We start from the raw sequence: 57,671 nt of genomic DNA on the forward strand, positions 1-57,671 counted from the left end.
ATGCGCACGTCCGATTGCAGCACCTTCAGCCCGGCGACGCTGTCGGCGGCCTCGATCGCCGTGTAGCCGAGATCCTCCAGCACCTCGGTGACCAGCATCCGCACGGACGGCTCGTCGTCCACGATCAGGACCGTCTCGCCCGGGGTCGCCCGCGGCGGCGCGAACCGGGCGGCGTGCGGATCCTCCGCCACGACCGCCCCGCGGTGGCGCGGCAGGTAGAGGCAGACGGTCGTGCCCTGGCCGACCTCCGAGTGGATCCGCACCTGCCCGCCGGATTGCTGGACGAAGCCGTAGATCATCGAGAGGCCGAGGCCGGTGCCCTGGCCCAGCGGCTTGGTGGTGAAGAAGGGCTCGAACACCTTCTCAATGACCTCGGGGGGCATGCCGGTGCCGGTGTCGGTCACGCTGAGCGAGAGGTACTGGCCCGGTGGCATGTCGTGGCGCCGCGCGGCGCGCGCGTCGAGCCAGGCGTTGGCGGTCTGAATCGCGATCCGGCCGCCCTCCGGCATGGCGTCCCGGGCGTTGATGCAGAGGTTGAGCAGCGCGTTCTCGAGCTGCGGCGGATCGACCAGCGCCGGCCAGAGACCGGCGGCGCCCGCGACCTCGACCTGCACCGCGGGCCCGACGGTGCGCCGGATCAGGTCTTCCATGCCGGCGACCAGCCGGTTCACGTCCGTGGGCTTCGGGTCGAGGGTCTGACGCCGCGAGAAGGCGAGCAGCCGGTGGGTCAGGGCCGCAGCCCGCTTCGAGGCGCCCTGCGCGGCCGCGATGTAACGGTCGACATCGGCCACGCGGCCCTGGCTCAGCCGGGTCTGGATCAGCTCCAGCGAGCCGGAGATGCCGGCGAGCAGGTTGTTGAAGTCGTGCGCGAGGCCGCCGGTGAGCTGGCCGACCGCCTCCATCTTCTGCGACTGCCGCAAGGCCTCCTCGGCGGCCGCCAGGGCATCGGCACGCTCACGCTCGACGGTGAAGTCGCGGCCGACCGCGTTGATGATCCCGTCGCCGGGCCGCGCCGCCCAGCTGATCCAGCGGTAGCTGCCGTCCCGGTGGCGATAGCGGTTGTCGAAGCGGGCGAGGCTCGCGCCCGCGGTCAGCTGCTGCGCGCCCTCGAACGTGCGGGTCAGGTCGTCCGGGTGGACCACGTCGATCAGCTTCGTCCCGACGAGTTCGTCCGGGCGCCAGCCCAGCACCTCGGTCCAGGCGGGATTCACCGCGGTGATCGTCCCGTCGAACAGGCAGCGCAGCATCAGGTCGGAGGACAGCGTCCAGACGGCGTTGCGGTCGGCGGTGCGCTCCCCGACCTGCTGCGCCAGGGTGGCGTTGAGGTTGCGCAGGTCCCCCAGGGCCGCCTCCAGGGCGACCTGGCTTTCCGTGAGGGCGGCGTCGGCGAGCACCCGGCCGGTGGTCTCGTTGGTGAGGATGAACAGCCCCGCGACCTGCCCGGCCGCATCGAGGACCCGCGAGTACGAGAAGGTCCACCACGTCTCCTGCGCGCCCCGGTCGGTGTCGAGCTGCCAGGGCAGATCGACGAAGCGCTCCGGGCGACCTTGCAAGGCGGCGTCGATGATCGGCTTGGCCTGCGACCAGGCATCGGCCCAGACGACGTCGAACCGCTCGCCCATGGCCCAGGACAGGCGCGGCCCCAGCAGAGGGAAGTAGGTGTCGTTGAAGAAGAAATGGAGATCGGGCCCCCAGGCCAGGATCATCGATTCCGGCGAGTTCAGCACGAGGGACAGGGCCGCGCGGAACTCCGCCGGCCAGCTTTCCGGAGCGCCGAGGGGATGGCCGGACCAGTCGCGCGCCCGGATCATCCGCGCGGCCTCGCCGCCGCCAGCGAGGAAGGAGAGGGGATCGGTCACGGGCTAGGCGCGGTGCGGGTCATCAGCCGCACGCGTATGACCGCCTTCGGCGTCAACTCCAAGCCTGCCGGGAGCCCGGCGGTGTCGAAGCGCCGCAGGGCTTCCGGTCACGGGCGGGCGAGCGCCGCCGGCGCTGCGAGCGGGCCCAGCACCCCGGGGCGACGGCAGACCGGCGAATCCGGCGAACGAAGCGCCTCCCGGATCGCTCCGCTCGCCGAGGCTGACCGGGTCGGACGAACTGCGGCCCGCGCCTGTCAGTGCGCTTCCTGCCAGTTTCCCGCCGCCTTGGCCTCCACGACCAGCGGCACCTTGAGCGTCAGGGCCGGCGCCGGGGCCTCCTCCATCACGCTGCGGATGACCGGAATCGCGGCGTCGACCTCGTCCTCGGCGGCCTCGAACACCAATTCGTCGTGGACCTGCAGCAGCATGCGGGCCTTGATGCGTTTCGCGGCCAAAACTGTCTCCATCCGCGTCATCGCCCGGCGGATGATGTCGGCGGCCGAGCCCTGGATCGGCGCGTTGATCGCCTGCCGCTCGACGCTGGCGCGCTCGGACGGGTTGTTGGAGCGGATCTGCGGGTAGTGGCAGACCCGGCCGAACAGGGTGGTCACGTAGCCCTTGTCCCGGCAGCTCCGCTTGGTGGTGTCGATGTAGTCGCGGATCCCCGGGAACTGCTCGAAATACTGCTTGATGAACGCCGAGGCCTCCTCGCGGCCGATGCCGAGCCGGTCGGCCAGCCCGAAGGCCGAGATGCCGTAGATGATGCCGAAATTGATGGTCTTGGCCCGGCGCCGCAGGTCGGGCGTCATCTCTTTCAGCGGCACGCCGAACATCGCCGATGCGGTCGCTGCGTGGATGTCGATGCCGTCCTCGAACGCCTTCCGGAGCTCCGGGATATCGGCCATGTGGGCGAGGAGCCGCAGCTCGATCTGCGAGTAGTCCGCCGAGATCAGCCGGTTGCCGGGCGCGGCCACGAAGGCCCGGCGGATGCGCCGGCCCTCCTCGGTGCGGATCGGGATGTTCTGGAGGTTCGGCTCGGAGGAGGAGAGCCGCCCCGTCGTGGTCGCCGCCAGCGAGAACGAGGTGTGGACCCGCGCGGTCTCCCGGTCGGCATGGGTCTGGAGCGAATCCGTGTAGGTGGATTTCAGCTTCGAGAGCTGCCGCCACTCCAGGATCTTTTTCGGGAGGTCGTGCCCGGCCTGGGCGAGTTCCTCGAGAAGCGTAGCCGGTGTCGCCCACTGGCCGGACGGCGTCTTCTTCGCGCCCGGCAGGCCCATCTTGCCGAACAGGATGTCGCCGATCTGCTTGGGCGAGCCCACCGAGAACTTCTCGCCGGCATCCTCCTGGATCTCCTCCTCCAGGCGGACGAGGATCTGGGAAAAGTCACCGGAGAGGCGGCTCAGCATCTCGCGGTCGACCCGGATGCCGCGCTGCTCCATCCGGGCGATCACCGGCAGCAGCGGCCGCTCCAGGGTCTCGTAGACGGCGACCCGGTGCTCGGCCACGAGGCGCGGCTTCATCATCCGCCACAGGCGCAGCGTCACGTCCGCGTCCTCAGCCGCGTAGGCGGTGGCCTTGTCGATGGCGACGCGGTCGAAGGTCACCTTGTTGCGGCCGGTGCCGGCCACGTCCGAGAAGGTGATCGGCTGGTGGCCGAGGTGGCGGCGCGCCAGCTCGTCCATGCCGTGGCCACCCTTGCCGGCGTCGAGCACGTAGGAGATCAGCATCGTGTCGTCGAAGGGCGCGATCTCGATGCCGTAGCGGGCGAGCACCACCCAATCGTATTTCAGGTTCTGGCCGACCTTCAGGACGCCGGGATTCTCCAGCAGCGGCTTCAGCCGGGCGATGGCGTCCTTCAGCGGGATCTGTCCCGGCACCGGCTCGGCCACGTCGGAGGCCGCGGCGCCCTCGCCGAACAGGTCGGTGGCGTCGGCCTGGACCTTGGCGGCCTGCACGTGGGCCAGCGGGATGTAGCAGGCCCGGCCGGTCGCCACCGCCAGCGAGACGCCGACGAGGCCGGCCTTGTGGGCGTCCAGGGCGTCGGTCTCGGTATCGACCGCGATCACCCCGGCCTCCTCAGCCTCGGCGATCCACGCATCGAGCTGCTCCAGCGACGCGACGGTCTCGTAGGCGGCGGTGTCGAACGGCGCGACCGACTCCGCGGCCCGGGCGGCCACCACGTTGCCGGGCGTCGCTTCGACGGGTGCCCGGGGCTTGGCCGGCGCGTCGGGCAGGTCGAGATCGGCGAAGGGGTCGATCTCGCCGCCCTCGGGCGGGGCGGCGCCCGGCGGGCGCTCAGGCCCGGCCGCCGCGGTCTCGGGATCGGGCGGCACGGAATCGCCGAAGAACGGCACCGCGTCGCTGCCGCCCGCGCCGTTGCCGTAGCCGTGCGGCCTGGCCCCCGGCAGGAGCCGCGGATCGGGCTTCACCGCCTCGGGATCGACGTGCAGCATCTGGGCGATGCGGCGCGTGAGCGTGTTGAACTCCATCGCCTTCAGGAAGCCGACGAGCTTCTCCGGATCGGGCTTGGGCACGCCGAGATCGTCGAGGTCCACCGGGACCGGCACATCCTCCATCAGCGCGACCAGTTTTCGCGAGAGCTTGGCCTGATCGACGTTGGCCAACAGGGTCTCGCGGCGCTTGGGCTGCTTGATCTCGCCCGCCCGATCCAGCAGCGCCTCCAGGCTGCCGAACTCCTTGATCAGGGCCGCCGCGGTCTTCAGGCCGATGCCGGGCACCCCCGGCACGTTGTCGGAGGTGTCGCCGATCAGCGCCAGGGCGTCGCCGATCTGGTTCGGTTGGAGGCCCTCCCATTTGGCGATGATCGCCTCGACGTCGAGGTTGCGCTCGGGCCGGTAGCCGGCCTTGCCCTTGGCGCCGGATTCGAAATCGTAGAACCGCACCTGCGGCCCGACGAGCTGCATCAGGTCCTTGTCGGAGGAGACGATGATGACGCCCGCGCCCCGCGCCTCGGCCTGGCGGGTGTAGGTGGCGATCAGGTCGTCGGCCTCGTAGCGCTCCAGCTCCACCGCGTGCAGGCCGAAGGCGCGCACCGCGTCGCGCATCAGCGGCATCTGCCGCTTCAGGTCGTCGGGCGCGTCGGGGCGATGACCCTTGTAATCCGGGAACATCTCCTTGCGGAACGAGCCCTCGGACTTGTCGAAGACGATGCCGAGATGGGTCGGCATCGTACCGGCCGCGCCCTCCTGCAGGAACTGCGCGATCTTGGTGCAGAACAGCCGCACCGCGCCGGTAGGCAGCCCGTCGGAGGGCCGCGAATTATACTTCTGATCCTGGTTGATCGACTGGAAATAGGCCCGGAAGATGAAGGAGGAGCCGTCGACCAGGATCACCTGATCGCCGGGGCCGACGGGCTTGGTCTCGGGGCTCGACGCGGTCTCAGGCTTCATGGGCGCAGGCGTCTCGGGCGGTCAAGGAGCGGGCTCGCGGTCCAGCTCGGCGCGGCAGGCCGCGACGAGGTCGGCCAAGCGCTCGTGAACGGTCCGCCAGACGTTGTCCAGCATGACCGCGCGATAGCCGTAGCGATAGATGTTCCCGGCGGCGGCGATGTCGCGCCGCGCGATGCCCCGCCATGCCGCGCGAGTGCCGGATGCCAGCCCAACCTGTCGTCCGTCAGATTCCGGCCCGCCGCCGCGAAGATCGCCCGTCAGCGGATCACCGCGCCACCGGTTCGGAGGTCTTCGGCGAACACGTCGACGGTCAGCCCCGCAACGCGGCGCCCTGCGGCCCCGGTCGGCCACGTCGGCCGGCCTCGGGAACAGATCGCCGATGCAACGGCACGGGCCGGCGCATGTGAGGAGATCGCGCACACGCGCCCGATCATTCGCGATCCTCGGGTCGGGCCCACGTTCCGTCCCGCCGTCGCCCCGCGCGACCGAGCCGGAGGGGGTCGCATGGTGGACGCCCCGGCGGCGGAGTTCCGCCCCGACTGTACGGCGGATGTCGATGGCGACGTGCCCATCCGGGGATCCGGCCGCGCGGGGAATCGGCAGCCGCAGCGTACCGGGGACGGGCCGCGGCCGCGCGGGATCATGCGGCGAGTTCGCGCCTCAGGTCTTCCACCCGACGCAGGTCCTCCACGAAGGCCGCGTAGGCGTCCGCCTTCGCCTCGTCCGGGAGGCGCAGGAGGTAGGACGGGTGCACGGTGATGAAGCCTTGAAAGCGGTTGTCGTGCCGATCGAAGCGGAACGGCCCGCGCGCCCGGGTGATCGGGATCGCCTTGCCGGTCAACGCCAGGACGGCGGTCGCGCCGAGGGCGACGACGAGCTTGGGCCCCACGAACTCCAACTCCCGATCGAGCCACCAGCGATAGTGGCTGACCTCGCCGGCCGTCGGCTTCTGGTGGATGCGGCGCTTGCCGCGCTCCTCGAACTTGAAGTGCTTGACCGCATTGGTCAGGTAGCTCGCGCCACGGTCGATCCCCGCTTCCGCCATGGCGCGGGACAGGAGTTGCCCCGCCGGCCCCACGAAGGGGCGGCCCTGCCGGTCCTCCTGGTCGCCGGGCTGCTCGCCCACGAAGGCGACCGTGGCGCCGACCGGCCCTTCTCCGAGCACGGCCTGGGTCGCGCCCGGCACCAGCGGCTCGGTGCGCCGGATGATGGCGTTCAACTCGTCGAGGGTCTTGGGATCCTGGTCGGCCATCGCGGCGACGGCCCGGGCGGGTTCGCGGCGTGTGGGCATGGTCGGCTCCCTCTCGATCATCGCTTCGGTGCGCCCCGCGGCGGCCCGCACCAGGGCGGGGATGGCGGCGGTCTCGGGCATGTTGCGCCAGTACTTCTTGGGCATCTCGGCCCGCATGGCCTTCAGGTTGGTCCGGGCCGGGTTGAACGTGCTCTCGTAATAGGTCTGCCAGCCGGCCTCGAAGCCGTCGCCCTCCGGAAGCTGGGCGCGGTCGCCGGGCGGGCCGAAGGCGAGGGTCTCGGTGTCCCAGTGGGCCGACCCCTCCGGGGTCAGGATCGACCAGCGCATCCCGCGGAAGCGGGCGACGAAGAACGGCGCCGCGGCCTCCAGGATGTGGTGATCGGGCTCGAACCACGCGACGTAGCGCTCGCCTCCGCGGTCCTCCGCGCGGCGGAAGCGCAGGAAGGCGTGCATCTTGTGAAGGTCGCGCCCGATCGCCTTTGCCATCCGGTGCAGGCGGTGCACCAGCGGATCGCTGCCGACCTCCATCAGGTGCCGCTCGCCCTGGCAGACCCGCCAGACCAGGGCGTAGAGCAGGCCGTAGCGCTCCGGATCACGATGCGGGATGACCTGCGGGATGAGCGCGGCGACGGGCTTCGGCAGGACGAGCGGCGTGCCGGGAGCCTGCTCCGCGTCGGCGCCGAAGAGGCCGGGCGAATCCGTCACCGACCAAGTCACCGACTCCGGCGGCACGTCCTGGGCGACGAGGCTCCGGACGGCGGTGCGGAACCCGTCGAGGTCGGCTCCCGGGCGCAGGAGGATGGCGCGCGGCCGATGCGGATCCCCTCCCCCGCTGCCGCGCAGGGTACCGTGCCCCCCGGAGGGACGAGGGAGGGGCGAGGTCCCGATCCCCATCAGAACAAGCTCAGCTGCTTGGCCGGCTCGGCCAGCCGCGTGCGCAGGTCGAGCCGATCGGTGAGCCCGACCGGTCGGTGATCGGCGGCGACGAGGAACGGCCGCGCCCGCTTCAGCCCCGAGGTGAGCCGCGCGACGTCGTCGAGGCGCAGGGTCGCGTGGCGGCGTGCCTGGACGATCTTGTCCACCGCCCGGGCGCCGAGCCCCGGCACCCGCAGCAGCCATTCCCGATCAGCCTTGTTCACGTCCACCGGGAACTTGTCCCGGTGCTTCAGGGCCCAGGCGAGCTTCGGGTCGATGTCGAGGGCGAGCATGCCGTCCTCGGAGGCGTCGGCGACCTCGTCGGGGGTGAACTCGTAGTACCGCAGCAGCCAGTCGGCCTGGTACAGCCGGTGCTCGCGCTGGAGCGGCGGCGGCTTCGGCGGCAGGATCGCCGAGCCGTCCGGGATCGGGCTGAAGGCCGAGTAGTAGACGCGCTTCAGGCCGACGCTGCCGTAGAGCAGCGCGCTCTTGCGGATCAGCGCCTCATCGGTGGTGGCATCCGCCCCGACGATCACCTGCGTCGAGTGGCCAGCGGGCGAGAAGCGGCGCTTCTCGGCCTTCGCCTGCACGATGCGCTCGCCGATCTGCGCCATCGCGCCCTGGATCGCGGCACCATCCTTCTCGGGGGCGAGGCGTTCCAGGCTCGCCTCGGTGGGCAGCTCGACGTTGATCGACAGCCGGTCGGCGTAGAGGCCGGCCTCCTCGATCAGCCAGGGGCTCGCCTCGGGGATCGACTTGAGGTGGATGTAGCCGGCGAAGCCGTGGTCGCGCCGGAGCGACTTCGCCACCCGGGTGAGCAGCTCCATCGTGTGGTCCGGCGACTTGATGATGCCCGAGGAGAGGAACAGGCCCTCGATGTAGTTCCGCCGATAGAAGTTCAGGGTGAGGTTCACGACCTCCTCGACGGTGAACTTCGCCCGCCGCACGTTCGACGAGCGCCGGTTGACGCAGTAGGCGCAGTCGAACAGGCACCAGTTGGTCAGCAGGATCTTGAGCAGCGACACGCAGCGCCCGTCCGGCGTGTAGGCATGGCAGATCCCGGCCCCGGTGGTCGAACCGAGCCCGTCCTTGCCGGCCGCCCGCTTGGGCGCCGCCGAGGAGGCGCAGGATGCATCGTACTTGGCGGCATCCGCGAGGATGCGCAGCTTCTTGGCCAGGGTCTCGTCCATCGAACAGACAATGAACGACAGACGCGAAGGTGCAAGGCCACCCCGTCATTCACCCCGGGCCGCGATGCCGCACCCGTCATGCCGGCGGGTCGGGCTCCCCGTCCGGCTCCGCGTCGACGATCCGCCGCGCGAGGGCGTAGGAGAATCCCGCCCGCGCCAGCGCCGCGAGGTCCCGGTCGCGATAGGCGTCCCGCTGTTCCGGCCGGCGATGCGGCCCGAGGCGTCGCCGCTTGGCGTAGGCCCGTGCGGCCTGCACCTCGATCGCCTCCGCCTCCCCGTCCGGGAGGGCCTCGCGTTCCGCCAGCATCGCGGCCTCGACCACGTCGCGGGGGACGCCCTTGGCGGCGAGCTTGGCCGAGACGCCGCGGCTCGACGTGCCGCGGCGGCGCAGGGTGGCGAGGCGGGTATCGGCGAAGCGCGCGTCGTCGACGAGGCCGGCCGACACCGCGCGCGCCACGGTCGCGGTGACGAGATCCGCGAACGCTTCGGGCTCCTCCCCCCGCGCGCGGGCCCGCTTCTGCACGCGCCGCGCGAGGGTCCGGCGCAGCATCTCCGTGGAGGCGCTGTACCGCTCCAGATAGTGAAGCGCGGCCCGTTCGAGCCAAGCCGGGCTCACCGGGCCGGATGGTTTGACCTCCCGGTCGCGGCGCTCTGGCGCAGATCCTGCAACGTTTGGAGGTTTCACCGGTTCTTCACGATCTCGACAGGTTTGCGTTTCATGACTTGGGTATGGAACGCGCGCAACGCGACAGGCTCGGCCATGGCCCGAACCACCGTTCTTCGTCCGATCGCCCGCAGGACCGGGGGCGGAGGCGCCTGCATGCCGCGGCGGCATCCCTGATGCGCCGCGAGTGGCTCCTGGTCCTGGTGGCCCTGGGGCTGGCCGCCGCCGCGGCCGGGATCGTCTACCTGTCGCGTCCGAACACCCTCACGGTGGCGGTGGGTCCCCAGGACGGGCCCGAGGCCGCGCTGATCGAAGCCTACGCCAACGCCCTGGACCGGGCACGGGAGGACGTGCGCCTCAAGGTCGTCCGCTACGGCGACGTGCGCGACAGCGCCCTGGCGCTGCAGCGGAACAAAGCCGACCTCGCCGTCGTCCGGCCGGACGTGCTCCTGCCCGAGAACGGCCTGACCCTGGCGATCCTCCACGACGAGGCCCTGATCATCGCGGCGCCCGAAGCGGCCGATATCGACGACATCCCCGCGCTGGCGCGCAAGCGCCTCGGCATCGTCGTACGCCACGGCGCCGACCTGCCGTTCCTCACGAACCTGCTGTCCTTCTACGACCTCGTGCCGGACCATTCGGATGCGGAGGCACCGGGAGACCGTCAAAACGCCGAAGGCGAGGCCGCGGCCGGCCATGTCGCCGTGGTGCCTCTGAAGATCGGCGACGTGACGGCGGCGCTCACCGAGAAGCGCGTCGACGCGGTCGCGGTGATCGGCAGCCCCGCCTCGAAGACCGCGGCCGCGATGGTGCATGCCGTCGAACTGGGTTCTCCGGAGCGGAAGATCGGCTTCGTGTCGGTTCCGGACGGCGACGCGATCCTGCAGCGCTTCCCCGAACTGCAGGCGGTGACCATCCCGGCCGGCACCTTCGGCGGGCGCCCGAAGCGCCCCGACGAGGAGGTCAAGACGGTGGGAGCGTCCTACCGCCTGATGGCGCGGGGCACGGTGAGCCGGGTCGCGGTGGCCTCGGCGACGCAGCACCTGTTCGAGTGGCGCTCGCGGCTCGCCTCGGCGGCACCGGTCGCGAAGCTGATGAAGGCCCCCGATTTCGACACGACGGTAGCGGCGACCTCCGCGCGCCTGCCGAACCACCCCGGAGCGGTGGACTACTTCGAGCGCGAGCAGCAGACCTTCCTCGATCGCTACGAGGATTACATTTACCTGTTCGCCTTCTTCGGCGGCACGATCGGCTCCGGCTTCGCCTGGATCGGGCAGAGGCTCGCCCGCAAGCGGCGGGAGCGCGTCGACTTCGTCCTCGACCGCCTGCTCGACATCCTGCGCGAGGTGCGCACCGCGACGAGCAGCGCCGAGCTCGATGCCCTCGCGCTCGAGACGGATGGGCTCGTGGCCGACGTGGTCTGCTACGCCCGCGAGCGCAGCATCGACGCCCGCACGGTGAGCGCCCTGATCCTGGCGGTGGACGGGGTCCACGCGGCGATCGCCGATGCGCGGCGGCAGACCAGCGAGGCCGAGCCCCGGTCCGCCAAGCGCAACCGGACGGCGCGGTTACTGGCCCTCGACCTACCGGCAGCGGAATAGTGATCGGTTCCGACGCCCGCGACTCGGAGCGGGGGACCGCATGGCTGGCGGCGTAGGCATATCATGCTAACGGGAGCCATGTACGATCCCGTCGCCGCCCTCGCCACGGTCCTGGAGAATCTCGACCGCGAGGCCCGCGAGCCCACCAAGCTCCGGGCCGCGCTGGTGCCGCAGCTGCGCCGGGTCATCGAGGAGGGCCACCGCGCCGCCGAGGCCCAGCTCCTGGAAGACCGCAACGGTCTGCGCTGCGCCCAGGCCCTCTCGGCCCTCACGGATGCCGTCGTGCGGGCCATCCACGACGCCGTGGTCTGGCGGCTCTATCCCAACGACAACCCCACCACCGGCGAGCAGCTCGCCGTGGTCGCCACCGGCGGCTACGGCCGGGGCACCATGGCGCCGGGCTCGGACATCGATCTGCTGTTCCTGCTCCCCTACAAGCAGACCGCGTGGTCGGAGAGCGTCGTGGAGGGCATGCTCTACGTCCTCTGGGACCTCAAGCTGAAGGTCGGCCATGCCACGCGCTCCGTCGAGGAGTGCATGCGCGAGGCGCGCGCCGACATGACGATCCGCACGTCCCTGCTGGAGGCGCGGTACCTGTTCGGCACGCGGGTCCTCTACGAGGAACTGGTGACGCGCTTCGACGCCGAACTGGTGGTCGGTTCGGCCTCCGAGTTCGTGGACGCGAAGCTGCGCGAGCGCGACCTGCGCGTCTCCAAGGCCGGAACCTCGCGCTACCTCGTCGAGCCCAACGTCAAGGACGGCAAGGGCGGCCTGCGGGATCTGAACACGCTGTTCTGGATCGCCAAGTACACCTATCGGGTGCGCGACCAGATCGAACTCGTCAGCGCCGGGCTGTTCACGCCGGAGGAGTACGCGCTGTTCGAGCGCTGCGAGGAATTCCTGTGGCGGGTCCGCTGCCACATGCACTTCGCGACGAAGCGCGCGGAGGAACGCCTGTCCTTCGGCCTGCAGCCGCGGATCGCCGAGCGCTTCGGCTACGAATCCCGGGGCGGGCTCTCGGGCGTCGAGCGGTTCATGAAGGCTTATTTCCGCATCGCCAAGGATGTCGGCGACCTGACCGCCATCGTGTGCGCGGAGCTGGAGGCGCGGCACGCCAAACGCACCCCGGTGCTCGATCGCTGGATCGGGCGGTTCCGCGACCGCTTCCGCGCCACCGCCATGGAGGCGGAGGATTTCTGGATCGATCACGGCCGGGTGAACCTGCGGGCGGAGGACGCCTTCGAGCGCGATCCGGTCAACCTGATCCGCCTGTTCTGGCTCGCGGACCGGCACAACCTCGCGATCCATCCCGACGCCAAGCGGCTGGCGAGCCGGTCCCTGCGCCTCGTCAACCCGTCGCTGCGCGGGGATTCGGAGGCCAACCGCCTGTTCCTCGACATCCTCACCTCCCGGAACGCCCCCGAGGAGGCGTTGCGCGAGATGAACGAGGCGGGGGTGCTCGGCCGCTTTATTCCGGATTTCGGCCGCATCGTCGCGATGATGCAGTTCAACATGTACCACCACTTCACGGTGGACGAGCACCTGCTGCGCACGATCGGCGTCCTGGCCGACATCGAATCCGGCCGCAGCCAGGAGACTTATCCGCTGGTCTCGCGCCTCGTGCACACGATCCACAACCGCACGGCGCTCTACGTCGCGATCCTCCTGCACGACATCGCCAAGGGCCGGCCGGAAGACCACTCGATCGCCGGCGCCGCCATCGCCGAGAAGCTGTGCCCTCGCTTCGGCCTGAACCAGGCCGAGACCGAGACCGTGTGCTGGCTCGTCGAGCATCACCTGCTGATGTCGATGACCGCGCAGAGCCGCGATCTCTCCGACGCGAAGACGATCGAGCGCTTCGCCGCGAGCGTGCAGAGCCTGGAACGGTTGAAGCTCCTGACCATCCTCACGGTCGCCGACATCACGGCGGTGGGTCCCGGGGTCTGGACGGCCTGGAAGGGCACTCTGGTCCGCACCCTCTACGACGAGACCGAGGTCTATCTGTCCGGCGGTCATTCCGAGATCGCCCGCACCGACCGGGTTCGCCTCGTCCAGATGAGCCTGCGCGAGCAGCTGCCCGGCTGGGCGTCGGAGGAGTTCGACGCCTACGCGGCGCGCCATGGCCAGGCCTACTGGCTGAAGGTCGACACGACGCGGCAGCTCAAGAACGCGCAGTTCCTGCGCAATGCGGTCCGCGACGGCCGCACCAGCGCCACCGACGTGGCGCTGGACCCGGTGCGCGGCGTCACCGAGATCACGATCTACTCGCCGGACCACCCGCGCCTGCTCGCCATCATCACCGGAGCCTGCGCGGCGGCGGGCAGCAACATCGTCGACGCGCAGATCTTCACGACCACGGACGGGTTTGCCCTCGACACGATCTTCATCTCCCGCGCCTTCGAGCGCGACGAGGACGAGCAGCGCCGGACCAAGCGCGTGACGGCGGCGATCGAGCGCGCCCTGAAGGGCGAGATCCGCATCGCCGATCTCGTCGCCGACAAGCACCCTTCCACCAGCGCGCGGGCGAAGACCTTCCCGGTGCCCCCGGACGTGATCATCGACAACGCCCTGTCGAGCCGGGAAACCGTCGTGGAGGTCACGGGCCTCGACCGGCCCGGCCTGCTCTACGAGCTGACCTCCGCCTTCGGCCGGCTGTCGCTGAACATCACCTCGGCGCATGTGGCGACCTTCGGCGAGCGGGCGGTCGACGTCTTCTACGTCACCGACCTCACCGGCACGCGGGTGACGCAGCCCGACCGGCAGGCGGCGATCCGCGGGGCCGTGATGGAGGTCTTCGCCGGTGACGTCGCCGCCCTCAAGGCCGAAGGGCTCGAAGCCCTCGTCGCGGCGCCGCCGCCGCGCGAAGCGTGACGGGCGGGTTGATTTCGCAAGCCCGGGGCCAGATATCAGCGCCGGTCCCGAAGGCCCCCGAACCACCCCGTTCCGACGACTGAATCGCGATGACGAGCAACGACATGCCCCAGGATGACCAGCGCCAGACGACGGTCGAAGCCGGCGCCGGCGCTTCGCAGGACACGGCGCCGAACGGCCAGGGCGCTGAAGCGTCTTCCGTCGATCCGATCGCCGAGACCCTCGCCCTGCTCACGGCCGAGCGCGACGAGTTGAAGGACCGCACGCTGCGCACCCTCGCCGAGATGGAGAACCTGCGCCGCCGGACGGAGCGCGAGGTGGCGGATGCCCGCGCCTACGCGGTGACGAACTTCGCCCGCGACGTCCTCAACGTCGCCGACAACATCCGCCGCGCCCTCGACAGCGTTCCGGCCGACGCGAAGGCGACGGCCGACGGTGCGCTGAAGGGCCTGATCGACGGGATCGAACTCACCGAGCGCGACCTCGGCAAGACCCTCGAGCGCCACGGCGTGAAGATCGTCGAGCCGGAAGGTCAGAAGTTCGATCCGAACCGCCATCAGGCGATGTTCGAGGTCCCGAACCCGGAAGTGCCGGCCGGCACCGTCGTGCAGGTCGTGCAGGCGGGCTACGTCATCGGCGAGCGTGTCCTGCGCCCGGCCCTGGTCGGCGTGGCCAAGGGTGGCCCGAAGGCCGCTGCCAACCCGGCCGACGCCGCCTGACGACCGCGTCGGCGCGCCCTACTGGCAGGGCATCGTCGAGGCGAAGTCGGAGATGAACTGCGCCGTCTGCCGCGTTCGGGCAGGCGTGCGCGGGTCGCGCGCCACGATCCCCGCCTCGACCTGAAGACGCCGGTGGCAGGCGCAGGCGGTCAGGATCCCCGAATTCGGATCGGTCGAGCAGGCGTCATGGTGCGCGCAGGCCAAATCCAGCGCGTCGATCGGTCCGTAGTCGGGACCCCGGTTTCCCGGCCCGCAGAAGTTTCCGTGGATCAGGAAGGCGCCCCGGCCGGACGGCCCGGGCGGGACGATCTCCTGTGCCCGTGCGGGTGCGTGGCACGCCAGGAACGCGAGGACGAGAATCGCCGTCGTGGCGCGGGTCGGTCTGGGAGCGTTCACGACCGGTCCTGTCGGAGAGACCTCCTGAGCCGCACGGGCGAACCCCCGCGGCATCCGGAACCGGCGATCCCCCCGCCGGTCGCGGAGGGGCGCGAGCGGTCGGCCGAATCTGGGTGCCGAACACCCGGGATAGCAACGCAGCCTGATTGAGCCGTCAAGCTCCGACATACCCGATAGTGTCTAAAATCGGTAATCCGCACCGGAGCGCACCACAGCGAAACGCAAATTCTGTTTGCCGGCACTGCAATACAGCGGTGCGGCGGCGTTGTAGTATATCGTTCCTGTGAAGCCGCGGCCGGGGTGGACATACAACGCTTGGACTTTGCCGAAGAGCCTTCCGGCGGCGGCGCACTCGACGCCGCCGCCCGGCGCGTGACTGGTCCCGTCCGTTCCGGGCAGAGCGAAGGGGGAGGCCGGTGCGCGGGACCCGTGGGAGCCGCCATGGACGCCGCCGGACCGGCCGGCCCCGTCACGGCGCCGTCGGTCGGGTCCCTGTAGCCCTGGTCCAGGCCGGCCTTGGGCCCGTCCGGCCGAGGACCGGCGGCGAAGGCCGGCGCGGCGCCATCACCTTCGTTGCCGCGAGGCGCACGAAACCATCCCGCCGGACGAGCCCAGCGATGACGCGCTGCCGGGCCACCCCCGCCGCGCGCCGGGACGCCCTATCTGCGGCCTCGGGGAGCCGCTCTCGGGCACATGTCAGGACGCGTTCCTGAACGGTGTCGGGAAGAAGCGGGCTGGGTGCGAGGCGTCAACGCTCCGCTTCCCGGGCCAGCAGGTCACGCTTGCGGGCGACGCCCCAGCGGTAGCCCGACAGGGCGCCATCCGAGCGCACCACCCGGTGGCAGGGGATCGCGACCGCGATCGGGTTGGCCCCGCAGGCCTGGGCGACGGCCCGCGTCGCGGCGGGCAGGCCGATGGCGCGCGCGATCTCCGCGTAACTCGCCGTCGACCCGACCGGGATCCTGCGCAGCGCCTCCCAGACCCGCTGCTGGAAAGCGGTTCCGCGGATGTCGAGAGGCAGGTCGAGCCCGCCGCCGGGGGCCTCCACGAGGCCGATGACCTGGGCCATCCAGGTCTCGAAGGTCGGGTCGCCGCCCTCGATCGCCGCGGCGGGGAACCGATCCTGCATGTCGCGCACCAGCGCATCTGGAGTGTCGCCGAGCAGGATCGCGCAGACACCCTGATCGGTCGCCGCCACCAGGATCGCACCCAGGGAGCAGTCGCCGATTCCGAAGCGGATGCGCAGACCGGCTCCCCCCGTCCGGTAGGCGGCGGGTGCCATCCCGAGGCGCGGGGCGCCCTCTTCGTAGAAACGGCTCGCCGCGCCGTAGCCGACCTCGTACAACGCCTCCGTCACCGAGGCGGCGCCCGGCAGCCGCGCGGCCAGAACGGCGGCGCGGTGGGCGGCGGCGTAGGCCTTCGGCGTGACGCCGGTGGCGGCCTTGAACACCCGGTGGAAATGGTAGGCGCTCAGGCCGGCGGCGCGGGCCAGTTCCGCGAGCGACGGCATGGTCTCGGCCGCCTCGATCAGGCGGCAGGCGCGGGCGACCGAATCAGCCCGTCGTCCGGCCAGGCCCGGCTCGTCCGGACGGCATCGGCGGCACGGCCGGAAACCGGCCGCCTCGGCCTCGGCGCAGGTGCCGTGGAAGGTGACGTTCTCCGGCCGCGCCGCCCGCGACGCGCAGCTCGGGCGGCAATACACCCCGGTGGTGCGCACCGCGTACACGAAGCGGCCGTCCGCCCGCGCGTCCCGGGCGGCGAGGGCCGCCCAGCGCTCAACGTCTTCGGGGTCGGGCCCGGGAACCTGGCTCATGGCGTCGGCACTATGCGGCTTGGCGCGGGCGATGGGGAGGGGCATGACGAGGCTCGACGAAGGGTGCTGTTCGTCCCTCACCCTGCCGCCCCGCCGGATGCCCCGCATCCCGCTCCTTGCTGCCGAATCCGGCGGCCGGCCTCCGGGCGGGCCGTCGATCTCGCGAGTGCGCCATGGCTTCGAGCATCCCCGACCACATCCATGTCGGACAGGACGGCTGGCTGTTCCTTAAGACCGGGACCAACGACGTGCTCGGCCAATACGAGCGGCCGGAGGCGACGACGGAGTTGATCTGGCAGTGGCGGAGCCTGATCGCCACCCGCGAACGGCGCCTGCGCGCCCTGGGCATCCTGTACCGGCACGTGGTCGCCCCCGAGAAGCTGATGATCTACGACCATCGACTCGACGGGATCGCGATCCGGCCGGCCGCGTCGCCGGCCTATCGGCTGCTCCACAGCGAGCCGCCGCTGGGCCGCAGCCCATTTGCCCTCTACGCCGCCTGGCGTCGCCGGAAGCGCTGGCGGGAGACCTGCATCGACCTCGTGACGCCGATGCGTGCCCAGCGCGATGCGGCCGACCTGTACTGCCGGACCGACACGCACTGGTCCTTCGAGGGCTGCTATCTCGCCTACGCGGAAATCTGCCGGGCGCTGGGGACCGAGCCCCGGGTCGATCTCCGGGACCGCCCGTCCTACGAGGCCGACCATGACGGCGACCTGGGCAGCGCCTTCGATCCGCCCCGCCGGGCCCGGTCCCGCACCGTGCTGATGCAGCAGGACGCGGTTCGGACCTACGGCAGCCCGATCGTCGAGGCGCGGGAGCGGGCCGGATTGCTGCACACGCTGCATGTCGGCGCCCATGTCGTCTACGGCAACGCCAAAGCCACCGATCCGCGCCGGCTGGCACTGTTCGGCGACTCGTTCTCGCACGTCATGCCGTACATGCTGACGATCATGCTGGCGGAGACGTTCCGCGAGGTGCACTTCGTCTGGAGCACCGCGCTCGATTGGTCGTATGTCGAGCGCGTTCGGCCCGATATCGTGCTGACCGAGGTGGCCGAGCGCTTCATGGTCCAGCTGCCCGACGACACCTTCTCGGTGGAGGGCTACGCGCAGGAGCGCTTCGGCGCCGAACTCGCGGCCGCAGGCGCGTGAGCGCCCGGTCCTCCGGGTCCACCGGAACGGGCGACGCCCCGGTCTGCTGCCCGTCAGTCCGGGTTTGCGCGGCAGGACCCGGGAACCAGAGCCTCGAAGCCTGCTCGGCGGCGCTCCGTCCGCGCTTCCCGGCCCCCTGCGCTGCCCCGCGATCATGATGGGATGTGGCCAACACATTCCGGAACCGCGGCGGCCCCGGAATCCGAGCGCTTGGCCCGAGCGGCGGCCTGTCAGGCCTGCAGCTTGGCCATCAGCGCGTCCGACAGCGCGAAGTTCACGTAGACGTTCTGGACGTCGTCCTGATCCTCGATGACCTCCACGAGGCGGATCAGCTTCTCACCGGTCTCGTCGTCCACGTCGATCGTGTTCTGCGCCTTCCAGATCAGGCCGGTGCGGGTCGGCTCGCCGAACCGGGTCTCCAGCGCCTTGGCGACCTCGCCGTAGGAATCCTGGGCGCAGATGACCTCGTGGCCGTCCTCGCTGGAACTCACATCGTCGGCGCCCGCCTCGATCGCCGCCTCCAACATCGTGTCGGCATCCGCGACCTTGGCCGGGAAGGCGATCACCCCCACGCGGTCGAACATGAACGCCACGGCCCCGGTCTCGGCGAGGCTGCCGCCGGATTTCGTGAAGGCCGAGCGCACGTCCGAGGCCGTGCGGTTGCGGTTGTCGGTCTGCGCCTCGACGATCAGCGCGGCGCCGCCGGGGCCGTAGCCCTCGTAGCGGATGTCCTCGTAGTTCTCGCCGTCGGCCCCAGCGGCCTTCTTGATGGCGCGCTCGATGTTGTCCTTGGGCATGTTCTCGGCCCGGGCCGCGATGATCGCCGCGCGCAGGCGCGGGTTCATCGCCGGATCGGGCGTGCCGAGCTTGGCCGCCACGGTGATCTCGCGGGCGAGCTTTCCGAACACCTTCGAGCGGACTGCGTCCACCCGGCCCTTCCGGTGCATGATGTTCTTGAACTGCGAATGGCCTGCCATGGCGGGGAGACTTTTGTTCGTTGGCGCGGGCGGGCGTCCGAGACCCCGTCCGCGCGGCTGCGAGGTCGAGGCGTTATAGGACGCCCCCTTCCGGCGAGGCAACGCGGCCCACGGAGCGGCGGATCGGACCGCGCGGGAAAGATCGCACCGCCCGGGCGTTCCCGATCGAACCGTTGGTATCCGACCGGGAGCGAGGGATGACGCGCGTGAAGACCTGGACGGCCAGCCGCGGCGATATCCGCGATCCGTCCGCCGCCGATCCCGGCGCGCCCGCGGGCGCGGCCGGCCCGCGCTGGCTGAGGCTCGGGCTCGCGGCCGCCCTGGGGCTCGTCGCCGGATCGATGCTGTTCGCCACCGAGGCCCAGGGGTGCGGCGGCAAACGGGGACAGGTTCCCCGCCGATAGGCGCCCCATTGCGTCAGGCGGCCCGGACGGTCGCCAGGAAGCGTTCCACCTCGTCCGTGAGGTGCTCGGACTGGAGCGACAGTTGGGTCGCCGAGGTCAACACCGCTCCGGCCGCCGCCCCGGTGTTCTCCGCCGCCCCGGCCACCCCCGCGATCGTGCCCGTGACCGCGCTCGTGCCGATCGACGCCTGCTCGACGTTGCGGACGATCTCCTGCGTGGCCGCATCCTGCTCCTCGACGGCGGCCGCGATCATGGCCGCCACGGTGCTGATCTCTCGGATGCGGGCGGCGATCACCCCGATCGCCGAGACCGCCTCGCCGGTCGCGCCCTGCACCTGACCGATCTGCCGGCCGATGTCGTCGGTGGCCTTCGCGGTCTGGTCGGCCAGCGCCTTGACCTCGGCGGCCACCACCGCGAAGCCGCGACCGGCCTCGCCGGCGCGGGCCGCCTCGATGGTGGCGTTGAGCGCCAGCAGGTTGGTCTGCGCCGCGATGCCGGAGATCAGCCCCACGACGTCGCTGATCCTGGTGACGCTCCCGCTGAGAGCCTGCACGAGGGCAGCCGTCTGATCCGCCTCGCCCACCGCGGCGCGGGCCAGGTCGGCCGACCCGGAGACCTGCCGGCCGATCTCCTTCACGGAGGCACCGAGTTCCTCGGCGGCGGCCGCAACGGTTCCGACGTTGGAAGCGGCCTCGGCGGCGGCGGCCGCGACCTGGGTCGACCGGTCCGCGGTATCGGCCGCCGTGGTGGCCAGGTTTTGCGCCGTGGATTGCAAGGCGCCCGCCGAGGACGAGACCATCCCGACGATCTCGCCCGCCGCCCGCTCGAACGTATCGGCCATCCGGTGCATGGCCGCCCGGCGCTGCGCCTCGGCGCGACCTCGGTTCTCGACCGCATCCCGTTCAAGGTCTCGGGTCCGGAGCAGATTGTCCTTGAACACCTGCACGGCGACCGCCATGTCGCCGATCTCGTCGTTCCGCCGCGTGCCGGGCACGGGCGTATCGAGGTGCCCCGCGGTGAGCCGGCGCATCGTGTCGGCTAAGCCGAAGAGCCGCCGCACCACATGGAACTGCACGATCAGGATGGCCGCCACCACCAGGCCCGCCGCGATCAGGATGGCCGCGACGGCGAGCTGCAAGCCCCAGCGGGCCCGGGCCGCAACCGCCCGCGCCCGGCCCAGGGCCGAATCGATGACCGCGAGCGCCGCGTCGGCGATCGTCTGCTGGGCGAGGATCGTCTCGTCCCACTCCGCGCTCGCAATCGAGATCTCACGCCCGGCGGCGACGTCGGCGAGGGCGACCCGCCGGATCTCGGCCAGCCTCCCGGTGAAGTTGACGGCGTCCGCCCGGTCGTAAGCCGCCTTCACGGCGGGATCGAAGTCCGCGGTCGCGACGACGCGGCGGGCGAGCGTCCAGGCCGACCGAGCTTCGGAAGCGGCCGCATTCAGCTGCGTCCAGTCGGCCGGCGTGGCGGGCCGGCCGATGGTCAGCAGTTCGCTCACCTGGGACGCGACGCGGCTGCTGGTCGTCCGGGTGAGCCAGGTCGCGGCCCGCGCATCCAGGAAACTGCCGAAATCGGATTCCGTCGCCTGGATCTCGGCTTCCGCCGCATCGGACGCCGCCTCGAACGCGACCAGCGCGCTGAGTCCGGCGTCGCTCAGCGTCTGCCGCAATACCGGATCGCGTGCCGCCGCGGGCTGGTCGAACGCTGCGTCGAGGGCTGGGCGGAGGCGCCGCAAGTCGTCCACGTGGATCCGGAGTTCGGCGCTCTTCGCCGCCAGGGGGGCATCGCCCAGGCGGTCCAATTCAGCCAGCGCATCGTCGACGGCGGCATCGAAGATATCGCGGGCTTCGAGCGCGATCTGGCGCTGGACACGGCCGGCATCGGGTTCGAGCAGGAGCGCGTTCAGGGACCAGCCCCGCTCGGCGCGGAGCTGATTCAAACTGGCGAACAGGTTGCGATCGATTTCCACGTATTCGGCCGCCCGGACCGCAGTATCGAGCCGTGTCTTGCTGCGCGCGACGTCCAAGGCAGCGATCGCGATGGCCATGACGCTCGCGAGCATCAGAATAGACATCAGGACGAACCGAATCGAGAGGCGCATCGCGATCATCCGACAAACTTAGGATCAACAACGATCCCATGTTTTTAACTTGAATGATCTTTATCATCAAGAGAAAATTCATGATATCTAATAAGGTATCGCGGATCTAAATTATTCTGATGCTATAAGTCACCATACTCAATCTGCGAATGTTCAGAAGTTTTCGGTCCATTCGAGCAATATTTGATCGCCGTCTGCACGTCGATGATCGGCACAGCTGCGGCGTCGGAACGATCGTCGGGCGTCCCGGGAGGATCGGTCGGGACCGCGCCGGCCGCGTTTACCGACGGCCCGCGTGCCAGTCCTGCAGGGCCGCCAGCGTCACCACATGACCCGGCCATGCCAGCCCGGCGAGATGCCGATGAGGGCGACCCGGCTCGCCGAGATCGGACACCGCCGAGAAGGCACCGTCGAGCCGGTGGCTCTCGGTGTAGCGGCTGCGGGTCGCGAGGACCGGCAGGCCGGCGCCGCGGGCCGAGGCGATGCCGGCAGTCGAATCCTCGAACGCCACCGCCTCCGTGGCGGCGACATCCAGGCCGGCGAGCGCCAGCAGAAAGATATCGGGGGCCGGCTTCTTGCGCTTCGCCTCGTCGCCGGACGCGATCACGTCGAAGGGTTGGGCACCCGGCGGGAAGTTGACGGCCAGGAGTTGGTCGACGTTCGGCCGACTGGTGGTGGTGGCGATCGCGAGCCGGATCCCGGCCCCCCGGGCCTCGGCGACGAGTCGGGCAATCCCGGGGCGCAGGGGCAACCGGCATTCCGACAGGAGTTCGCCATACCCGGCGGTCTTGCGGGCGTGAATCTCGGGAGCCAGCGCGTGGAGCGCGCCCGCCTCGGCCGCGTGCTGCGTGTCGATGTAGTGGGCAAGGCGCTCCTTGCCGCCCATCACGGTGAGCAGGTCGGCGTAGAGCGCCGCATCCCAGTGCCAGGGCAGGCCGACGGCCGCGAAGGCGCGGTTGAAGGCCTGCCGGTGCAGGTCCTCGGTCTCGGCGAGGGTCCCATCGACGTCGAAGATCAGCGCCCTCAGCACGTGAGGTCGCGACCGGAGGCGCCCTCCGCGCTCTCACGGATCGCCGCGATGCGCTCCGCGTAGGCCTGCGGGCCGCCGCTGAAGACCGCGTTGCCGGCCACGAAGGTGTCGGCGCCGGCACGGCTTGCCGCCTTCACGGTCTCGGCATCAATGCCGCCGTCGACCTGGATGCGGATGTCCCGACCGGCCGCCATGGCCCGCACCCGGGCCACAGCCTCCATGCTGCTCTTTAGGAACTTCTGGCCGCCGAAGCCGGGATTGACGGTCATCACCAGCACCAGATCCACGAGGTCAAGCACTGGCTCGACCATCGTCGCGGGGGTACCGGGATTGATCGCCACGCCCGCGCGCTTGCCGAGGTCGCGGATGGTCTGGAGCGAGCGATGGATGTGCGGCCCGGCCTCGGCGTGGACCGTGATCCCGTCGGCGCCGGCCTCCGCGAAAGCGGCGAGGTAAGGATCGGCCGGGGCGATCATCAGGTGAACGTCGAAGAACTTGTCGCTGTGCGGCCGGAGCGCCTTCACCACCGGTGGCCCGAAGGTGATGTTGGGCACGAAGTGGCCGTCCATCACGTCGAGGTGGATCCAGTCGGCCCCGGCCGCGTCGACGGCGCGGGTTTCTTCCGCCAAGCGCGCGAAATCGGCCGAGAGGATCGATGGGGCGATAACGGGAGGCAGCATCACGGATCTTCCAACAACAATCGGGCTGAGATGGCGTTCGGCGCACGGGCCGGCCCCACCTGGTCCCTCATCCTGAGGTGCCGGGTGGGAGCGACGTTTCAGGTGGTTCCACGGTGCGCCTCCCCGGTCAGGCCAGCCGGCGCCGCCGCTCGACGAGCTGCATGATCATCGGCGTCAGGATCAGCTGCATGGCGAGATCCAGCTTTCCACCCGGGATCACGATGGAATTGGCCCGGCTCATGAAGCTGTCGTGGATCATGGAGACGAGGTAGGAAAAATCGATCCCCTTCGGATCCTTGAAGCGGATCACGACCAGCGACTCGTCGGCGGTGGGGATCCAGCGGGCGATGAACGGGTTCGAGGTATCGACCGTCGGCACTCGCTGGAAGTTGATGTCGGTGAAGGAGAATTGCGGACAGATGGTCTGCACGTAGTCGGGCATGCGCCGCAGGATCACGTCCGTGACGGCGTCGGTGGAGTAACCACGGAACGAGCGGTCCCGGTGCAGCTTCTGGATCCATTCGAGGTTGATCACCGGCACGACGCCGATCTTCAGGTCGGCGTAACGGGCGATGTCGACGTCCGGGTCGGCCACGCAGCCGTGCAGCCCCTCGTAGAACAGAAGATCGGAATCCGGCGGGAAGGACTCCCACGCGGAGAAGCTGCCCTCCGGGATGCCGTAGGCTTGCGCGTCGTGGGCGTCGTGGGCGTAATGGCGGGTCCGGCCAGTCCCGGCCTCGGCGTAGCTGCGGAACACAGCCTCCAGTTCCGGCAGCAGGTTCGCCCGCGGCGCGAAATGGGACAGGGTCGGCTCGCGCGCCATCATGGCCCGCATCGTATCCCGGTCGAAGGCGTGGAAGCCGTCGCCCTCGATGAACACCGCCCGCACATCCTCCCGGCGGAAGATCTGCTCGAAGGTGTTGCGCACCGAGGTGGTGCCGGCCCCGGAGGATCCGGTCACCGAGATGATGGGGTGCCGCGCGGACATGTCCCTGGACTTCTCCCTGGACTTCGCGTTGCGCCTAAGACCGTATCAGGCCGCGCTGGCCGAAGAGCGGCGAGCGGCCGGCATCGGGCTTGCCGCCGCCGTAGTAGGTCGCGACGCAGTCCACCTCCTCGGTGGAGCCGCAGACCAGCGGCGCCCGCTCGTGGATGCCGGTGGCCACGAGATCGAGGATCCGCGTCTGTCCATCGGTGGCGGCGCCGCCGGCCTGCTCGATCAACATCGCCACGGGGGCGACCTCGTAGAGCAGCCGGAGGCGGCCGCGAGCGTAGTTCTTCCGCGCGTCCCCCGGGTAGAGAAACACGCCGCCGCGGGTCAGGACGCGCTGGATGTCGGCCACCAGGGAGGCCAGCCAGCGCATGTTGTAGTCCTTGTCGCGCGGGCCCTCGGTGCCGCGCTGGCAATCCTCGATGTAGGCCTTGACCGGCGCATCCCAGTGCCGGGCGTTCGAGGCGTTGATGGCGAATTCCTTCGCGGAGGCCGGCACCGACATGGCCGGGCTCGTGAGGCGGAACGTGCCCTCGGCACGGTCCAGCACGTAGCATTGGGTGCCCTCGCCGAGGGTCAGGATCAGCGCGGTGGCCGGGCCGTAGGTCACGAAACCGGCGGCGATCTGCGCCGAGCCGGGGGTCGTGAACGAGGCCAGGGGGTTGGCCGGATCCTTGATCGACGGCCGGATGCCGAAGATCATGCCCACCGCCATGTTCACGCCGATGTTCGACGAGCCGTCGAGGGGGTCGATGGCGACCGCCAGCGGCGCGTCCGGGTTCAGCCGCATCACCTCCTCGGCCTCCTCGGAGGCGACCTCGGCGACCGGCGCACTCCGCAGGGCCGCCGTCACGCTCTCGTGAGCGATCACGTCGAGGGCCTTCTGCACGTCGCCGTCGCTGTTATGGTCCCCCGCCGCCGCGAGGTCGCCCCCGAGCGCACCGCGCCCGATCCGCTCGCTGATCTCGACCGCCGAGCGGGCCACGGCCGCGATCACCGCGGCAGCGTCCGTCAGCGCCGGGTCCGCTTTCACGGCCTGCGCGAGGCACGTCTCGAGGGGCGTCCCGATCGCCGCTGAAATTGCCATCGGCCTACTCCTCCTGCTCGGATCCCGTCCGTCGGGATCGTGCGTTCCGCGCCGGCTCTGTAGCGGCCGTCCAGGTCCCAAGATAGCGGTCTCTGTCTCCGGATCGACAAGAACCCGCGTCCAGACCGCCAAGATTTCTGTTCGGTCTTGTGCCATAGGACGAAAAAAACGAGATGTCCGCCATGCGCAACCTCTCCCTCAAGCAGCTTCAGGCGGTCGCTGCGGTCGCCCGCCTCGGCACCATGACCCGGGCGGCGCAGGAGCTGAACGTCACCTCCGCCGCGCTCTACGCGCGCATCCGGCAACTGGAGGAGGAGGCCGGGCTGCTGCTGTTCGACCGCACGCCCGGCGGCCTCAAGCCGACCGATGCCGGACGCGAGATGCTCTGGGCCATCGACAGCATCAACACTGTCCTGGAGACCTGCACCGACCGGCTGCGGACCCTGCGCGGCGCCGAGGGCGGGCGCGTGGCGCTCGGCGTCGTGTCGACCGCCAAGTATTTCGCGCCGCAGGTGATCGCCGGGTTCGTCAAGAAGCATCCCGGCGTCGAGATCAGCCTGTCGGTGCGCAACCGCGGCCAGACCGTCGAGGCCCTGCGCGGCTACGAGATCGATTTCGCCCTGATGGGCCGCCCGCCCCGGGATTTCCCGATCGAGGCGGCAACCTTCGGTCCGCACCCGATCGTGCTGATCGCCCCCCCGGATCACCCCCTCGCGGGCAGGGCCGGCCTGAACCGGGAGGATCTCGCCGATCAGCCGTTCTTCCTGCGCGAGGAGGGCTCGGGCACCCGCATGGTCTTCGAGGAGTTCATGGCCGGCGTCCTGGTGAAGCGGGCGCCGCTCGACATCGACACTGGGTCGAACGAGACCATCAAGCAGGCTGTCATGGCCGGGCTCGGCATCGCGTTGCTCTCCGTCCACTCGGTGGCGGCCGAACTGGAGAGCGGACGCCTCGTGCTCCTCAACGTGAAGGGCCTGCCGATCCGGCGGGACTGGTACGCGGTCCGCCGCGCCGACAAGGTGCTGGGCCCGGCGGCTTCCGCGGTCTGGTCCTACCTGATGGCGGAGGGCGCGCGCAGCCTGCCGGGCGTCGCGCAGAGCGGCTTGGCGCTCACGGGAGTCCGGGCTTGAGCGCGGCCGGGATCGTCGTCGCCGGCGCGGGACAGGCGGGCTTCCAGCTCGCCGCCTCCCTGCGCGAGGGCGGGTTCAGGGACCCGATCACCCTGGTGGGCGACGAGGCCGCCCTCCCCTACCAGCGTCCGCCCCTGTCGAAGGCCTACCTCGCCGGGAAGACCGACCAGGCGGGGCTGTTCCTGCGGCCGCCGGGCTTCTTCGCCGAGCACGCGATCGGCCACCGGCCGAGCATCCGCGCCGTCGGGGTCGACCGGGCGGAGCGCCGCCTGCGCCTCTCAGACGGCGCGAGCCTGCCCTACGACCATCTGGTGCTCGCGACCGGCGCGCGCAACCGGCCCCTGCCAGTCCCGGGCGCCGACCTCCACGGCGTACACCAGCTGCGCGGCCTCGCGGATGCCGACGCGCTCAAAACGGAGATCGAAGCGGCGCGGGCGATCGTCGTGGTGGGCGCCGGCTTCATCGGTCTCGAATTCGCGGCCGTGGCGGCCGCGCGCGGCCTTCCCGTGACGGTGATCGAGGCGGCCGAGCGTCCGATGGCCCGGGCGGTCTCGGCGGAGATGGGGGATTTCTTCCGAGGCGCCCAGGAGGGGATGGGCGTGCGCTTCGCCTTCGGTGCCGGCGTCACCGCGATCCTCGGGCGGGACGGGCATGCGGCCGGTGTCGCGCTGGCCGATGGCCGGGACCTCGTCGCCGACCTCGTCCTCGTCGGGATCGGCGTGCTGCCGAACCGGGAGCTCGCCGCGGAGGCGGGCCTGCCGGCCGAGGACGGGGTGCGGGTCGACGCGTTCCTCGCCACACCCGACCCGGCCATCTCGGCGATCGGCGACTGCGCCCGGTTCCCCAGCCCCTTCGCCCGGGGGCTCACGCCGGACGGCACGGTGCGCATCGAATCGGTGCAGAACGCCATCGACCAGGGGCGCTGCCTCGCGGCCCGGCTCGTCGGAAAACCCGCCGTCTACGGGGCGCTGCCCTGGTTCTGGAGCGACCAGGGCCCGCACAAGCTGCAGATCGCCGGGCTGTCGGGCGCCGGCGACGCCAGGGTGGTCCGCGGTTCCGGCAACGCCTTCTCGGTGTTCCGCTTCCGCGACGGGCGCCTGAGTGCGGTGGAATCCGTCGACCGGGCGGGCGACCACATGATCGCCCGGCGGCTCCTCGCGGTCGGGACGCCGCTGACACCGGAACAGGCAGCCGATCCGGCCTTCGACCTCAAGGCGTTGGCGCTGCAGCGGCCCTGACGATCCGCTCAGCCCGGGAACGCGACGGGGGGCGACTTCTGCCGCAGGGCGATGGCGGTGCCGATGCCGAGCGCCAGGATGGTGACGGCACAGGCCGCGAGCGCTCCGAACTGGCCGAGGCCGATCAGGGCCTGCCCGATCACCGCGACGCCGAGCGCCTGCCCGCAGAAGAACGAGAAGGCGTGGAGCGCCACCGCCGAGGCGCGGGCGGTGGGCGCCACCTCGGTCACCTGGGTTTGATAGGTGTTGTGCAGCATGTAGAATCCGAGGCCCATGGCGGTGAGCGCGGCGCAATCGACCTGCCAGGAACCGGCGAGCCCGACCACCGTCAGGGACACGCCGCAGATCAGGCCGCCGCCGATCAGCATCCGCGGCAGGCCGAGCAGCCGCACCAGCAGGCCGACGAGCGCCGAGTAGAGCAGGCCGCCGACCGCGAACCCCGCCAGCACGAGCCCGGCCTCGCGGGGGCCGCCCTCCCCGCGGGCCTCGATCAGAGGAGCGAGGTGCGGGAACACGCCGAAGATCGCGATGGCCTCGATGAACACCGCCGAGAACAGCACCCGCGCCCGGGGATTGCCCAGGATCGTCCGATAGCGCCGCACCGCCTCGCCGAAGGCCGGCCGCCGGGCGGGAGCCCGGCCGGTCCGATCGAAGCCGAACACGGTCGCCCCGCAGGCGACGGCTGCCACCACAGCGGTGACGGCGAAGACACCGCGCCAGCCGATCGCCGCCTCGATCAGGCCCGCGAAGGTCGAGCCCGAGAGCTGGCCGAGGATCACCGCGACCAGGAACCGCCCGATCGCCACCTGCCGGCTCTCCATCGGCACGCGGTCGCCCAGCAGCGCCAACGAGAGGGGAATGCAGCCGCCGGCCGCCGCCCCCGCCAGCATGCGCAGGCCGAACAGGCTACCGATATCCGGGGCGACGCTGCACAGGGTGAGGGCCACGGCGAGCACCGCCAGGCAGGTGCTCATCACCCGTTCCTTGCCGAGCGCGTCGCCGATCGGCCCGAGCACCGGCTGGATGAACGCGTAGGGCAGCGCGAAGGCGGTGGAGAGCAGCGCCACCGTGTGGGCGTCGCTCGCGAGATCCCGGGCGAGCACGCCGACGAGCGGTTCCACCGAGCGAAGCGCGAAGGTGCTGCCGAACCCCGCGCAGGCCAGCACGACGATCAGGCGCGGGATCGACGTGGCCGGCGCCGCGGGACGCGTCGCGGCGGGGGTGAGCGCCGATTCGGTGCTGTCGGTCATGGGGACGCTTCGCGACGCGGTCTAAACCAGACTCGCGGCATCGCATCTCCACCGCCGCAGCGGAACCCCGCCGCGCGACAGATCAGCGTGCGTAGAACGCCGGATCCGCCTCGTCGGTCGGGTGCGCGAACGCCCAGCGCAGGGCGGAGGAGAGCGGCACGTTGTAGTTGAGGCCGCGCGGCGGCACGGGCTTCAGGAACCAGCGATCGTAGATCGTCGCGATCTCGGCGCTGCGGTAGAGGTCGGCGGTCGCCCGGTCGACCACCGCCTTGAACGCCGGATCGTCCCGGCGCAGCATGATCCCGTAGGGCTCCGGGTTCGACAGGGTCTCCTGGCTGACCACGTAGGCGGCGGGATCCTTGGATTGGGCCGCGACGACGCTGAGCTGCACGTCGTCCATGACGAAGGCCGCCGCCCGGCCGGTCTCCACGAGGAGGAAGGCCTCCGGAACATCCTTGGCGGCGATCACCGTGATGCCGAGCTTCCGCTCGTTGTTGGCCTTGATCAGCATCAGGATGTTGGTGGATCCGGCCACCGACGCGACGGTCTTGCCCCGCAGGTCGTCAAGCCCGGCGATATTCTGGTCCTTCTTCGACACGAAGCGCGTCGCCGTCAGGAAGTGGGTGTTGGTGAAGGCCACCTGCTTCTTGCGGTCGGCGTTGTTGGTCGTGGTCCCGCATTCGAGGTCGACGGTTCCGTTGGTGATCAGCGGGATCCGCGACGAGGAGTTGACGAACTCCATGGCGACGCCGAGGGCGGGCATCTTCAGCTCGCGCTTCACCGCCTCGGCGATCTTCAGGCAGATGTCGACCGCGAAGCCCACGACCTTCTGGTTCTGATCGAGGTAGCTGAACGGAGGCGCGGTATCCCGCACGCCGAGCACCAACCTGTTGCTGTCCTGGATCTTCCTGAGAGTGCCGGTGCGTTCGCCCGCCTGGGCGGATGTGCCGAGAAGAAGGGCGGCGAGGACGGGAGCGAGCAGACGCATGGGCGGGGCTGTTCCAGTGGCGCGGTGGGAGAACCGGATCCGTCGGCCGGGAGCCCGACCGCGCACCGGATCGAGCTCCCGATGGCCTCAGCAAGAGTCCGGCCGCGCGCTCACGTGGCCGCGGCGGCATCGGCCGCGGCGGCATTGGCTTCGGCGGCATGGGTCTCGGCAAGCTGCGCATCCGCCGCCGCGACCTTCCGGGACGCCGGTCGGGACCGGATCCGCTCCACATAGGCGGCCAGGACCGGCGCGGGCTCGACGAGACCGAAGCCCATCGTCCAGCCCAACGCGCCGCCCCACAGGATGTCGGCCGCGCTGAAGCGCTCGCCCAGCAGGTACGGACCCGGCGTCAGCGCCCCCGTGATGCCCGCGATAACGCTGTCGTAATCGGCGTAGGCCGACAGGCCCCGGGGGCCCGGCTCCCGCTTCAGGTGGCGGTCGATCACCGCAGGCTCGTAGCAGGACCCGTAGAACACCATCCAGCGCAGGTAGGTCGCGCGTGCCGGGTCGGTCGCCGCAGGGGCGAGACCGGCCTCCGGGAACAGATCGGCGAGGTAGAGGTAGCCGGCGGCCTGCTCAGTCACCAAGGCCTCGCCGTGGCGGATGGCCGGCACCTTCGCCATCGGGTTGATCGCTCGGTAGGCGTCCCGGAGATGCTCGCCGGCGCGCATGTTGAGCGCGTGCAGCCGGTACGGAACACCCAGCTCCTCGAGCAGCACGCGCACCCCCGATGAGCGCGTATTGGGTGAATGATAGAACTCAATGTCGGGTTTGTTTGCCATACTGTCCCTGCCAGTATCGTCGATTCGCGCGGCAGCACGCTCTTACCGGGCGGGGGCCGGGTCAACCGCGGTTCCGGCCGCCGTGGTGCGACGGACCGGAATCGCGGCAGGTGCGTTGGGCGATTGTGCGATGCCGCGCGTTGGGGTGCCGACCGGCGCCGCGCGGGCCGGGGGTGCGAGTTTTTTCGATGGCGAAGATTCTGTTGGTCGAGGATCACGAAGAGATCTGGGACTTCCTCTCCCGTCGCCTCAAGCGGCGCGGCTACGAGGTGATCCTGGCGCATGACGGCGAGGCCGGTGTCCGCCAAGCCCGGTCGGGCCAGCCCGACGTCATCCTGCTCGACATGAACCTCCCGGTCCTCGACGGCTGGTCGGCCGCCCGTGCGCTGAAATCCGGCTCCGACACCCGGGCGATCCCGATCATCGCGCTCACCGCCCACGCCATGTCGGGGGACCGGGACAAGGCGATCCAGGCCGGCTGCGACGACTACCATCCGAAGCCCGTCGATTTCTCCAAGCTCCTCAGCCAGATCAGCGCCGCCCTGGGCGAGACCGCGCAGGCGGGCTGATATGACTCCCGACCTGGTTCCCGGCCCCCGCGCCGCCCGTCCCGACGCCGCGGAAGCGGTCGTCCTCCGATCCGAGCCGAGTGGAGCGTCCCGTTGAGCGAGGATCCCGTCACAGCCCAGCGCCTGCGGGAGGGCCTGCCGGTCATCGTCGCGCTGGCCTCGCTGCTCCTCGTCGTGGGGACGATGGCGGCGCTCTATCTCGGGCGCGATATCCTCGTGCCCGTGACGCTGGCGATCCTCCTCAGCTTCGTGCTGGTCCCGGCGGTCCGCATGCTGCGGCGGCTGCGCGTGCCGCGCGCGCCCGCGGTGCTGCTTGTGGTGGTGATCGTGTTCGGCGCCCTGTTCGGGATCGGCAGCCTCATCGCCAGCGAGGCGTCCCAGCTCGCCTCCGACCTGCCGCGCTACACGCAGGTGATGCGCACGAAGATCAAGGACCTGCGCGGCGCGACGGCCGGGACCGGCACGCTCTCGCGCATCGTCGACATGGTGCAGGATCTCAGCGCAACCCTGCAGCCGCCGCCAGCCGCGGAGGTCAAGGGCGAGCCCGGTTCGCGCACGCACCCACTCACCGTGGAGCTCACGCCCGCCCGCACCAGCGTCGTCGACACGCTGCAGACCTTCGTGGGCCCGGTCCTCCACCCGCTGGCCACGACCGGCCTGATCCTGATCTTCACAATCTTCATCCTGCTCCAGCGCGAGGACCTGCGGAACCGCGCGATCAAGCTCGCGGGCGGCTCGGGCGACCTGCGCCGCACAACGGCGGCGATCGACGATGCCACGAGCAGGCTCAGCCGGTTCTTCCTGGCGCAGCTCGCCCTCAACATCGCCTTCGGCCTGGTGATCGGCGTCGGGCTCTGGATCATCGGCGTGCCGAGCCCGACGCTGTTCGGCGTGCTCGCGGCGATCCTGCGCTTCGTGCCCTATATCGGGGCGGCGATCAGCGCGCTGCTGCCGGTGATCCTGGCCGCCGCGGTCGACCCCGGCTGGAGCATGGTCATCGCCACCGCGGCCCTGTTCCTGGTGGTCGAGCCGATCTGCGGCCACGTGATCGAGCCGCTGCTCTACGGCCATTCCACCGGCCTCTCGCCGGTCGCCGTCATCCTGGCGGCGACGATCTGGACCTACCTGTGGGGTCCGATCGGCCTCGTTCTGGCCACGCCGCTCACCGTCTGCCTCGTGGTGCTGGGACGGCATGTGGAGCGGCTCTGGTATCTCGACGTTCTGCTCGGCGACCAGCCCGCGCTCTCGCCCCCCGAGATCTTCTACCAGCGCATGCTGGCCGGCGATCCCGTCGAGGCGATCGACCAGGGCTGGCAGTTCCTGAAGGAGCGCGCCCTCGTCACCTACTACGACGAAGTCGCCCTGGCCGGATTGCTGCTCGCGCAGGAGGACCTCTCGCGCGGGACGCTTGACCGCGGCCGTCAGGCGGAGGTCGGCGCGGCGATCCGCACGGTGGTGGACCGTCTGGGCACCGCACCGGTCGCGCGGCGGACCAGGCGGGCCGCCGGACGCAGCCCGGACACCGAGACAGCGGCCGCGCTGGCCGCCGTGGGGCCCGACCGGCAGGTGGCCGGCATCGTGCTGGCCCGGGAGGATCTCGCCCCGAACTGGCGGAGCGAGGCGCCGGTCCTGTGCGTGTCGAGCCGGGGGCCGTTCGACGAGGCTGCGACCCTGATGCTGAGCCAGATCCTCGGCCGGCACGGGCTGGCCTCGCAGATCCTGTCGATGGCGGCGATCCGCGCCGGCGAGCGTCCCGACAACCCGGACGGCGTCGCGCTGATCTGCTTCTCCTACCTGGAGCCGGTGAGCCTGTCGCAGATCCGCTTCACGGTCCGGCAGGCCCGGGCCGCGGTGCCGGGGGTCCGGATCCTCGTCGGATTCTGGAGGGAGCGCGACCCGGCCACCCTCGACCGCCTGCGCCGGGCGACCTCGGCCGATTTCCTCGTGACGTCGCTGAACGAGGCGCTCTCGGCCGTGCTGAATGCCTGCCGGGAACCGTCCCCCGCACGCCCCCTGCCGGTGCAGACCGCGGCGCTTCCCAGACCGGTCCGGACGGCGGCGGCGTGAGACGACCGGCCTCCCCCGGCCTCTCAACAGGCCTGGCGCAGCCGACGCAGCGGTGCGGTCGACTTCGCGTTCCGGACAATTACAGTCGCACGCGCCAGGCGGAAGCGGCGCGCCCTCTGCTTCGACGGCCCGGGGAATAAAGACCGCCTTCCATGTCCGAGACACCAGAAACCCCGCCGGTCGGACCAAGTCCGCAAGTCCGGGACGGCGCGCCGAGCGACGTCACCGACCGCAAGAGCGACATCTTCTTCGCGGCGGTCGAGACCACGCGGATGCCGATGATCGTGACCGATCCGCGCCAGCCCGACAATCCGATCATCTTCGCCAACCGGGCCTTCCTGGCGATGACGGGCTACACGCCCGAGGAGCTGGTCGGCCGCAACTGCCGGTTCCTCCAGGGGCCCGAGACGGACCGCGGGACCGTCGCTCAGGTCCGCACGGCGATCGCCGAGAAGCGCGAATTCGCCACCGAGATCCTGAACTACCGCAAGAACGGCTCAACGTTCTGGAACGCCCTGTTCGTCTCACCGGTCTACAACGCCGAAGGCGAGCTGGTTTACTACTTCGGCTCCCAGCTCGACGTGTCGCGCCGCCGCGACGCCGAGGAGGCGCTCGGCCAGGCGCAGAAGATGGAGGCGCTGGGCCAGCTCACCGGCGGCATCGCGCACGATTTCAACAACCTGCTGCAGGTGATCGTCGGCTACGTCGACATCCTCGCGGCCGGCCTGGAGAAGGCGGATGCCGACCGCGCCCGCCTCGGGCGCGCCACCGAGAACATCCGTCAGGCCGCGGACCGCGCGACGACCCTGACGCAGCAACTCCTCGCCTTCGCCCGCAAGCAGCGGCTGGATGGACGCGCCGTCAACCTCAACACCCTGGTCGAGGGCATGGGCGAGATGGTCGCCCGCTCCGTCGGCGAGGCCGTGAAGATCGAACTCGATCTCGCCAAGGACCTCTGGAACTGCCGCGTCGACCCCACCCAGGCGGAGGTCGCGATCCTCAACGTGCTGATCAACGCCCGCGACGCCATGCCGGACGGCGGCACCGTGCGGATCACCACCGAGAACAGCGAGGTCGCCTCCGGTGGCGACGTCGGACCGTTGCGCGATGGCCGCTACGTCAGCATCGCGATCCGGGACACCGGCACCGGTATCCCGCCGGCCGTGCTGGCGCGGGTGATGGACCCGTTCTTCACCACCAAGGAGGAGGGCAAGGGGACCGGCCTCGGGCTGTCGATGGTCTACGGTTTCGCCAAACAGTCGGGCGGCGCGGCGCAGGTCGAGTCGACGGTGGGCGAGGGCACGACCGTGCGCCTGTCGTTCCCGGCCACGGACGGCGCCGTGAAGGCGCCCTCCAAGGTCGCGCTCCGCACGGTGGACCGGCAGGGCACCGAGACGATCCTGATCGTCGACGACCGGGAGGACGTGGCAGAGCTCGCCCGGACCATCCTGAGGGATTTCGGCTATACGACGCTGACGGCCAGCAATGCCCGCGAAGCGCTGGAGATCCTGGATTCCAGCGGCCGGGTCGATCTCCTGTTCACCGACCTGATCATGCCGGGCGGCATGAACGGCGTGCTCCTCGCCCGGGAGGCCCGACGTCGCCAGCCCCGGCTCAAGATCCTGCTGGCGACCGGCTACGCGGAGGCGAGCCTGGAGCGAACCGATATCGGCGGTTCGGAGTTTGACCTCCTCAACAAGCCTTACCGGCGCACGGAGCTGGTCCGCCGCGTGCGGGCGATCCTCGACGGGCCGACCGGTGTGGGCTGAGCGTCGGGAGATGGTCGATGTCCCAGGGCGACAAGTCGAAGTACACCGACAAACAGAAGCGCAAGGCCGAGCACATCGCCGAGTCCTACGAATCCCGCGGCGTGCCCGACAAGGAAGCGGAGGCGCGCGCGTGGGCGACCGTCAATAAGGATGACGGCGGCGGCAAGAAGCCGGGTGGCTCGGGCCGGGGCAAGGCCACCGGGCATCCGGCGGCCCACAAGGGCGGCGCGACCGGGGGCGCGGCATCCGCCGGGCGGACGCCGTCCGAGCGCTCCGCCTCCGCCAGGAAGGCCGCGGCGACCCGGAAGGCCAACGCGGCGGCGCGCGCCTGAGACGGATCGAGCGGCACCGGCGAAGCCGCGCGGCCCTCGCGGGTCGCCCGACTGGAGGCGGCCTCATCCCCTCCGCTCCGCGAGCTTGACCAATGTGTGCAGCATCCGATTGGCCGGCGTCGGGATGCCGAGGGCCGCCCCCTTGCGCACGACGTAGCCGTTGAGGTGGTCGATCTCGCTGGGGCGGCCTCGGGCCAAGTCCTGCGCGGTTGACGAGCGCTGATCGGCCATCGTCTCGCTGAGTGCCATGACGCCGTCGAAGATATCGGGTTGCACCGTTACGCCGGCGGCTCCGGCGACGGCGACGCATTCCCGCACCACATCGGCCATGGACGCGACGACGCCCTCCCCCTGGACGAGCCGGCCGTAGGGCAGTTGCGTCAGCGCCGAGAGGGCGTTGTAGGCGCAGTTCAGGATCAGCTTGCCCCAGAGGGCGTCGAGGGCGCGTGCCGACACGGTGGTCGGGATGCCGGCCGCCGCGAAGGCGGCGGCGAATCCCTCGCTCGCCTCCGACGCACCGAGGATCAGGTCGCCCCGCCCGTTGTGCCGGACGCGGCCCGCCCCGGCCATCGCGGTGGCGACGTAGACCGCCACCGGCACGACCGGCCGTCCGAGGACCGCGGAGAGGCGCTCGGCATTGTCGACGCCGTTCTGGAGGCTGAGGATCGTGGCGGACGGATCGAGATGCGGCGCGATCATCGCGCCGGCCGCTTCGGTATCGCCGGACTTGACGCAGACCAGCACGAGATCGGCGCCCGCGACGCCGTTGCCCTCGGTGGTCGCCCGCACGGGGACCGAGGCGGTTCCCGCCGCGCTGTCCAGCACCAGACCGTCCGACCCCACCGCCGCGACCAGGGCCGGGCGGCCGATCAGCGTCACCGTGTGGCCGGCCTTCGCCAGGACAAATCCGTAGTAGCAGCCGACCGCGCCGGCCCCCACGACGGCGACGTTCATGACGGCGTCGTCCATGCGGGTCCGGCTCATCGCGCTGCGGCCGCCGCGCGCTCGGGATGAAACGGCGCCGTGCCCACGGCGCTCCGGCCGACATGGTCGAGCAGCGCCTGGGCCGGGTGGCGCAGCCGCACGCCGTCGACGAGCTTGGCCTGCGACCGGCAGGAATAGCCGTCGGCCAGGAGGGTGCAACCGGGAGCCTCAGACACGTGTCGGCCCCAGCTCAGGTTGTAGATCGCCTTCGAGGTGGCGCGGTGGCGTGCCTCGTGGCCGTAGGTCCCGGCCATGCCGCAGCAGCCGGAGGCCGGAACGTCGAGCCGCAGCCCGAGATGGGCGAACAGCGCCTGCCAGTCCCGGACCGCACCCGGCGCGTTGGTGCGCTCGGTGCAGTGGGGCAGCAGGCGCATGCGTGCGTCGCCCTGGCGCGGCGCGATCCGGTCGAGCCGGGTCGCCAGCCATTCCTGCAGGAGCTGGACCTTCGGCAGGTCTCCGCTGCCGAGCGCCTGCGCGTACTCGGACCGGTAGGTCAGCGTCATGGAGGGGTCGATCCCGACGAGGGGCACGCCCTGGCGCGCGAAGTCCCGGAGCATCGCGGCGTTCGACCGGGCGACGGCCGCGAACCGGGCCAGGAATCCGTGCACGTGCAGCGGCTTGCCGTTCGGGCGGTAGGGCACGAGCCAGGGCTTGAAGCCCAGCGCGATGAGCAGCGCGCAGCTGTCGGCCACGACCTCCGCGTCGAAGTGGCTGGTGAACGCGTCCTGCACCACCAGCACCGAGGCCTCGCGCTCCTGCGGGTCCAGCCGGGCCAAAACCTCCGGTGTCGCCACCGTGACGCCGAGACCGGCCAACCGCGCCTTGAGATCGACCGGCGACAGGGCGGGGATCTCGACCAGTCCGGCCTTGGCCAGGAGCAATCGCGCCATCGGATTGCTCAGGAGCGCGTTGCTCAGGCGCGGCCACCGCGCCGCCAGCGGCAGGAGCGGCTCGAGGGCCGCCACGAGGTGATCCTTGAGGGGGCGGGCATAGCGGGTGTGGTACAGGGCCAGGAACTTGGCCCGGAAGGTCGGCACATCGACCTTGATCGGGCAGGAGCCCGTGCAGGACTTGCAGGCGAGGCAGCCGTCCATCGCCTCCTTGACGGCATGGGAGAAATCCTCCGTCTCGGACCGTCGCCGGACCGCGCTCCGCAGGGTGGCCGCCACCTCGCGGAGCCACCCGGCGCGCTGCCGCGCCAGTTCGGCGGTCGGATCGGCGCCCTCCGCCGCGGCGCGCCGCAGCCATTCGCGCATCAGCGAGGCCCGGCCCTTGGGCGAATGCCGGCGCTCCCGGGTCGCCTTCCACGACGGGCACATGGCTTCGTCGGCATCGAAGCTGAAGCAGGCGCCGTTGCCGTTGCAGTGGAGCGCCTCGTCGAAACTCTGTCGGACCGGGGTCGGGATGGTGCGATCCTGCTCGCCCCTGCGCGGCACCCCGTCGATCCGGGTCAGGTCGTGCCCCTTCGCCGAGGCGATCTTGCCCGGATTCATCCGGTCGCCCGGGTCGAAGGCGCGCTTGACGGCCTCCAGCGCGGGCATGAGCGGTCCGAAGGTCGCGGGCACGAACTCGGAGCGGAAGCCCTTGCCGTGCTCGCCCCAGAGCAGGCCGCCGTACTTGGCGGTGAGCGCCACCACGCCCTCGGTGACCTCGCGGATCAGGCGGTTCTGGTCCGGGTCCTTCAGGTCGATCGCCGGCCGCACGTGCAGCACGCCGGCATCGACGTGGCCGAACATGCCGTAGCGCAGGCCCTTGCCGTCGAGGAGCGCCCGGAACTCAGCGATGAAGTCGGCGAGCCGTTCCGGCGGGACCGCCGTATCCTCCACGAAGGGGATCGGGCGGGCGTCGCCCTTGGCGGCGCCCAGCAGGCCCACCGCCTTCTTGCGCATCGTCCAGAGCCGCTCGATCGCCTCGCCGCGCCCGATGGTGAAGCCCAGGCGCTTCGTGTCGGTACCGCGCTCGGCCTCCAGCAACCCGGTGAGCCGCCCGAGCGCGGCTTCGACGGCGCCTTCGTCGTCGCCCACGAATTCCACGAGGTTGATGCCGTCCACCGGCCGCCCGGCCGGATCGTCGGGGAAGAAGGCCCGCACTTCGGCCCAGATCGGATCCTTGCGGGCCAGCGCCAGCACGGTCGAGTCGATGGTCTCCACCGAGGCGGCGCCGAACGGCAGCAGCGCCTGTGCGTCGCGGAGCGCGGCGTCGAAATCGATGTACGAGAGCGCCACCAGGACCGACGCCTTCGGGATCCGCAGCACGTTGAGCCGCGCCTCGGCGATCAGCGCCAGCGTCCCTTCGGATCCGCAGAGCACGCTCTTGAGGTCGAAGCGCCCCGACGCGTCGCGCAGATGGGCGAGGTCGTAGCCGGTGAGGCAGCGGTTGAGCTTGGGGAAGCGCTCGGCGATCAGGGCCGCGTTCTCGGTGGCGACGGCGTCGACGGCGCGGTGGATCTCGCCGACGCGGTCGTTGCGCGCCTTGGCGGCTTCCAGGCCCGCCGCGTCCAGCGGCTCGGCGGTCCAGACCGTGCCGTCGGTGAGCACGCAGCTCAGCGCCAGGACATGGTCCCGGGTCTTGCCGTACAGGCACGAGCCCTGCCCGCAGGCATCGGTGGAGATCATGCCGCCGAGGGTGGCGCGGTTCGAGGTCGAGAGTTCGGGCGCGAAGAACAGGCCGTGCTTGGCGAGTTCCCGGTTGAGTTGGTCCTTCACCACCCCCGGCTCGACCCGGACCGTACGGCCGGCGACGTCGATCTCCAGGATGCGGTTCATGTGCCGGGACGTATCGACCACGAGGCCGTGGCCCAGCGACTGCCCGTTGGTGCCGGTCGCCCCGCCCCGCGGCCGGATCACGATCTCGGAGAACCGGGGATCCTCCAGAAGCTTGGCGATGCGGACGAGGTCGTCGCGGCTGCGCGGGAAGGCCACGGCTCCCGGCTCCACCTGGTAGATCGAGTTGTCGGTGGCGAAGACGGTGCGGTCGGCATCCGAGAGCGTCAGGTCGCCTTCGAAGCCGCGCAGGCGCAGCTCGGCGCAGGCCGCGGCATAGAGCGGCACGGCCACGGTATGGCGGGTCAGGACCGGGATCATCCTTGCCTTCTACACTTGGTGGATCGCGTGGGAAGGTCGGCGGTTCCGCCGCGCCCTTCCACCGCATGGGCTGGCATCGCGCTTGCCCTGGGCAGGGTCCCGCAAGGAATGGATGCGCATGAACGCGAGCGTGGAACAGGTCAGGGGCGCCCTCGCCGAACTGATCAAGGCAGCCCTCCTCTCCGACGATGGTCTCAGTTTCGCCTGCCGGGAGGCCGCGCGCAGCAGGATCGCGGCGCTCGCCGCCGAGCCGCCGGACCCTTCGCGCCTGCGCATGGACGGCGCCTGGACACTGGCGATCTCCGATGCGGAAGCCCCCGAGCTGGCACCGCAGGAAGGGCAGGTGAACCTGACTCTGCCGCGTGCCTGCCCGTTCGCCCTCGCGGAGATCCTCGCGCCCGGCTTCGACGTGGACGCGGCGGTTGACCACATCCGGAAGATCGCCTCCACGGGCTGACGCGCCTGTTGAGGACGGACGGGGCGGCGTTGCCGCCGGCGGTCCGGACACCCATCTTAAGATCACAGGATCGAAGTCCGGTCCCATGCCCGCTCGCGGGTCCTGTTTTTGAGACTTGTCCGGCATCCACCTTTTGGCACGACGCACCACCGCACCGGCGGACGAGCCAGCCGCTCCCCCGCCCTTTCCCAGCCGTGAGCAGATCCTCGCCTTCGTTGCGGAGTCGAAGGAGCGCGTCGGCAAGCGGGAGATCGCCCAGGCCTTCGGCATCAAGGGTGCCGCCAAGATCGACCTGAAACGCATCCTCAAGGAGATCGAGGAGGACGGCGCCCTCGACCGCGGCCGCGGCGGCCTCGCGCCGGCGGGCCATCTGCCGCCGGTCGTCCTGTCCGACATCCGCTCCCGGGACCGCCACGGCGATTTCCTGGCGGTCCCGGTGGAGTGGGCCGGCGCGGGCAAGCCGCCCTCCATCGTGCTGACGCAGCCGCGCGGCCCCCGCAAGGGCAACCGCCCGGCGGCGGGCATCGGCGACCGCGCCCTGGTGCGCGTCGAGCGCGACGCCGAGGGCGGCTACAGCGGCCGCGTGATCAAGGTCATCGGCAAGAACCGCGCGGAGATCATCGGCGTCTACCGGGCCGGCGCGCAGGGCGGCCGGATCGTGCCGGTGGAGAAGCGCTCCCAGGGCCGCGAGATCCTGATCCCGCCCGGCGAGGAGGGTCAGGCCCGCGATGGCGACCTCGTCAGCGTCTCCCTGGAACGGGAGACGCGGTTCGGTCTGCCGCGGGGCCGCGTCCGGGAACGCCTGGGCTCGTTGGGCTCCGAGAAGGCGGTGAGCCTGATCGCCCTGCACCTGCACAACATCCCGCACGTCTTCGCGGACGCGACCCTGGCGGAGGCCGATGCCGCCGAGCCGGCGAGCCTGCAGGGCCGGGAGGATTGGCGGGACAGGCCTCTCCTGACCATCGACCCGCCCGACGCCAAGGACCACGACGACGCCGTCATGGCCGAGGCCGATCCCGATCCGGCCAATCCCGGCGGCTTCATCGTCACCGTCGCCATCGCCGACGTCGCAGCCTACGTGCGGGCGGGGTCGAGCCTCGACCGCGAGGCGCTGGAGCGGGGCAACTCGGTCTATTTCCCCGACCGCGTCGTGCCGATGCTGCCGGAGCGGATCTCGAACGACCTCTGCTCGCTCCGCGAGGGCGAGGACCGGCCGGCGCTCGCGGTCCGGATGATCATCGCCGCGGACGGCGAGAAGCGCCGCCACGGCTTCCACCGGGTGATGATGCGCTCCGGTGCCAAGCTCGCCTACGCCCAGGCGCAAGCGGCCATCGACGGCCAGCCGGACGCCGCGACGGAGCCGCTTCTGGAGACGGCGCTGCGCCCCCTCTGGGCGGCCTACGCGGCCCTGCGCGCGGCGCGCGACCGGCGCGGGCCGCTGGCCCTCGACCTGCCCGAGCGCAAGATCCTCCTCAGCCCGGAGGGTGCGGTCGACCGGGTGATCGTGCCGCAGCGCCTCGATGCGCACCGGCTGATCGAGGAGTTCATGATCCAGGCGAACGTCGCCGCCGCCGAGACCCTGGAGCAGGCGCGCCAGCCCCTGATCTACCGGGTGCACGACGAGCCGGCCCTGGAGAAGGTGCGGGCGCTCGGCGAGGTGCTGGCCTCGGTCGGCATCAAGCTGCCGAAGGAAGGCGCGCTGCGCCCGGCCCTGTTCAACCGGATCCTGGCTCAGGCCGCCGAGACCGAGCACGGAGTCTTCCTCAGCGAGGTGATCCTGCGCAGTCAGGCCCAGGCCGTCTACGCCGCCGAGAATCTCGGGCATTTCGGCCTGAACCTGCGCCGCTACGCGCACTTCACGTCGCCGATCCGCCGCTACGCCGACCTGATCGTCCACCGGGCGCTGATCACCGCCTGCAAGCTCGGCGACGACGGACTCGCCAACGAGGTGTCACTCGGCGAGCTGGCGCAGGTCGGCGAGCAGATCTCGGCGGCCGAGCGCCGCGCCATGGCGGCAGAGCGCGAGACGATCGACCGGCTGATCGCCCACCACCTCGCCGACCGGATCGGGGCGACCTTCGAGGGCCAGATCGCCGGCGTGACCCGGGCCGGGCTGTTCATCAAGCTCGACGAGACCGGCGCGGACGGCTTCGTTCCGGTGTCGCAGCTCGGCGCCGACTACTTCCGCCACGAGGAGGGCCGCCACGCCCTGGTGGGCGAGCGGACCGGCGAGACGTTCCGCCTCGGCGACCGGGTCGAGGTGCGCCTCGTCGAGGCCGCGCCGGTGGCGGGCGCGCTGCGCTTCGAGCTTCTCAGCGAAGGCCGGACCCGGACCGGCGCGCGAAACGCCGGGCCGGGCAAGAAGCCCGGTGGACGTCCCTTCAAGGCCGCGCCGCCCGGGCGCCCCTTCGGCATCCGCAACACCGGGTCGCGCCATCGCGGCTCGCGCCGCTGACCCGGGCAGTGTAGACCCTGGCCATGGTCGTCGACGCGCCCCCGGACCGCACCCGCCTGATCCCCGCCATGGCGAGAGGCTTCATCGGCCGCTGCCCGCATTGCGGCCGGGGCCGGATCTTCGGACGCTTCCTGAAGGTGCGGCCGGAATGCGACGAGTGCGGCCTGGAACTGCACCATCATCGGGCCGACGATTTGCCGCCCTACGTGGTGATCTTCATCGTCGCCCACATCGTCGGTTACCTGATCCTGGAGACCGAGAGCGCCTACGAGGTACCCCTCTGGGTCGAGATGGGGGTCTGGCCCGTCTTCACGCTCCTGTTCGCGCTGGGCCTGCTCCAGCCGGTCAAGGGCGCCGTCGTCGGGTTGCAATACGCCCTTGGCATGCACGGCTTCGCCACGCTACCGCGGAGCCGACCCGCCTCGGGGCCGGAGGAGACACGCCTTGCCGCTGCCGCAGCAGGAGCCCCAGATCGCCACAGCTCCTGAGCGGAAGCCCGCCGCCGCGCGCCTGCGGCCGCGGGACGCCGCGACCCTGATCGTGATCGACCGGCGCGGGCGGGGCGGCCCCAAGGTCCTGATGGGCCGGCGCAACCCGAACCTCGCCTTCATGCCGGGCAAGTTCGTGTTCCCGGGTGGCCGTATCGAGCTCGGCGACCGCCACATGCCGGTGGCCGGGGCGCTCCCCGACTACGCGGAGGCGGCGCTGACCCGGCAGGTCTCCCGGCCGCCACACCATCTCGGCCGGGCTCTGGCGCTCGCCGCCATCCGCGAGACCTACGAGGAGACCGGCCTGCTCCTCGGCACGACGGAGCACGGCGCCCCTGAGGACGTCCCGACGGGATGGGAGGGCTTCGCCCTGCACGGCGTGCTGCCCGATCTCGAGGCGCTGCACCTCGTGGCCCGCGCGATCACCCCGCCGAAGCGGGTCCGCCGCTTCGACACGCGCTTCTTCGCCATCGACCGCCGGATGGTGGCGGCCGAGGAGCCGGGGCGGATCACCGCCGACGCCGAACTGACGGAGCTCGCCTGGGTCCGTCTCGACGCGGCGCGCAGGCTCGACCTGCCGTACATCACCCGCGCCGTCCTGGATGACCTGGAGCCGCAGATCGCCGCCGAGTTCGCCCCGCACCGGGTGATCCCCTTCCACTACGAACGCTACGGTCGCCGCGAGCGGGTGGCCTTGTGAGCCGTTCGGAGAAGCTGGGACGGGAGGCGCGGCGGACAATCAGATCGGAGGATGTGGCGGCGATCTCGGCGGCCGTGACCTGCGTCACCGTCGTCGGCATCGGATTGAGCCTCTCGATTCCGCTCCTGTCGATCGAGCTGGAGCGGCGCGGCGCGTCGAGCACGCTGATCGGGCTGAACACCGCGGTGGCGGGCATCGCCAGCATCTGCACGGTGCCGTTCGTGCCGCGGCTCGCGGCGCGGATCGGCGTCGCCCCCCTGCTCGGGCTGGCGCTCGTCATCGGGGCGATCAGCCTCGCGCTGTTCCCCATCCTGCCGGGCATCGCCCTGTGGTTTCCCCTGCGCTTCGTCTTCTCGGCGACGCTCGGGGCGCTGTTCGTTCTCTCCGAGTATTGGATCAACGCCGCCGCCCCACCCGAGCGCCGCGGCCTCGTGATGGGCATCTATGCGACCGTCCTGGCGGCGGGATTCGCGGTCGGACCGCTCCTGCTGGCGTTGGTCGGCACCACGGGACTGGCGCCCTACGCGACCGGGGCGGCCCTGATGCTGGCCGGCGGCGTGCCGATCATGCTGGCCCGCGGTCTGTCGCCGACGATCGCGGCGGGTTCGGGCCGGGGTATCCTCGGCTACATTCGGCTCGCCCCCGGCGCGCTGGCGGCCGCCCTCGCGTACGGGGCCGTGGAGACGGGCATCTTCGCCATCCTGCCCCTCTACGGTCTGCGCCTCGGCTACGACGCGCAGGGCGCGGCCGGACTCGTGAGCCTGATCGCGCTCGGCAACGTGCTGTTTCAGATCCCGTTCGGCTGGCTCGCCGACCGGCTCGACCGCGGCGCGGTGCTGCTCGGAGCCGGCCTCGCGGGCGCCGCTGGCTCGGCCCTGATCCCGCTCACGGCCGGGAGTCCCGTGGCGTTCGGCCTGCTCCTGCTGGTCTGGGGCGGCATCGCCGGCACCCTCTACACGGTCGGCCTCGCGATGCTCGGCGACCGCACGCCGCCGAACGATCTCGCGGGCGCCAACGCGGCCTTCGTGGTGCTCTACAATGTCGGGCTGATGCTGGGGCCGCCGCTGATCGGCGGCGGGCTCGACCTCGTGCCGCCGCACGGCTTCGCGCTGGCCCTGCTCGTCCTGTTCCTGGCCTTCGCGGGCTGGCTCGCCGCGACGGGCGGGGGGCGGGCCCGCTCTTGACCTGACGGGCCCGATCGGGCATTCACCCGCCCGTATTCGGCCGGGTCTCCCCGGCCATTTGCGTTTCGCTCACGCGGAATGCCGCACCCTGCAGGAGCGCCGCGCCATGGCCAAGGCCGTCACCGTCAAGATCAAGCTCATCTCCACCGCCGACACCGGGTACTTCTACGTCACGAAGAAGAACTCGCGTACGCAGACCGAGAAGCTGACGATGCGCAAGTACGATCCGGTCGTGCGCAAGCACGTCGACTTCAAGGAATCCAAGATCAAGTAATCGTTGGCGCGCATCGCCTGACGATCGTGGAAGCCGCCCTCGCCGGGGCGGCTTTTCTCGTTGGCGATGCGAGCCTGCGCGGTGCCCCAGCGGGGCGCTAGCGTCCGGCCTGCACCTTATCGACGAAGCGCTTGATGTCGTCCGCGACGGGGGCCTGCAGGCTGAAGGGGAAACTGATCGACCACGCCGTCTGGGCGTGACCGAGACCCGGGTAGATGTGCAGGTCCGGGTCGTTTCCGGCAGCCCGTAAGCGGTCGGCCAGCGCGACCGTCGCGGCGGGCCTGACGTCTAGGTCCGCCGAGCCCGCGAGCAGCATCATGGCTGGATGCCGGCCTGCAGCGTGCGCGACGGGCTGGAGGCCGGGGTCGCTGCCGGCGAAGACCTTCACATCCGCCGGCTCGGTCAGGGCCGAGACGGCGTAGGGCCCGGAAAGCCCGATGATTCCGGCCAGCGCGGCCGGGCTCGATCCGACATGCTCCAGCCAGACCGGGTCCAGCCCGAGCATCGCGGCGGCCCATGCGCCGGATGAGTGTCCGGCGATCACGACGCGACGCGGGTCACCGCCCAGGGCCGCGGCATTGGCGATGGTCCAGGCGAGTGCGGCGGCGTTGTCGCCCAGGATGTCCGGCAGGCTTGCGGTCGGGAAGTGGCGGTACTCGGGAATGACCGTGACGAAGCCCTGCCGCGCCAGGGCGGCACCGACATAGGCGAACGCATCCTTGGTGCCCTCGCGCCATCCGCCCCCGTACAGGAACACCACGATGGGGCGGGGGCTGTTGGAGGCCGGCCGATAGACATCCGCCTGATGCTGGCCGCCCGCGGCGTAGGCGAGGTCTTTCTGCACGCGGACTTCGAGCGGTGCGAGCAGGTTCAGGATCACAAGGATGGCGTGGGCCAGCCGCTCGGTCAGGTAGCTCAGCATGATCGCCCGGTCCGCGTCTCTGACCGACGTCGCGAAGGCGCTCCGCCCCCGGTCCGGACGGTGCGGGCGGTCACGCCGCGATGGCCGCGACGCCTCACGTCCATCCCGGCGTGGCGAGGACGGGCTCGGGGATGCGGGGACGGGCTTCATCCCCCGGCCGTACCGCCGGGGCGCGCTGTGCGGCGCGCAGGAGGTCGCGCAGCGCCTGTGCGAGCAGCACCTGGGCCTGTGGTGAGCCGAGATTGTGGTCGGCCCCCGGCACCACCGTCACGGGGGCGCCGAGGCGCCGCTCGGCCCAACCCGGGAAGCGACCCAGGTGGCGGCGCACGGCCATGAGGCCGGGATCGCCTGCGCTGTAGAGCAGGTGGATCCGGGCGCCCCGGCGCCGGAGTCCGGCGACGCGCCGGGCGACAGAGCCGCCCGGTGCACCGGGACGCCATGCCCGGCGGAGGCGCCGGAGCGCCGATTCGGCGCCCCGCCGGGCCAGGGCCCCGGCGATGGCTCGAACGCGGATCTTCCCGGTGAGCAGACGACGCCACGTCGAACCCTGCGCGAGAAGCCCCGCGTAGGTGTTGACGCTCCCGAACGTCTGCCGGATGACGGTGTCGAGATCCTGATCAGGATCCCAGTCGAAGCAGTACAGATTGATCAAGAGCGCCCCGTCGACGCGCGCGTCCCGGCAGAGCGCGTGGAACGCCGCGTAGGCGCCGCTGCACCCGCCGACGAGAATGATCGGACCGCCCGTGCCGGCAACGTGATCGATGGCCGCGCTCACGTCGCCCGATCCATCCGGCGCGAAGAGCGGCTTGCGGCCGTCCGACCGCTCCGCGCTGTCGCCGATGCCGCGGAGATCGAAGCGGACCGAGCGGACGCCCTCGGCGGCGAGGCTCCGGGCGAGGTTCGTGGTCTGCCGCCCCCACCCGGAATGCACGGTCATGCCGGTCGAGACGAAGAGCACCGTGGGCGCGGCCGCATCCGGGATCGGCGGTCCGCACCGGACCCCGAACAGGCCCGGGACGGACCGGACCGGCTCTTCCGTCCATCCCGGTCCCGCCAGATGCGCCGGAGGCAGATACGCCGGCCCGATCGCGTCCTTCGCCATCATGTCCGGCGCCATCATGTCCGTGGCGAAGGCCGTGATGCGCCTGAAATCCACCTCTGGCACGCTCGCGAAGATCGGGTCGCCGACCAGCTGCGCGAGCCCCGGGAACGGTCCCGCGGTCACGGTACAGCCCAGCGTGTCGAGGTGTCCGGCCAGCCCCCTGGCGTCCGGTGCGAGGAGCAGGATCCGCGGGGCCGGCGGCCGCCCGATCCGCGCGAGGTTGAGGGTCGCGAGATCGGCCAGGAAGTCCGCCTCCATGCGAAACCCGCCGACCAGCAGGCTGTCCGGCTCCTGCGGCGGGGCCGAACCATCCGGCAGGCGCCCGATCGTCTGGCCACGCAGCCGCATCTCGCGCAGGTACGCGCGTCCGCTGGTGACGGGCGCCAGCAGGACGAGGCGGTCCACCGCCGCCTCCTCCGCGGCCAGCGCCGCGAAGGCCGCGCCCAGGCGCAGGCCGACGAGGACGATCTCGGTCACCCCGGCCGTATCGCGCAGGAAGCCGATGGCCTGACGGACCGCCGCGACACATCCGTCGAGTCGCGCCTCTGGGGGATCGGCCGAGTTTCCCTCTCCGGGGTAGTCGAAGCGCAGCGTCGGGCAGCCCGCAGCCGCGAGTTCACCGGCCAGGACCCGCCAGGGCCGGTGCGCCGCCATCTGCTCGAACCCGTGCGCGCCGCAGAGGACCACGCCGCGCCGTCCGGCCGCCGGGTGGAACCATCCGAAGAGGCCGCCGAAGGTCACCGGGGCCGGCTCGGATGGCCCGCCGGACGGCCCGGTCCCGGATCTCGCCTCAACCATCATGACCGAATTCCACGATCTCGTTGCTGTTGAGCGCGCGGACGCTGCCGCGCGGAAGCTGGTCGCTCCCCGGGAACACGAGGGTACGCGTCGTCCCGGGCGCGAGATGGAAGTGATTGTCGCTGGGGCGGCCTCCGGGTGCCTGCACCTGGACGCCGAGGGCGAGGCGCTTCGCGGAGACGTGCAGTCCCGGACCGGAGACCGTCGTCACGGGCTCGACGCACAGCCCCACCGACTCCCGCGCGCTCGGGCGGATGCCGGGAAAGTGGAAGCTCTCGGCGATCACGGTCCCGTCCGCGCCGGTCAGTCGCGCGTGCGCGACGTCGTGGATCCGCGGCCCGAACCGGTAGCTGTCGGCGGCATCGAAGAACCGGCCCAGCAGGTTCGCGGACGACAGCGTCAGGCCGCAACGGCCGGCCAGCACCACGGCGCGCTCGGCCCGCGCCGCGACACGGCCGCCGGCATCGGACAGGGTCAGCGCCAGCGAGCCCTCAAGGGACGCGTCGGTCTCGTTGAGCAGGTGGAGGTGCAGCCCGTCGAGGCCTTCGTCGGTGATGACGACCTGCACGGGGCGGAAGGCGCGCTTCAGGGCGTACCACGCCGATTTCGGGCGGTGCGTCCAGTCGATGACGCCCCAGCCCGCCCCCGGTCCCAGGTCCCGCAGGCACAGGACGAGGCCTCCCGCCGTCGGCGAGCGCGGGCGGCGCCACTCCGCGAACGTCGCCTCCATCACCTCGGCCACGGCCGCGCGGCCGAGTTCGAGGTAGCGCTCCGGGTCGTGCACGCGCAGCGCGACCGGATCGAGCCCGTAGAGCAGGCCGACGTAGTGATCGCGCACGTCCTCGAAGTCCCAGTCGGCGCCGCGGTCGCGCGGGATGCCGGCGGCCCAGAGCGGATCGCCCGGCCCCGCCGGACCCGGGGTCCCGGGCTCGGGGGGGTTGGCGAAGGCGAGACACTCGCTGGCGAAGCCGACCTCCGCCCGGCGGGCATCCTCCAGAGGGCGGCGATAGGCACCGACGCCAAAGTAATGCGTGCAGCCCTCGCGCGGCCCGAACGGAAGGGTACCGCCGGAGGGCGAGTTGGGCACCACGACGAGGTCGGGGCGCAGGGCTGCGGCGAGCGTCGGCAAGGTCGTCTCGCAGAAGGCGTCGGCCCAGACGGCGCGCGGGGCGCCGAGCATGGCGGCCTGCTGCCAGACCTCGCTGCCCCCGCACAGCACGCAGAGCGACGGCGCCGTCTGCGTGCGGTCGAGGAACGCCGTGACCTCCCGGGCGAGGCCGGCGGCGAATTCGGGATCGGCGTGCGGATAGTCGAAATTCGCCAGCATCAGGTCCTGCCAGACCAGGATGCCGAGTTCGTCGCAGAGGTCGAAGAAGTCCGACGCCGGGTAGAGCGTGGTGCCGGGCACGCGCAGCATGTTCATGCCGGCCTCGCGGGCGAGCGCGAGCAGCGTCGGGGTGCCGTCGGTGCCGAGCCCGACGAGATCCGGCGGCGTCCAGTTGGCGCCGCGGCAGAACACCGGCACGCCGTTGACCGCGAGCGACAGGCCGTCCTCGAAGGGCCTGGCCAGCGACACGGTCCGGAAGCCGACCCGGCCGAGATCGACCAGCGCGCCGTCGACGCGCACCGATACCGCGTGGAGATGGGGGGTCCCGTGGGTGTGGGGCCACCAGGGCGCGACGCCGGGGAGCGCGAGCTCCCCCGTGAAGAGGCCGGGCTCAGCCTCGGTGAGCGGCGCTTCGTGCCCGCCGCACAGGAGGGCCACATCGGCCGGCCGGCCCTCCATCCGCAGGCGCGCGACCAGGCGGCCGGTCTCGCCGTCGAGGATGGCGCGCAGGTCGGTCGACGCAGGACCGGGGCGGACCGGCTCGATCGTCACCGGGCCGTAGGGGCCGACGCCGTCGATCTCCGGGCACCAGCCCGGCATGAACCCGAGGGGGCTGGTGCGGACGTGGCGCAGCGACCCGGGCGTGATCATCCGCGGGCGCCAGCGGCCGCGCGGGGCCGGGCGGTCGAGCTCCGCGCGCAGCGACCGGAAGCAGATCGCGAGATCGGCCTCCGCGCCGAGATCGGCCTCGACGGCCTGCGCCTCGAACATTGAGCGGGATGTCAGGACCGGCACGCCGTCGAGCCAGATCTCGGCCAGCGTCGCGAGCCCCTCGAAGCGCAGGCGGACCCGTCCGGATCCGGCGACGGAGGTGCGGTACCAGACGTCGCGGTCGTGGATTGGCCCGGGCGCGGCCTCTGTCCAACGCCCGGCCGCGCGCAGGGCGTCGGCGGCCGTGCCCGGGACGCAGGCCGGGATCCAGTCGGTCACGCGGTCGAGATCGCCGGGGCCCGCGCAGGCACCCGCCGGCGTCGCGGCGACGCGCCAGGGTCCGGAGAGAGGCTGCGGGCCCCGGCCGTCGACGCTGCGGATGCGGGCCATCGCGTGACCTAGGCGACCAGCGTCCGGTCCAGGGACGCGAAGACGCGCTCGTAGGTCGCCGCGAGGGGATCGAGTCGCGCGGCCAGCCCCGCGGCGCTGCGCCGGTGGAAGGCGCGGGCGAGCTGGAACTGGAAGGCCTTCGCCTCCCGGCTCAGGTCGGCAGCGGCCTCAGCGGCTGGGGCGAAGGCGCCGACGCCCTGGACTTCGAGCCACGCGAGGTGACTGGACAGCATCTCGAAGTTCGCACCGAGCTGGCGGGTCGTGTTGAACGCGTAGGCGTGGAACACGCTGAGCGGCCGGCTGACCAGGCCCTCGGCGGTGGCGGCGAGCGCGTCGCGGAAGGCGAGGACCGGATTGTGCCGGGGCGCCCGAGCGCGGTGCCGCAACAGCAGGTCGCGAGCCGCGCCCGGCAGGTCGGATAGGCTCATGGGCGGCGCGACCGCCTTCACGAACTCGGCGTAGGGCGGCAGCACCGCCGGACCGAAGATCCCGGCGTAATCTCCTCCCGACAGCCGGAAGCGGCCGGCATTGTGGAGGTAATCGAGTTCCCCGGCCTCCGGATCGAGGGCCAGGATTCCGATGGTGGTCTTGGCGTGGTCGCGGCCGTAGGTCGTCCCGCTCGTATCGGGCAAGTGAATCGCGTCGACCTCCACCAGCACCGGCCGGCCGGCCTGCGCCTGGATCAGCGCATGCGCCTCAAGGCCGTTGTAGACGGCGAGTTCCAGCACCTCCAGGCCGTAGAGCCGCTCGATGTCCCCGGGCGGCGGCTTGAAGAAGGTGAACTGGTCGCCCTCGAAATCCTGCCGCAGGGTGAAGCCCAGCATCGCCTCCGGCACGAGGCCGCGGCCGTGCAGCAGCTCGATCCAGAGGTCGACGTAGCAGTTCGTCTCCGGCCAGTCCCGGTCGGTACCGTGGAGCCGGTGCGGGACGTAGGGTCCCGCTGGGCCGAGCCCCGTGGGCAGGCGCAGCGCGGCGGTCACCGCCTCAGCCCCACAGCGCGGTGCGGACCGCCGCGGGCCATGCGGCGAGGTCGAGGCCGTGATGGCGCAGGAGCGCCAGGGTGATCCGCTCCAGCCCGAAGCCGACGCAGGCCGTGTGGGCGACGCCGCCATCGGCCTGGCGCAGCTCCCAGGTGCTGCCGAAATGGTCCTGGTGGTAGTTGAAGCTGAGGCAGGCGGTCGGCTTCTCGACGCTGTTGACCGGCACGTTGAGCTCGAACTTGAGCCCCTGCTCCCGCTGATTGTTGGCGAGCATCCGGCCGGCCCGCCCGAAGAACGGGTCGTTGGCCACGTCGATGGCCAGCGGCAGGCCGAGGTCGCGCATCATGGCGGTGCCGCGCTCGAGCCACGATTCGCGGAACGCCAGAACCTGCTCGGGGCTGCCCATCCGGACGTACTCGCGCATCCGGAACAGCTGCATCCGTGTCGGCTCCAGCGAGGGCTCGCGCCGGAAGCAGTAGGATTGCAGGTCGAACAGGCGCCCCTCGGCCGGCAGCGCGCCCCGGGCGGCGGCCACGGGATACAGTGGGTAGCAGGCGGCGGGCGTCAGGACGATGTCGCTGGCCTCCTGCTGCCCCGTCCAGTCACGCCCGGCCTCGACGCAGGCGAGGATCTCGGCGTGGCCCGCAGAGTCGCCGCAGAAGCTGTGGACGGTACCGGCGAGGTTCGGGAAGCCCTTGAGGTAGCCGCTCCGCTCGAAGGCCGGCCGGCTCATGCCGGGCGGAAAGCGCATCACCTCGGCACCGTCCGCCGCGCCGAGGCGGGTGATCAGCCGGTCGAGGGCATCGACCACGCTCTCGAAGGCGCCACTGCGGCCGTACAGGCCATCGACACCGGTGCGGATCAGCAGGCCGTGGTCGAACAGGCGGTCGAGGAAAGTCGGACCGCCCGCCGCCTCGTCATCGAGCAGGGCTTCGTCGGAGGGAGAGGAGAAGGATTCCATCACGCGCTCATGAGCTGGCCGCTGCTCTTCTGCACGAGCAGGAGCTTGGCGGTGTTGGCGAGGATGCGGTCGTTGCCGATCATCAGCGGCGCCGACAGGACATCGCGGAGCGGTCGGCCGAGGCTGAAGGGCGTGTCGTTCTTGTACCCGGCGAGCCCGACGATCGAGAGCGCGCGCCGCACGATGTCCACCGCCATGTCGGAGACGGTGACCTTCAGGTTGTTGAGCATCACGCAGAAGCCGAGCGAGCCGATCGTGTCGGCGTCCCCGTGGGCATCCTCGAACCGGCGGAGCGCGGTCACGATCGTCCCGCGCATCGCCTGATGCGCGTTGGAGACCTCGGCCAGGCGCAGGGCCGTCGGCGGGACCTGTCCGGGCCGCCGCCGCGCCTCGGCCTGCACGAAGGCCCGGGCGCGATCGACGGCGTAGCTCGCGATCCCGTACCAGACGCTGCTCCAGAGCAGGTGCGACGAGGCCAGCATCGACTGCGCGGCGATCTCCGCGAAGGGTTTGGGCAGGATCTGCTCGACGGGCACGTCCCGGGCCTCCAGACGGAAGCCCTCGCTGCAGGTCCCCCGCATGCCGAGCGTGTCCCACTCCCCGGTGCGCGCCAGGGAGATCTGATCGGCCAGGAGCGCCACGAGCACCTGATCGGAGGTCGCGGCGTCCGGGTTGCGCCTCGCCGTGGCCAGGATCAGGTCGGCCTGCGCCCCGTAGGAGATCACCGACGCGTCCTTGCCGAGCGCGAAGACCTCGCCGGTCGTCTCCACCGCGCAGAGGCTGTTGCGCAGGTCGCCGCCGATGCCGGCCTCGGTGGTCGAGGAGGCCACGAGCAGCTGCTCGCGGGCGATCCGCTCCATCAGCCGGCAGTGCCACGCGCTGTCGAGGGCGTGGGTGACGAGGCTCGACACCTTGATGTGGTGCATCGCGAAGACCATCGCGGCCGCGCTGCAGGCATGGCCGAGCGTGCTGCACAGTTCCGCGATCTGCGTGAGCCCGGCTCCCTCGCCGCCGAACTGGCTCGGAATCTGTAGGCCCAGGAGGCGCTCGGCCTTCAGGGCTGCGACCGCCTCCTCGGGGAAGCGGCCCTCGCGGTCGACGGCGTCGGCGTGGCGCGCCGCCACCGCCGCCGCCCGCTCTGCGCGCGCGGCCAGGGTGCTCATGCGGCTTCCTGACGGACCAGCGTGGAGACGGCGTCACGGATCGCGCGGATCGTCGCGAAGGACTTGCGGTTCAGCAGAGCATCGGGGAACTCGACGCTGAAGCGCTCCTCCAGCGCCAGCATCAGCTGCACCGAGCCGAACGAGTCGAGGCCCATGTCGAACAGGCTGTCGTCCTCGGAAAGCTGATCGGCCTTGCCGGCGAATGCTTCGTTCGAGCCGAGGATGTCGCGGATAGCTTGCGTGATATTCAAGGCGGAACCCCTCCGTTCAATTGTCGTCACACTATTGAGCAGACAGTCCTGCCGTCAAGTGTCTATTCGTTAATAGTAAATGCGTTTGCCGCGCCCGCGGCGGAGTTAAGCAGTCCGGCTCCGATGACCTGAGCGGCGTCGGTCGGCCCACTTTGATCGCGTCGCCTTTCCAAGCACTTTCTAGCTTGGCTTTTCGATTGTCTCAGCCTGGACTTGTGGAGAAGTTCGGGACGGTCGTGGCCTAATTACCCTGTATCCGGAGTTTATAAGGACGGGTCATTTAGGAAGAATCTCGAGAGTCCGTGACTCGGCCGATGGGGATCCGGCATGGTGGCCGCGCCTTCTCCGGATCGGGCGGGCGATCACCCGCGAGCGGCCGGCGCGCCATGATTTACAACCTGCAGATCCTGCGCGCGCTGGCGGCGTACCTGGTCTTCCTGACCCATTTCGGCCCCTACGCGGCGCCGATCCTGCCGCGGCCGGATCTCTTCGCGGTCGGAGCGGCCGGCGTCGACATCTTCTTCGTCCTGTCCGGCTTCATCATGTTCATGAGCACCGCCGGGCGCCGTGAGAATGCCAGGGGATTCCTGCTGCGGCGGGCGGCGCGGGTCGTGCCGGTCTACTGGCTCGTCACCGCGGGCCTTTCCCTCATCGCGGCGACCGGCTTGAAGCCCATCGGCATCACCGAATTCCGGCCCGAATACTTGTTGCAATCCCTCCTGTTCCTGCCGTTCTCGCGTGGCGGATATATCGAGCCCCTGGTCTCCGTCGGATGGACACTCGACTACGAGATGTTTTTCTACGCAGTCTTCGCCGGTCTGCTGGGGATACCAAATCTCGCCTGGCGAGCGCTGGCCGCAGCCGCGATCTTCCTCGGGCTGGCGCTGCTCGGGCTCCTGCCGTTACCGGGGCTCTACTGGGCCTTCTACACGAAGCCCATCGTGATCGAGTTCGCGGCCGGGATCGGGCTCGGCTACGCCTATCGGCGCCTCGACGCGCTCCCGGCCGGCTTCCCGGTGCGGCGTGTGGCGGGCGCGGCCTTCGCGACCGCGGGCCTGGTCGCTCTCAGCGGTCAGCTGGTGGGCGACGCCTACGGATCCGGCGCCGAACTGACGGGCTTCGCCCGACCCCTGGTCTGGGGCTCCGCCGCGACCCTGATCGTCGGTGCCATGCTCCTCTTGGAGCGGGGCGGCGTCATGCTGCGCGCACGCTGGCTGCTCTCGCAGGGCAACGCCAGCTATTCCTTCTATCTGGTCCACAACCTGCTCTTGCACACCGCCGCGAAGATCGCCTCGGTCCTCCTGGATCCGGGCCTCCCGCGCGTCGCCCTGATCTTCGTGATCGCCTTCGCGGCCTCGGCCGCGGTCGGCGAAGGCCTGTTCCGGCATGTCGAGGCGCCCTTGAGCGCGGCCATTCGGCGCCGGTTCGACCAGCGGCCCGCGTCCGTGCCCCTGGGCGAGGCCTTGACCCCGTGACGCAATGAAAGGCCGATCCGGTCGGCCGCACGGCCGCGCCCCTCGGCGGGGGTCGGGTCGCATCCGGCCGCCGAGGCCGCGAGGCGCGGCCACCGATCGCCCGGCATGCCCGTGTATCGCCCAGGAACAGACCGATCACCCACCCCGTCGCCGGCGTTAACATTAATATTATATGGCGATTAATCCTACCTCCGCACTTTTGTTGCCAAACCAATCTTATTTCGGCTTCGAATTCCAGGTGTTGACTTCTTTTTTAGGGCTGGAAACTCTACTGGCGACCGGCACCGCCTAAATCCCAAGTTGAGACCCGCTGGACGGCGTTCTGGCTCAGGGGTTCGGCGCACCGGCGAGGAAGCTGCGATGCGCGTCGCGATTGTACACGACTGGTTGTATGTGGTCGGGGGTGCCGAGCGTGTCCTCGAGCAACTGCTCCGGATCTATCCCGGCGCGGACGTCTACGCGCTGTTCGATTTCCTGCCGGAGGCGGATCGGGCCCGGCTCGGCTACGCGCACGCCCGGACCAGCTTCCTCCAGCGCATGCCCTTCGCGCGCACGCGGCACCGGAACTACCTGCCGCTGATGCCGCTGGCGATCGAGCAGTTCGACCTCTCCGCCTACGACCTGATCATCTCCAGCAGCTACGCGGTGGCGAAGGGCGTCCTGACCGGGCCCGACCAGCTCCACATCTCCTACGTCCACTCGCCCATGCGCTACGCCTGGGACATGCAGCACACCTACCTGCGGGAGAGCGGCTGCGAGGCGGGCGCGAAGAGCCTCGTCGCCCGCTTCATCCTGCATCACATGCGCGTGTGGGACTTCCGCACGGCGGCCGGGCCGAACGCCATCGTGGCCAATTCCGCGTTCGTGGCGCGGCGCATCAAGAAGGTCTACGGCCGCACCGCCGAGGTGATCCATCCGCCCATCACGCTGTCCAGCCAGCGCTTCGACGGACCGCGCGGCAACCACTTCCTCGTCGCGAGTCGGCTCGTCCCCTACAAGAACGTCGAGGCGGTCGTGCGCGCCTTCGCGCGGCTGCCCGACCTCCAGCTCGTCGTGGCCGGCTCAGGCCCGGACGCCGCGCACCTGCGCGCGATCGCGGGACCGAACGTATCGTTCGCGGGCTTCGTCTCCGACGAGGGCTTGCGCCACCTCATGGCCACCGCCCGCGCCTTCATCTTCGCCGCGGAGGAGGATTTCGGCATCATCGTGCTCGAGGCCTCCGCGGAGGGCACGCCCGTCCTCGCGCTCGGCCGCGGCGGCGTGCGGGAGACGGTCCAGGTCCGCGGACCGCAGCGCACCGGGATGTTCTTCGACACCCCCGATCCCGAGGCCGTCGCGGCCTGCGTGCGGGGATTCATCGAGCAGGAGGACCGCTTCACCCGCGAGGCGTGCCGCGCGCAGGCCGAGATGTTCTCGGCCGACCTGTTCCGGATCCGGTTTTCCCGCTTCGTGGAGGAGCAGCTCGCCCTGCATCGGGCGGCCTGTGAGACCCGGCCGCGCATCCTGCCCCGCCTCGAAGCCGTGGGTTGAGACCGATGTCCTCCTCGCTCCTGACCGTCGATCTGGCCGACCGGTCGCCAGTCCGCCCCGCCTCGCAGGAGAAGGAGCGCGGGGGCCCCCTGGCGGCGCCCCTCGCCCGGATCTGGCGCCGCCGCGCCCTGTTCGCCGCGGTGTTCGCGACGATCTTCGGACTGGCGGTCACCGCCCTGGTGATGATCCCCCCGCAATACGTGGCGAGCGGCTCGGTCATCGTGGCGGAGGCCGAACCCGGCGCCAACAACGCCTCGATGGCCTGGATCCAGAAGATCGGCGATCCGGCCGACATCGAGAGCCAGATCCTGGTGATCCGTTCCCCCCGGCTGCTGCGGATCGCGATCGAGGGCGGCCTCGCCGCCTCCGTCCTGGCCGAATGCCGCTACGCCGCCAGCGGCGGGCGGCCCGGAACGATCTCGGAGAAGAAGGACGCGGCGTGCCTGAAGCTCACGACCGATAACAATGCCCTCGTCGAGTACCTGCAGAAGCGCTACGCCGTCACCAGCTCCGGCCGGTCCCGCATCATCACCATCGGGTACAAGTCGCCGCTGCCCGAGACGGCGCAGACGATGGCCAACGGCCTCATCAACGCCTTCCTCGAGGATCAGCGCGAAGCGCAGGCCTCCAGCCGCAAGGCCGCCGCCGACTGGCTGCACACCGAGATCGGGCAGCTCGACGAGTCGATCCGTGCGGACGAGACCCGGATCCAGACGTTCCGCCGCCGCAAGGGGCTGCTGAAGGGCGCCAGCGCACCGATCAGCGCCGAGCGCCTGACCAACATCAGCCATCAGCTCGCCAGCGCCGAGGCCGCCAAGGCCGACGCCGCCGCCCGTCTCGGCGAGATCGAGAGCCGGGGCCCCAGCGGCGCCGAGAGCGCCCCCGCGGTCCTGGCGAGCCCGACCATCGTGTCGCTGAAGCAGCAGCTCAGCGGCGTCAGCGCGCAGCTCGCCAACCAGAGCACCCTGCTGGGCGCCAACCACCCGGCGATCCGCGCTCTGACGACCGAGCGGGCGAGCCTGCGGGCGCGCATCGAGCAGGAAATCGGCAACGTCGCGCAGGGGCTGCGCAAGACCTTCGAGGCGTCGAGCACCCTCGCCCGGTCGCTGCGCGCGCAGCTCGACGCGGCCAAGACCGAGGCCGCCGCCGCCATGGACGACGAGGCCTCGATCGAGGGCATGGTGCGCAACGCGG

The 57,671-nt window shown here is 71.0% G+C and carries 46 protein-coding genes (1 of these 46 running past the window's edge); 20 read left to right on the forward strand and 26 right to left on the reverse strand.

What is annotated here, in order from left to right; genetic code table 11:
- The 6 genes from MKK82_RS05290 to MKK82_RS05315 all read right to left on the reverse strand — a co-directional run.
- Positions 1-1,859, reverse strand: a 1,859-nt coding sequence (locus MKK82_RS05290) for a hybrid sensor histidine kinase/response regulator (RefSeq protein WP_243984846.1), incomplete at its 3' end; no start/stop codon positions are given.
- Positions 1,860-2,113: 254 nt separating this feature from the next.
- Complete coding sequence (gene polA, locus MKK82_RS05295; protein WP_238287715.1) at positions 2,114-5,269, reverse strand: DNA polymerase I; 3,156 nt, start codon at positions 5,267-5,269, stop codon at positions 2,114-2,116.
- A gap of 21 nt (positions 5,270-5,290) precedes the next feature.
- Positions 5,291-5,689 carry a hypothetical protein gene (locus MKK82_RS05300; protein WP_238287716.1) on the reverse strand — a complete coding sequence of 133 codons (399 nt, stop codon included), beginning with the start codon at positions 5,687-5,689 and terminating at the stop codon, positions 5,291-5,293.
- Positions 5,690-5,909: 220 nt separating this feature from the next.
- Positions 5,910-7,415, reverse strand: coding sequence for a UdgX family uracil-DNA binding protein (locus MKK82_RS05305; protein WP_238287718.1), 1,506 nt, complete (start codon positions 7,413-7,415; stop codon positions 5,910-5,912).
- Positions 7,415-8,626, reverse strand: a complete 1,212-nt coding sequence (locus tag MKK82_RS05310) for a putative DNA modification/repair radical SAM protein (RefSeq protein ID WP_238287719.1) — start codon at positions 8,624-8,626, stop codon at positions 7,415-7,417. The genes MKK82_RS05305 and MKK82_RS05310 overlap by 1 nt, the downstream gene beginning before the upstream one ends.
- Positions 8,627-8,702: 76 nt before the next feature.
- Positions 8,703-9,242, reverse strand: a complete 540-nt coding sequence (locus MKK82_RS05315) for a regulatory protein RecX (RefSeq protein ID WP_238287720.1) — start codon at positions 9,240-9,242, stop codon at positions 8,703-8,705.
- A gap of 224 nt (positions 9,243-9,466) precedes the next feature.
- Between MKK82_RS05315 and MKK82_RS05320 the strand changes: the two genes are divergently transcribed.
- The 3 genes from MKK82_RS05320 to grpE all read left to right on the forward strand — a co-directional run bounded on the left by MKK82_RS05320 (position 9,467) and on the right by grpE (position 14,481).
- Positions 9,467-10,891 carry a TAXI family TRAP transporter solute-binding subunit gene (locus MKK82_RS05320; protein ID WP_238287721.1) on the forward strand — a complete coding sequence of 475 codons (1,425 nt, stop codon included), beginning with the start codon at positions 9,467-9,469 and terminating at the stop codon, positions 10,889-10,891.
- A gap of 78 nt (positions 10,892-10,969) precedes the next feature.
- On the forward strand, positions 10,970-13,762 hold the full coding sequence (locus tag MKK82_RS05325) for a [protein-PII] uridylyltransferase (RefSeq protein WP_238287944.1): 2,793 nt from the start codon (positions 10,970-10,972) through the stop codon (positions 13,760-13,762).
- A 104-nt stretch (positions 13,763-13,866) separates the two neighbouring features.
- The gene (gene grpE, locus MKK82_RS05330) at positions 13,867-14,481 is read left to right on the forward strand and encodes a nucleotide exchange factor GrpE (RefSeq protein ID WP_238287723.1); all 615 of its coding nucleotides are present in this window, start codon (positions 13,867-13,869) and stop codon (positions 14,479-14,481) included.
- Between the two features lie 18 nt (positions 14,482-14,499).
- On the opposite strand, the gene MKK82_RS05335 is transcribed toward grpE, so the two are convergent.
- Positions 14,500-14,877, reverse strand: a complete 378-nt coding sequence (locus MKK82_RS05335; RefSeq protein WP_238287725.1) for a hypothetical protein — start codon at positions 14,875-14,877, stop codon at positions 14,500-14,502.
- 748 nt (positions 14,878-15,625) lie between these two features.
- Positions 15,626-16,690, reverse strand: a complete 1,065-nt coding sequence (gene ada / locus MKK82_RS05340; protein ID WP_243984899.1) for a bifunctional DNA-binding transcriptional regulator/O6-methylguanine-DNA methyltransferase Ada — start codon at positions 16,688-16,690, stop codon at positions 15,626-15,628.
- Between the two features lie 173 nt (positions 16,691-16,863).
- Here ada and MKK82_RS05345 point away from each other — a divergent pair, with 173 nt between their 5' ends.
- Positions 16,864-17,844 carry an alginate O-acetyltransferase AlgX-related protein gene (locus tag MKK82_RS05345; protein WP_238287726.1) on the forward strand — a complete coding sequence of 327 codons (981 nt, stop codon included), beginning with the start codon at positions 16,864-16,866 and terminating at the stop codon, positions 17,842-17,844.
- A 230-nt stretch (positions 17,845-18,074) separates the two neighbouring features.
- On the opposite strand, the gene MKK82_RS05350 is transcribed toward MKK82_RS05345, so the two are convergent.
- The gene (locus MKK82_RS05350; protein WP_238287728.1) at positions 18,075-18,821 is read right to left on the reverse strand and encodes a YebC/PmpR family DNA-binding transcriptional regulator; all 747 of its coding nucleotides are present in this window, start codon (positions 18,819-18,821) and stop codon (positions 18,075-18,077) included.
- 197 nt (positions 18,822-19,018) lie between these two features.
- Between MKK82_RS05350 and MKK82_RS05355 the strand changes: the two genes are divergently transcribed.
- The gene (locus tag MKK82_RS05355) at positions 19,019-19,225 is read left to right on the forward strand and encodes a hypothetical protein (protein ID WP_238287729.1); all 207 of its coding nucleotides are present in this window, start codon (positions 19,019-19,021) and stop codon (positions 19,223-19,225) included.
- Between the two features lie 13 nt (positions 19,226-19,238).
- On the opposite strand, the gene MKK82_RS05360 is transcribed toward MKK82_RS05355, so the two are convergent.
- From MKK82_RS05360 to MKK82_RS05380, 5 genes are all read right to left on the reverse strand, one after another.
- Complete coding sequence (locus MKK82_RS05360) at positions 19,239-21,329, reverse strand: methyl-accepting chemotaxis protein (protein ID WP_238287731.1); 2,091 nt, start codon at positions 21,327-21,329, stop codon at positions 19,239-19,241.
- 280 nt (positions 21,330-21,609) lie between these two features.
- The gene (locus MKK82_RS05365) at positions 21,610-22,359 is read right to left on the reverse strand and encodes an HAD-IA family hydrolase (RefSeq protein ID WP_238287732.1); all 750 of its coding nucleotides are present in this window, start codon (positions 22,357-22,359) and stop codon (positions 21,610-21,612) included.
- On the reverse strand, positions 22,353-23,039 hold the full coding sequence (gene rpe / locus MKK82_RS05370; protein ID WP_238287735.1) for a ribulose-phosphate 3-epimerase: 687 nt from the start codon (positions 23,037-23,039) through the stop codon (positions 22,353-22,355). The genes MKK82_RS05365 and rpe overlap by 7 nt, the downstream gene beginning before the upstream one ends.
- A 127-nt stretch (positions 23,040-23,166) precedes the next feature.
- A complete protein-coding gene (locus MKK82_RS05375; protein ID WP_238287736.1) occupies positions 23,167-24,027 on the reverse strand; it encodes a phosphoribulokinase in 861 nt (286 codons plus the stop codon).
- A gap of 34 nt (positions 24,028-24,061) precedes the next feature.
- Positions 24,062-25,117: a class 1 fructose-bisphosphatase gene (locus MKK82_RS05380; protein ID WP_238287738.1), complete on the reverse strand. Its 1,056-nt coding sequence runs from the start codon at positions 25,115-25,117 to the stop codon at positions 24,062-24,064.
- 182 nt (positions 25,118-25,299) lie between these two features.
- Here MKK82_RS05380 and MKK82_RS05385 point away from each other — a divergent pair, with 182 nt between their 5' ends.
- Entirely contained in the window at positions 25,300-26,247 is a 948-nt protein-coding gene (locus MKK82_RS05385) for a LysR family transcriptional regulator (protein ID WP_238287739.1), read from the forward strand.
- On the forward strand, positions 26,244-27,485 hold the full coding sequence (locus MKK82_RS05390) for an NAD(P)/FAD-dependent oxidoreductase (protein ID WP_238287741.1): 1,242 nt from the start codon (positions 26,244-26,246) through the stop codon (positions 27,483-27,485). Before MKK82_RS05385 ends, MKK82_RS05390 begins: the two co-directional genes overlap by 4 nt.
- A gap of 8 nt (positions 27,486-27,493) precedes the next feature.
- Here the strand turns inward: MKK82_RS05390 and MKK82_RS05395 are convergent, their stop codons facing one another.
- From MKK82_RS05395 to MKK82_RS05405, 3 genes are all read right to left on the reverse strand, one after another.
- A complete protein-coding gene (locus tag MKK82_RS05395; RefSeq protein WP_238287742.1) occupies positions 27,494-28,735 on the reverse strand; it encodes an MFS transporter in 1,242 nt (413 codons plus the stop codon).
- Positions 28,736-28,817: 82 nt separating this feature from the next.
- Positions 28,818-29,723, reverse strand: coding sequence for an amino acid ABC transporter substrate-binding protein (locus MKK82_RS05400; protein ID WP_238287743.1), 906 nt, complete (start codon positions 29,721-29,723; stop codon positions 28,818-28,820).
- A 110-nt stretch (positions 29,724-29,833) separates the two neighbouring features.
- Positions 29,834-30,505, reverse strand: a complete 672-nt coding sequence (locus MKK82_RS05405; protein ID WP_243984848.1) for a glutathione S-transferase family protein — start codon at positions 30,503-30,505, stop codon at positions 29,834-29,836.
- Positions 30,506-30,693: 188 nt separating this feature from the next.
- On the opposite strand from MKK82_RS05405, the gene MKK82_RS05410 reads away from it, so the two are divergent.
- From MKK82_RS05410 to MKK82_RS05425, 4 genes are all read left to right on the forward strand, one after another.
- The gene (locus tag MKK82_RS05410) at positions 30,694-31,074 is read left to right on the forward strand and encodes a response regulator (RefSeq protein WP_238287748.1); all 381 of its coding nucleotides are present in this window, start codon (positions 30,694-30,696) and stop codon (positions 31,072-31,074) included.
- A gap of 93 nt (positions 31,075-31,167) precedes the next feature.
- Positions 31,168-33,141, forward strand: coding sequence for an AI-2E family transporter (locus MKK82_RS05415; RefSeq protein ID WP_238287751.1), 1,974 nt, complete (start codon positions 31,168-31,170; stop codon positions 33,139-33,141).
- 152 nt (positions 33,142-33,293) lie between these two features.
- Positions 33,294-34,910 carry a hybrid sensor histidine kinase/response regulator gene (locus MKK82_RS05420; RefSeq protein ID WP_238287752.1) on the forward strand — a complete coding sequence of 539 codons (1,617 nt, stop codon included), beginning with the start codon at positions 33,294-33,296 and terminating at the stop codon, positions 34,908-34,910.
- A gap of 17 nt (positions 34,911-34,927) precedes the next feature.
- Positions 34,928-35,242, forward strand: coding sequence for a plasmid stabilization protein (locus MKK82_RS05425; protein WP_238287754.1), 315 nt, complete (start codon positions 34,928-34,930; stop codon positions 35,240-35,242).
- A 63-nt stretch (positions 35,243-35,305) separates the two neighbouring features.
- On the opposite strand, the gene MKK82_RS05430 is transcribed toward MKK82_RS05425, so the two are convergent.
- Together MKK82_RS05430 and MKK82_RS05435 are read right to left on the reverse strand one after the other, a co-directional pair.
- The gene (locus MKK82_RS05430; protein WP_238287971.1) at positions 35,306-36,196 is read right to left on the reverse strand and encodes a ketopantoate reductase family protein; all 891 of its coding nucleotides are present in this window, start codon (positions 36,194-36,196) and stop codon (positions 35,306-35,308) included.
- Between the two features lie 26 nt (positions 36,197-36,222).
- Positions 36,223-39,309, reverse strand: coding sequence for an FAD-binding and (Fe-S)-binding domain-containing protein (locus MKK82_RS05435; RefSeq protein ID WP_243984849.1), 3,087 nt, complete (start codon positions 39,307-39,309; stop codon positions 36,223-36,225).
- Positions 39,310-39,427: 118 nt separating this feature from the next.
- On the opposite strand from MKK82_RS05435, the gene MKK82_RS05440 reads away from it, so the two are divergent.
- From MKK82_RS05440 to rpmG, 6 genes are all read left to right on the forward strand, one after another.
- Complete coding sequence (locus MKK82_RS05440; RefSeq protein ID WP_238287757.1) at positions 39,428-39,766, forward strand: hypothetical protein; 339 nt, start codon at positions 39,428-39,430, stop codon at positions 39,764-39,766.
- Positions 39,767-39,899: 133 nt separating this feature from the next.
- The gene (gene rnr / locus MKK82_RS05445; RefSeq protein WP_243984851.1) at positions 39,900-42,221 is read left to right on the forward strand and encodes a ribonuclease R; all 2,322 of its coding nucleotides are present in this window, start codon (positions 39,900-39,902) and stop codon (positions 42,219-42,221) included.
- A 23-nt stretch (positions 42,222-42,244) separates the two neighbouring features.
- Entirely contained in the window at positions 42,245-42,709 is a 465-nt protein-coding gene (locus MKK82_RS05450) for a DUF983 domain-containing protein (RefSeq protein ID WP_243984853.1), read from the forward strand.
- The gene (locus MKK82_RS05455) at positions 42,666-43,409 is read left to right on the forward strand and encodes an NUDIX hydrolase (protein WP_238287761.1); all 744 of its coding nucleotides are present in this window, start codon (positions 42,666-42,668) and stop codon (positions 43,407-43,409) included. Before MKK82_RS05450 ends, MKK82_RS05455 begins: the two co-directional genes overlap by 44 nt.
- A gap of 53 nt (positions 43,410-43,462) precedes the next feature.
- The gene (locus MKK82_RS05460) at positions 43,463-44,593 is read left to right on the forward strand and encodes an MFS transporter (RefSeq protein WP_308445437.1); all 1,131 of its coding nucleotides are present in this window, start codon (positions 43,463-43,465) and stop codon (positions 44,591-44,593) included.
- 106 nt (positions 44,594-44,699) lie between these two features.
- The gene (rpmG, locus tag MKK82_RS05465) at positions 44,700-44,867 is read left to right on the forward strand and encodes a 50S ribosomal protein L33 (RefSeq protein ID WP_238287764.1); all 168 of its coding nucleotides are present in this window, start codon (positions 44,700-44,702) and stop codon (positions 44,865-44,867) included.
- Positions 44,868-44,964: 97 nt separating this feature from the next.
- On the opposite strand, the gene MKK82_RS05470 is transcribed toward rpmG, so the two are convergent.
- The 7 genes from MKK82_RS05470 to MKK82_RS05500 form a co-directional block, all read right to left on the reverse strand.
- Positions 44,965-45,789, reverse strand: coding sequence for an alpha/beta hydrolase (locus MKK82_RS05470; protein ID WP_238287766.1), 825 nt, complete (start codon positions 45,787-45,789; stop codon positions 44,965-44,967).
- A gap of 94 nt (positions 45,790-45,883) precedes the next feature.
- Complete coding sequence (locus MKK82_RS05475) at positions 45,884-47,632, reverse strand: alpha/beta fold hydrolase (protein WP_238287768.1); 1,749 nt, start codon at positions 47,630-47,632, stop codon at positions 45,884-45,886.
- A 49-nt stretch (positions 47,633-47,681) separates the two neighbouring features.
- Positions 47,682-50,117 (reverse strand): glycoside hydrolase family 2 protein, encoded by a 2,436-nt coding sequence (locus MKK82_RS05480; RefSeq protein ID WP_243984855.1) that lies wholly within the window; start codon positions 50,115-50,117, stop codon positions 47,682-47,684.
- Positions 50,118-50,125: 8 nt separating this feature from the next.
- Complete coding sequence (locus MKK82_RS05485; protein ID WP_243984857.1) at positions 50,126-51,097, reverse strand: DUF1839 family protein; 972 nt, start codon at positions 51,095-51,097, stop codon at positions 50,126-50,128.
- A gap of 4 nt (positions 51,098-51,101) precedes the next feature.
- Entirely contained in the window at positions 51,102-52,058 is a 957-nt protein-coding gene (locus MKK82_RS05490; RefSeq protein ID WP_238287771.1) for an amino acid--[acyl-carrier-protein] ligase, read from the reverse strand.
- A complete protein-coding gene (locus tag MKK82_RS05495; protein ID WP_238287773.1) occupies positions 52,058-53,221 on the reverse strand; it encodes an acyl-CoA dehydrogenase family protein in 1,164 nt (387 codons plus the stop codon). Before MKK82_RS05495 ends, MKK82_RS05490 begins: the two co-directional genes overlap by 1 nt.
- Positions 53,218-53,472 (reverse strand): acyl carrier protein, encoded by a 255-nt coding sequence (locus MKK82_RS05500; protein ID WP_238287774.1) that lies wholly within the window; start codon positions 53,470-53,472, stop codon positions 53,218-53,220. The genes MKK82_RS05495 and MKK82_RS05500 overlap by 4 nt, the downstream gene beginning before the upstream one ends.
- Before the next feature lie 386 nt (positions 53,473-53,858).
- Between MKK82_RS05500 and MKK82_RS05505 the strand changes: the two genes are divergently transcribed.
- From MKK82_RS05505 to MKK82_RS05515, 3 genes are all read left to right on the forward strand, one after another.
- Positions 53,859-54,947 carry an acyltransferase family protein gene (locus tag MKK82_RS05505; RefSeq protein WP_238287775.1) on the forward strand — a complete coding sequence of 363 codons (1,089 nt, stop codon included), beginning with the start codon at positions 53,859-53,861 and terminating at the stop codon, positions 54,945-54,947.
- Between the two features lie 360 nt (positions 54,948-55,307).
- Positions 55,308-56,477, forward strand: coding sequence for a glycosyltransferase (locus MKK82_RS05510; protein ID WP_238287777.1), 1,170 nt, complete (start codon positions 55,308-55,310; stop codon positions 56,475-56,477).
- 5 nt (positions 56,478-56,482) lie between these two features.
- Positions 56,483-57,671, forward strand: the 5' portion of a protein-coding gene (locus MKK82_RS05515; RefSeq protein WP_238287779.1) for a GumC family protein. 1,013 nt of this gene lie beyond the right edge of the window; only the first 1,189 of its 2,202 coding nucleotides appear in the window; its start codon is at positions 56,483-56,485; its stop codon lies off the right edge, out of view.

Source organism: Methylobacterium sp. E-046 (genome assembly GCF_022829625.1).
GTDB lineage: Bacteria > Pseudomonadota > Alphaproteobacteria > Rhizobiales > Beijerinckiaceae > Methylobacterium > Methylobacterium longum.

Bases quoted from the DNA above. Each gene is read 5' to 3' on its own strand.
- MKK82_RS05420 (WP_238287752.1), top strand. From the start codon at position 33,294: ATGTCCGAGACACCAGAAACCCCGCCGGTCGGACCAAGTCCGCAAGTC.
- MKK82_RS05480 (WP_243984855.1), bottom strand. From the start codon at position 50,117: ATGGCCCGCATCCGCAGCGTCGACGGCCGGGGCCCGCAGCCTCTCTCC.
- MKK82_RS05325 (WP_238287944.1), top strand. From the start codon at position 10,970: ATGTACGATCCCGTCGCCGCCCTCGCCACGGTCCTGGAGAATCTCGAC.
- MKK82_RS05360 (WP_238287731.1), bottom strand. From the start codon at position 21,329: ATGCGCCTCTCGATTCGGTTCGTCCTGATGTCTATTCTGATGCTCGCG.
- MKK82_RS05495 (WP_238287773.1), bottom strand. From the start codon at position 53,221: ATGAGCACCCTGGCCGCGCGCGCAGAGCGGGCGGCGGCGGTGGCGGCG.
- MKK82_RS05400 (WP_238287743.1), bottom strand. From the start codon at position 29,723: ATGCGTCTGCTCGCTCCCGTCCTCGCCGCCCTTCTTCTCGGCACATCC.
- MKK82_RS05440 (WP_238287757.1), top strand. From the start codon at position 39,428: ATGAACGCGAGCGTGGAACAGGTCAGGGGCGCCCTCGCCGAACTGATC.
- MKK82_RS05375 (WP_238287736.1), bottom strand. From the start codon at position 24,027: ATGTCCGCGCGGCACCCCATCATCTCGGTGACCGGATCCTCCGGGGCC.
- MKK82_RS05345 (WP_238287726.1), top strand. From the start codon at position 16,864: ATGGCTTCGAGCATCCCCGACCACATCCATGTCGGACAGGACGGCTGG.
- MKK82_RS05490 (WP_238287771.1), bottom strand. From the start codon at position 52,058: ATGGAATCCTTCTCCTCTCCCTCCGACGAAGCCCTGCTCGATGACGAG.
- MKK82_RS05435 (WP_243984849.1), bottom strand. From the start codon at position 39,309: ATGATCCCGGTCCTGACCCGCCATACCGTGGCCGTGCCGCTCTATGCC.
- MKK82_RS05510 (WP_238287777.1), top strand. From the start codon at position 55,308: ATGCGCGTCGCGATTGTACACGACTGGTTGTATGTGGTCGGGGGTGCC.
- MKK82_RS05310 (WP_238287719.1), bottom strand. From the start codon at position 8,626: ATGGACGAGACCCTGGCCAAGAAGCTGCGCATCCTCGCGGATGCCGCC.
- MKK82_RS05305 (WP_238287718.1), bottom strand. From the start codon at position 7,415: ATGGGGATCGGGACCTCGCCCCTCCCTCGTCCCTCCGGGGGGCACGGT.
- MKK82_RS05355 (WP_238287729.1), top strand. From the start codon at position 19,019: ATGACGCGCGTGAAGACCTGGACGGCCAGCCGCGGCGATATCCGCGAT.
- MKK82_RS05470 (WP_238287766.1), bottom strand. From the start codon at position 45,789: ATGCTGAGCTACCTGACCGAGCGGCTGGCCCACGCCATCCTTGTGATC.
- MKK82_RS05395 (WP_238287742.1), bottom strand. From the start codon at position 28,735: ATGACCGACAGCACCGAATCGGCGCTCACCCCCGCCGCGACGCGTCCC.
- polA (WP_238287715.1), bottom strand. From the start codon at position 5,269: ATGAAGCCTGAGACCGCGTCGAGCCCCGAGACCAAGCCCGTCGGCCCC.
- MKK82_RS05410 (WP_238287748.1), top strand. From the start codon at position 30,694: ATGGCGAAGATTCTGTTGGTCGAGGATCACGAAGAGATCTGGGACTTC.
- MKK82_RS05385 (WP_238287739.1), top strand. From the start codon at position 25,300: ATGCGCAACCTCTCCCTCAAGCAGCTTCAGGCGGTCGCTGCGGTCGCC.
- ada (WP_243984899.1), bottom strand. From the start codon at position 16,690: ATGAGCCAGGTTCCCGGGCCCGACCCCGAAGACGTTGAGCGCTGGGCG.
- MKK82_RS05350 (WP_238287728.1), bottom strand. From the start codon at position 18,821: ATGGCAGGCCATTCGCAGTTCAAGAACATCATGCACCGGAAGGGCCGG.
- MKK82_RS05380 (WP_238287738.1), bottom strand. From the start codon at position 25,117: ATGGCAATTTCAGCGGCGATCGGGACGCCCCTCGAGACGTGCCTCGCG.
- MKK82_RS05405 (WP_243984848.1), bottom strand. From the start codon at position 30,505: ATGGCAAACAAACCCGACATTGAGTTCTATCATTCACCCAATACGCGC.
- MKK82_RS05430 (WP_238287971.1), bottom strand. From the start codon at position 36,196: ATGAACGTCGCCGTCGTGGGGGCCGGCGCGGTCGGCTGCTACTACGGA.
- rpe (WP_238287735.1), bottom strand. From the start codon at position 23,039: ATGCTGCCTCCCGTTATCGCCCCATCGATCCTCTCGGCCGATTTCGCG.
- grpE (WP_238287723.1), top strand. From the start codon at position 13,867: ATGCCCCAGGATGACCAGCGCCAGACGACGGTCGAAGCCGGCGCCGGC.
- MKK82_RS05450 (WP_243984853.1), top strand. From the start codon at position 42,245: ATGGTCGTCGACGCGCCCCCGGACCGCACCCGCCTGATCCCCGCCATG.
- MKK82_RS05505 (WP_238287775.1), top strand. From the start codon at position 53,859: ATGATTTACAACCTGCAGATCCTGCGCGCGCTGGCGGCGTACCTGGTC.
- MKK82_RS05320 (WP_238287721.1), top strand. From the start codon at position 9,467: ATGCGCCGCGAGTGGCTCCTGGTCCTGGTGGCCCTGGGGCTGGCCGCC.
- MKK82_RS05425 (WP_238287754.1), top strand. From the start codon at position 34,928: ATGTCCCAGGGCGACAAGTCGAAGTACACCGACAAACAGAAGCGCAAG.
- rpmG (WP_238287764.1), top strand. From the start codon at position 44,700: ATGGCCAAGGCCGTCACCGTCAAGATCAAGCTCATCTCCACCGCCGAC.